Here is a 57671-nt window from a genome sequence, read left to right on the forward strand (position 1 = left end):
GCTCGAGCTAGCTCGCGACTTCATAAAGGAAGGCGACGGGGAGGCGGCGATGCAGTTTGCGATGGAGGCGAGGGCGGCGCTGGGAGGAGTGGGGGGAGGGGTAGCGGGCCGGGCTGGGGGAGGACCCGCGGTTGCGGAGGGGCAAGCGAAAAAGCCGAGCGGCGCTCTCAGGTGCCCATCCTGCGGCGAGGCCCTTGAGCCCGAATGGCCCGTGTGCCCGGCGTGCGGGCATGTGACGCGGTAGGCAGAATTCGATATCACTTCTGCTCCCGTGTCCCAAAATCTCCCCCACAGTGAACTCTACTATGTTAACTGGGTGGGAACTCCAGAGGCCGTCTTGAGCTCTTCCCGATCGGGGCCCGTCTCTCGGCTGGCGGAATCCTCGCGATGAATACGCGAAATGGAGCCCCGCGCCACCCAGCGCGCCGTTACCGGAATCTGGAAGGCGTAATCCCACACCTATCGACGAATTCCCGTCTACGTCGGCGATTCCCCTTTCAACTCCTGGCGCTCCCCCCGGGAGTCGTTTAACGCCCGCTCCGGCCCCAGATTCGTTGTCTCCGTTCTCAGTCCTTCGTAACCAGTGCGATGGCATTGCCCGCCGGACTTCAGCGCGCGCCAGCAGGACGTCATCGAGAACCAGCTGCGCTTTTTCCGTCGTGGGCTCCGGCTCCCGAGCGGAGCACAGAGAGCTCCTGCAGGACGTCTGCGAGAGCCGCTGGCGCCGATTCCGGCGGGCGCTACCTGAGCAGCCCCTTCAGCCTCTCGCGCGCCTCCGCCACCTTTTTCTCCCTCTCCTTCAGACGCTCCTCGTGCTCCTTCAGGCGCGCCTCCTCCTCCGCCAGATGCTTCTCCTGAATCGCGAGCTTCTTACCCTCCTCCTCGAGCGCCCGGGCTTTTTCGTCGAGCGAGGCCGCGAGGGCGCCGAGCTCCCTCTCCCTCTTCGTGGCCTCCGCGAGCCTGCGCGCGAGCTCCCTCCGGAGCCTCTCGGCCTCACCCCTCTCCCTCTCGAGCCTCCTCGCCGATGCCGCCGCCTCCTTTTTCTGTCGGGCGAGCTCCGCCAGCTCCTTCTTGATCCTCTCCTCCGCCCGCGCGAGGGCCTTCTGGCGCGACGCCAGCTCCGCACCGCGCTGAATCTCGAGTGCGTCGAGGGAGGCCTTTCTGGCCCTGAACTCCTCCTCTTTCTTATCGAGCTCTCCCGCCCTCCTCTCGAGCTCCCTCTCCAGCCTCTTTGCGCGTTCCCGGGCCTCCTCCGCGGCCCTCTCCCTCTCCCTGACCTTAAGCTCCTCGGCCCTCAGCGCCTCCTCGCGGCTGGAGAGCTCGCCGTCCCTTCGCCCGGCCTCCTCCAGCCTCTTCTCCAGCTCCTTCCCGGCGCTCTCGAGCTCCGCCCCTTTCGAGGCCAGGAGCTCCTCCCTCCTCCCGCACTCCCTCTCCCTCGCCGAGAGAGCGGCGGCCGACTTCTCCAGCTCCCTCCGGGCCCTCTCGAGCGCCTCCTCCTGCTCCGCTAGCGCGGCGGCGCGCCTTGAGAGCTCCGCCTCCCTCTTCGAGAGCTCCGCCAGCCCAGCCGCGAGCCCCTCCTCCCTCGATGAGAGCCCCCTCTCCCGGGCCTCGATTCCTGAGGCAGTCTTCGCCAGCTCGGCCTCTCTCCTCTCCAGCTCCGCCCACCGCCTCTCCATCGCGGCGCCCCTCTCCTCGAGCTCGGAGGCGACGGACGAGCTCTTCCTTTCGAGCTCCGCCAGTGCCCTCTCCCTCTCCTCGAGCTCCGCAGCCCTCCTGTCCGCCGCCCTCCTCCTCTCCTCCAGCTCCTCCTCCGCCTTCTTCCTCGCCTCCTCCAATTTCCCCCTCTCCTCCTCCGCCCACCTCTCCGCCTCCTTCCCGGCCTCCTCAAGCCTCCTCTCCTTCTCCTCCAGCTCCCTCGCCCTCGCCTCGAGATTCTTCTCGCGCTCGCGCAGGGCCCGGGACCTGCTCTCGTCCGCGGCCTTCTTTTTCTCGAGCTCCCTGAGCGCCCTCTCGATTTCCTTCTTCTTCTGTTTCAGCGCCTCCTCTCCCCTCTCGAGCTCCTCCGCCGCACTCCTCCTCGCCTCCTCCAGCTGCCTCTCCGCTTTGCCGAGCGCCGCGGCCTTCTCCTCCAGCCTCGCGCGCTCGCGCTCGAGGCCCGCCTCCGCCTCCCTGCGCCTCTCCTCAAGCTCCGCCTCCTTTCTCCTCAGTTCTCCCTCCCTTCTCTCCAGCTCCTCCTCCCTTTTCGTCAGCTCCGCCCCCCTTCTCTCCAGCTCCTCCTCCTTTTTTCCCAGCATCTCTTCCCTCTCACTCAGCCCCGCCGCCCTCCTGTCCAACTCTTCGGAGAGCGCCGAGGAGCGCCTCTCCATCTCCACCAGCCCCTCCTCCCGCAGGTCCAGACCGGCCGCCCTGCGCTCGAGCTCCCTCCCCCTCTCCTCGATGCTGGAAAGCCTCTCCTGTAGCTCCCTCTCCCTTTCCTCGACCCCCGCAAGCCTCTCATCTAACTCCCTTTTCTTGCCCTCCATCTCCGCCTCCACCACACCGACAGAGCTCTCCCTCTGGTCGAGCTCCGCCGCGCGCGCTCCGAGCTCCGCCTCCCTCCGCCCGAGCTCTTCCGCCCTATTCGCGAGCTCCGCCTCCCTCCGCCCGAGCTCTTCCGCCCTATTCGCAAGCTCCGCCTCCCTCCTCTCTAGCTCCGCGGCCAAGGCTCCCAGCTCATCCTCCCGCGCCTTTAGCGACGCGCTGGCCTCCTCGATTCTCCTCCTCTCCTCATCGAGCCCCCTCTTGGCGTCCTCGAGGGCCCTCCTGTCCGCCTCGAGCCCCCTCTTCTCCTCCTCGAGGACTTCCCTATCAGCATCCACCCTCCTCCTCTCCTCCTCCACGATTCGAACGTCCGCCGCGAGCCTCTCGCCAGCATCCTCGAGCTCTCGCTGCCTGGCATCGAATACGGCCGTCATTCGCTCGAGCTGCGCCCTCCTCTGCTCGAGCGTCCTCTCCATTTCTTCAAGCCGCCTCCCCCTCTCCACAAGCTCCTTCTCCCTCTCGTCAGCCCTTCCCAGCCTCTCCCTCAGGCCCTCCTCCGCGGCGCGCAGCTCCTCCTCCTTATCCTTGAGCTGCTGCCTGAGGGATGCGAGCTCCTGGAGCTCCCTCTCTCGACCGGCCCGCGCGGTCCTTAGACTCTCCTCCGCGGCCTTCAGCACCCGCTCTCGCGCGTCGAGCTCCGCCTCCCTGGCCGCGAGGAGCGCGGCTTTCTTCGAGAGCTCCGTATCGCGCGCGGCGAGCTCCGAGCTCTTCCTGAGCAGCTCGGCCTCTAGCCCTGCCCCCCCGCGCTCCCTAGCGGAGAGCTCGCCCTCGCGCCTCTCGGGCTCGGCGAGCCTCCCGGCGCTGGCCTCTGGCTCAACCGGCCCAGCCCCTGCCGTCCTCTCGGGCGCCGAGGGGGGCGCCTGTTGTGCACTCCGGAGCTGCGAGACCGCCGCGAGCAGCGAGCTCGGGCCCGCCTGCGCGGCCCCGGGGGGCGCGCTCGGGACCTCCTCGGAAGGGCCGGGCACGGAGGGCGGGAAACTCGGCGGCGCGGGCCCCTGGGTCTGCGCGGGCCCGGCGGGGGTGGGGCTCTCTCCGGCGTCGGCAGGCTGGAGAGCTCCCGGCGCTGGGGCAGGAATCGGAGCGCCCTGCGCCGAGCCCCGCCGCTCCGCGCCCCCGGCCTGCCGAGGCTCTACCCCGCGAGCTGCCTCACCCGAGCTATCCTCACCGCTTGCGCCCCCGCGCATTGCCCTCGCCCTCTCCAGAAGCCCCATGCTCAACACTCCCGAGCTCTTCTCATGACCGCTCTCTCCCCTCCCCGTCCACTCCCGGCGCACCGCTCCCCCGCGCCCCGCCACTCCAGCACCCCAGCCACTCACCTCCTGTCGAGTCCAAGGCGCGCCATCCACGCCTCATAGAGCCTGAACTCCTCCGAGGCGGCGAACCTCCTCACGTCCTCCTCCGGAAGCCGGCCCAGGAGCTCGTCGAGCGCTTTGAAGAGCCTCGCGAGCTCCAGCATCCTCGGGCCGCCCTCCGCCGCCTCCAGCACCCTCCTCCTCTTTTCGAGCTCCTCAACCTCCTGCCTGAAGCGACGAATTCTCTCCTCGAGCTCCGCCTCCCTCTGCCCCAGCCTCCGTTCCTTCTCCCTCAGCTCCTCCTCGGCAGCGGTGATGCTCGTGGGCGCGCCGCTAGTGGCCGGGACGGGAACCGCGCCTGGCCCGCCGGGCCCACCGGCCCCCGGCGCTGCGGGTATCTCCGAGCCCGTCTCGCCCGCCCCCCCTCTTGGGGCCGCTCCACCTCCCACGGCTCGCGCCCCCGCCTCGGCCGCCGAGCGCAGCTCCTCGAGCTCCCTCACCCTCTGCCTCACAACCCTCTCCAGCTCCTCCTCCTTCCTGAGAAGCTCCTCCTCCTTCCTCCTCAGCCTCTCCTCCGTGTTGCCGAGAACCCGCCGGAACATCTTCTCCATCTCGAGGAGCCTCTCTTCCTTCTGCTTTATCTCCTCCCTCTCCCTCCCGAGCCTCTGGACCTCAGCCCTGAGCTCCTCCTCGCGCGAGGACACGGCCTGCGCCCTCCGGCCGAGCTCGGCCTGCAGCTCGAGGAGCTTTCTCGCGAGCTCGTCCTCCTTCTCCGTCCTCAGGCCCTCGGTCTCACGAATCACCCTCGAGACCGCCTCGTCCATCTTGAGGAACCTCTCCTCCTCCCTCCGAATTCCCTCCCGCTCCCTGAGCTTCGCGTCCAGCTCGGCGCGGAGCTCGGCCTCGCGCCTCCTCAGCTCCTCCTCCTTCCTCCTCAGGTCCCCGGTGTCCACTCCGAGCTCGGCCATGCTCTCATAGAGCTCCGCGGCCTCCTCCGGCCTCTGGGGCGCCGGAGTAGCGGGCCTCGGAGGGGGCGGGAGGCCCCCCAGAATCGCTGTCTCCTCCCTCTCGATGTCAAAGGCCGCCATGTCGATGCGCGCGCTCGAGAACCTCTGGAGCGCGGCCTCCATCTCCGGCCTCGCCTCGTCGGGAAGGGAGTAGAGCCTGAGGCCCGCGGCGACCGAGAGGCTCTCCCTGAGGACGTGGGGCAGGCTCGCCTGCCCGAAAACCCTCTCCTTCCAAAGGAAAAGCGCCATTACCGGCTTAGAGGAGAGGATGATCAGAATTCCGTGCGCCTCCGCGCCTTCCCTACGCGAGTCGACCTTTATGTATCCGCTGAAGCCGGGCTCGGACGCGCGGGAGAGCAGCGCCCTGAGCGCGCCGGGCCCGCCGCTTAGTGATTCGACCAGCTTCCCCCTAGGGAGATTCAATAGGCGCGCACCTCGCTCTCGAATTCCGCTCGGGCAATATATATATTGTTGCGGGAAACCCATCAGAGCGAACGCCGGAGAGACCCCACGTCTCCCGTCGCGCTTTTCTCCCGGTGCGGGCCGACCGCACGGCGCGATGGCCATAAAATCACCGACCGCTGGGGCCCGCACAGCGCGCCGGGAGCGCAGACCGCGAAATTCCGCGAGCGGACGGCCCCGTGTGGCTCGGGTTGCGGCGCCGCATCTGAGCGCTCTCTTGCTGGACCGAATGGCGCCACGGACCGAGGGAGAGCGTGCTCGCGCCCACCTCCGGACCCCGGCGCTCCCTCAGCCCGCTCGAAACCCTCAAATCCGCGATTCCCGAGGGAGTACGCGCCCCCATTTCCCCAAGAGCTCCCGGCCCTGAAAGCAATTCCTGCCCCGCTGATGGCAATCGGCCCCCGGGCGGGCCGAGGGAACTCCGCGCGGGACCTCGAGTTGGGTTTGAGATGCCGGGGGGTCCCGTGCGGGCTCACGCGGATGGACGGAAAACCACCGGAGGTACTGAAAATCGAAGGAAAAAGCATTGGAGCTGAGTTTGTTTCTGTCTAACCGCGCACATCTCCGGGCGAAATCGCGAGCGGCTGGAGCCAGGCCGTGGCGACGCTGGAGCCCAGCCCCGACATGTGGAGGGCGCTCACCAAGGACCGGGAGCCGGAGGCAAAAGTCCGCGAAAGGGACAGCGACGGGAAAAGGACCGGCGCGCACTCTTGTGGCGTGCCTGAGAGCGGCGTGGAGGCGCTTGAGGGGCTGGCGGGTTGCTCGATTGGATGTTTGAAGCAATAAAATCAATTCTTATTCCTATTTTAACGCAACAAAAAGGCCCTTTTAAAGCGCCTGCAGAAGCAACAATCGGTATAGTCGAGCATTAATTTTTACATCCAAAGCGGCATTGTTATTGAGAAGCAACTCGCAATTCGTTGTGATTTTTCAATGCCGGGCAGCACATCTTAATAATTTCCCCCGCTCGGACCATAGACCTAAGGATTTGCCTGCAGGCCTTTATTCTATTACAATTGGTATCATTACGGAATTTGGTTATTGAACTCATATGAATTCAAATATGCTTGGCAGAATCAGTCGTATAGGAATACCAACCTTAATAGATGGGTATGGACCGATAGAGGTACTAAATCATTCACGAAATAACATAAATCCAGTTAAAGGCGTGCATCCACGAGCTTAATTCCGGATGGATACCAACCCACCTTGTCGGCTCTGGGTATAATTGATAGAGATCCTTTTCTAAACTAAAATAAGAATAACAAATAATGAGCCAATACGAAAATTAAATTGAAGGTCTCGATTGGATTTTTGATTTATTCCTGGCAGGTCGCACATTCATCGTATTTTTCATTACAACACTAGGTGGACTACATCCAATTTTTCGCCATGTTAATTCTTTCTCTATTCATATTTATGGACCTGCATTCCCGTTCTTGCGCGGATATATTTTTATCAAAAATGAAATAATGAAATTTAGTAAAAAGTTATCATGCCATCATTATATATCTTTGCCTTCAGTCTCGATTTATTTGGGTGACATTAAATCGATAACACATTACAATCGCGCCGGAAGAATTCTTTTTCAGCCCAAGCCCATGAAGAGAGAATTTCTAGACATCACCGGCCTACTAATTCCGGATAAAAATAGGTTGTTCGAAATCCTTAGGAACATGAGCCCGGAGGCGTGGACTGAATACCAGGATAAACGACCACACGCACAAAGCCCGCGAGACTGCGACACGCCCGCCCTCTCGGAGGGCGGGCATACCCTTAAATTCTCGGACATCAATTTCAGTCAGGAAAGAGCGATGCTCGACGAGACCAGCCCCCTGGACGGGGACAGCGACGCTGACGGCCTCGCTGACGGAGCAGAGGACTCGGACCACGACGGCCTCTGGAACTGGAACAATGTCACATTCACGGGCGAGACCTGTGCCTGGAGATTTGACTCTGACACCGACGGTCTCGGCGACGGGAAGGGAGGGACGGACGAGGCCACCGTGACATTCAAGGTGAAGAGGGCGCCCACGCCCGGCTTCGAGCTGGTGCTGGCGGCGCTGGCGCTCGCGGGTGCGGCGGCGCTGCTCTGGAAGAGGAGGAGGTAGCGGAGGAAAGGGCGGGTCGCCCCCGGGGCAGGAGCCGGGGGAATCGGGCTCCGGGAGATGGCGCGGGCCGTGGGCCGGGGACGCGCAGGAAAGGGCGGAGGGGGATGCTGCGGGGCGCCGCTGGAAGTGGAGCGGGATAGCGCGAAGGAAGATGCTGCTGGGCGCTGGTGGCGGGGGGCGCCCCGCGTGAAGCGCGCGGGGAGCGGGGGCCGGGCCGGGCGGAGAGCGGAGCCGTCGGCCGAATTCCGCTCCCTGAGCCTCCCGGCCCGCCCAGTATCAGCGACAACAAGTCTTATATCTGATAAGTAAAATCCTCACCCGGCTTACGACCGGGAGGAATTAATCATGGCTTATCATGGAACACGGGGAGGAGACACAGGGAGGAGACTGTCTGCCCTGCTGGCTGTGGCCGCTGTCTCCCTGGCCTCTCTATCCGTCCCTCTTCCGCGCTCCCTCTCCGCCTCCGGAGAGCCGGCCCCGGCCACCGAGTTCACGCCCTGGTGGAACTACGGCTGGAGCTTCAGGGCCCCCCTGACCATAGACAACAGCCAGAACTCCGCCGCCCTGACCAATTATCCGGTCCGGATGAACCTGAGCCTCCAGAGCCTGATATCCTCCGGAAAGCTGAGGGGCGACTGCGCGGACCTCAGGTTCATTGATTCCGACGGAGCCACGGAGCTGAGCTACTGGTTCGAGCCCGGCGGGGACCTCTGGCTGAAGGTTCCGGGCCTCCCCGCGCGCGCCTGCAGGGAGATATACATGTACTACGGGAACCCCTCGGCGACGCCGGTCTCGGACGCCTCGAAGGTCTTCCCCTTCTTCGACGACTTCACCGACAACAGTCTGGATTCCTCGAAGTGGCAGAGGGTCAACGGGGGATCGCCCTCCCTCTCCGACGGCTTCCTGACAATATCGGCGAACAACGTGAACCCCGGGAAGCTCATAGCGATAAAGGCCCCCAGCGACGACTACTATGCCATTAGGGCCAGATTCAAAGTCACGGGCGGCACGCACGACGACGAGAGAATCGGCCTCGGCATCAGGACCCAGACATCCGACGGGAGGGGGTTCAACTACGTTCTGCACGACCTGACCAACATGGACGAGATGAGCTTTCTGGACGACAACGTGAGGTGGTACGTCCGGCCCGGGAACTGGGCGAAGAACACCTGGTACATCGAGGAGCTCTACTACGACGGCAGCAATGGTGTGGGGAGGTTCGGCGACGGGGGCTGGCAGACGCAGGCGATGAGCGGGAGGAGCGGATATCCGTCGCTGAACATCGGCTCCTACGACGGAACCTCGGTCTGGGACTGGGCGCTCGTCCGGCCCTGCAGGCCGCCGGAGCCCACGGCACGGCTGGGGCAGGAGGAGAGGCCGGTGAAGTTCAGGAGCTTCTCGGTCGCCCCGGTGCTCCTCGACGAGGGGGACACAATCGAGCTGAACGCCACATTCGAGAACCCCGCTCCCGACGAGATAACGATCAGGGTCTCCTTCCACGACGGCGAGAGCTTCGAGGGCTCGCGCGAGATATGCGCGACGGAGCTCCCTCTGGCCCCGCACGCCGAGACGGGGGTTAACTTCACGTGGATTCCCGATGGCGGGGGCCACACCCTCTGGCTCGCGATTATGGGAACCCCTCTTGCTTCACGCACAATCTATGTCAACCGATATCCGAGGCTTACCCCGGTAATGGACCAGACCGCGAGTCAGGGCAAGAGCTTCAGGCTGCTCCTCTTCGCAGAGGACGCCGACGGCGACAGGCTCAACTGGAGCGAGGACTGTCCCCTGTTCAACATCACCCCGCGCGGCGGCCAGAGCGCGGAAATCAACTTCACCCCCACGAACGACGAGGTCGGGAACTACACGGTCAGAATCACCGTCTCGGACCCGCGGGGGTGCGCGGATAGCAAGAGCTTCAAACTGACCGTGAAGAACGTCAACGACTATCCCGTCATAGAGCCGATAAGGGACCAGAGCGTCGCACAGGACACGGAGTTCAGGTACAAAGCAAAAGCCTCCGACATTGACGAGAAGTGGGGGGACCACGTCACATTCTCGGACGACTCGATGCTCTTCGACATCGACCCGGAGACGGGCGAGTTCTCATTCACGCCCACGAATGAGCAGGTCGGGAGGTACGCGATTACCATCACCGCCACCGACAAACAGAAGGCGTCCGCTTCGACGATGTTCAACCTGACGGTGACCAATGTCAACGACCCGCCGGCAATCAATCCAATTGAGCCCCAGACCGTTCTCGAGGACGAGTTGTGGCAGGCCGTCGCGACCGCCACCGACCCCGATTTGAAAATCAAGGTGGGCGAGGAGCTCAGGTTCTCAGACGACACGTTCCTGTTCGACATAGACCCCATGACGGGCCTGATGAGCTTCACTCCGACGAACGAAAATATTGGAGTGCTGACGGCCAACATAACGGTCACGGACCTCGGGGGCCTCTCGTCCACCACCACCGTCGTCATCACCGTGCTGAACACGAACGACCCGCCAGCTATGGACCGGGTAAAGGACGCAACGGCCACAGAGGACGAGCTGTTTGAGATGACCGTGACCGCCACCGACCCCGATTTGAGGTGGGGTCTGGACAATCTCACGTTCTCCGACGACAGCCCGCTGTTTGATATTGACCCGCGCACGGGGAAAATCTCCTTCACGCCCGGCAACGAGCACGTCGGGAAGCACCTGATAACCATCAAGGTGACGGACGAGAGCGGCGCATCTGATAAGGCGACCTTCTCCATCACGGTGCTCAATGTCAACGACCCGCCCTTCAATGTCCGAATTCTCTCGCCCGCGGATGGCGAGAGAATCAAGGAAGGGATGGAGATATGGCTCAACGCCAGCGCCGAGGACATTGACGCCTTCGATGTTCTCAGGTTCTCGTGGTTCGACAACGGCGAGCCGCTGGGCGATGGGAACAGTATAAAGGTGAAGCTCAAGCCGGGCAGGCACACCCTCTCGCTCGAGGTATCCGACGGGGCGGAGAAGGCTCTGGCCGAGGTGAGCATCGTCGTCCTGAAGGCCGAGAGGGTCACTGTGGCGGACTACAGCTGGGTCATGGGGGCCGGAATCGGAATCGCCCTGATTCTCATCCTTGTCGTTCTGGCCGCGGCCTTCATCGCCGTTTCGAGGAGGCGCAGGAGGGCGGAGGGTGAGGAGGCCGGCGCCGCCGGTGCTCCGGGCGCGGGAATTGAAGGAGCTGCGACGGCGCCGGGGGTCTCGGCAGCCGCGGCCGGGGCCGGTGCGGGAATGGCGGCCGCGGGGGCAGCCGCGCGCCCGTCGGAAGAAGATGAGATTCTAAAGGACGCAAAGAGTCTCGTCGCCGAGGTCGAGGACGCCCTCGCGGAGCACCTCGAGAAGCACCCTGAAGGGGCGGCGCGGGTCTCGGGCGCGATGGAGAAGCTCGATTTAGCGCGCGATTTCATAAAGGAGGGCGACGGGGAGGCGGCGATGGAGTTCGCGCTGGAGGCGAGGGGGGCGCTCGCGGCGGCGCGGGAGCCGGCGGCTCCGCCCGGGAAAAAGGTGAGGAAGCAGCCCGGGGGCCTGAGGTGCCCCTCGTGCGGCGAGGCGCTGGAGCCCGAGTGGCCCGTCTGCCCGGCGTGCGGGCATGAGACGAGGTAGGCGGGAGCAGTCCAGTCTTCTCATAATCCGGGTTGAAGAGGGCCCGGCCGGGAGGGCGGGGGGAGCACCCTGCCTGACGGGGCACGGGGAGGCCCCTCTCGCCGGTTGCGGCCCCGGCCCGCGCCCGGCAACCGGCACTTTAACGGCCGGTCAGAGCCCCGAGGATTGTGGAAAAGAACAGCAAAGCATAAATAGGAACGCGCCCGAGAGGCTCTATGTGACGATGTACGAGGTGGCGAAGGAGCTGGGCATCCGGGACACGGGGCGCATAGACCGTGTGGAGCTCCAGAACATGGCCGGCAGGCCGGTCTTCGTCAGGGCAGGGACGATATTCGAGGGCGCGACGCAGAACCGCGCCTCCGAGCACTCGTGCGTCATACAGCCCGGCCGGGAGGAGGTTGTCGTCAGATGCGTGCACCAGACCCACGGAATCAGTCCGGGGGCGGAGATGAGGTACGGGGACATCGCGCCCTGGCCCGTGACGGTCTCACTGGTGGGCGAGCGGGGCCAGAGGGAGGTCTGGCACTCGGTCAATCAATATGTGGAATATCTCAAAAACATCAATGTAAATTTCTCCGATGAGGAGCCCCAGCCCCGGGAAAGGAAGGGGGAGGGGGGGAGAGGGCGGCCCGGGGGGGGGCGGACGACCCCCGTCCGGGTTCCCGGATGATACCATATTCTGCGGCAACGCCATCAGGGACAGGAGGATATACGAGATTTTTAATCAGGTTATGCAGAGGAGATTTTTCCCCCCGGAGAGCTCCACGGATCTGCTGGGGGCGATGAGAGCGCTGGGGAGGGCAAGGGCCACGCTCGACGACATGATGCAGAGGGTGCCGCTCTTCCCGGAGCAGGTGGGGGCGATAATCTTCGACCCTCTCGGGGTGTACGCGATCGAGTGCTTCGACTCGCCCAAGTCGTGGGAGGCCATCAAGAAGGAGGTTATCGAGTGCTTCGGGGATCTGGTCAGCATGGAGCAGGCCGAGCACCTCTTCGAGCTCAGGCCCGAGAAGATCGTGCCCTTCCTCAGAAAGTTCATCGCGGGTCTGGAAAAGTTCGAGGAGAGGACGGTGCGCAGGGACGACCTCAGCGAGACCCGGGTCGTGAAGGGGGAGGGCGTGGTGGGCGAGTACACCCTCGTCAAGAACAGGGTCATTCACTGCATACTCACGAGAGCGGGGTGAGGGAATGCCGCGCGCCAGCTCTAAGGCCACAACCATCGAGATAGACCAGTACCACGTCGTCAAGGCCTACTGCGCCTCCCGTGGAATGACGGTCAAGGAATACGTCAACCATCTCATCCGTGACGACATAATCCGCAACGCCGACGTCCAGACCTCGGTGATGTACTTCAAGGGAATTCGGGGGGAGTGAGGGGAGTAGCTCGGGGCCGGAGACCGGTGGAATTCTCTCCGTGCTTCGCACCTCCGGAAGGCGGGGGGCCCGACCGTCCCGGGACGGAATCATCTTTTCTGATATACACGAACCGACGCCCACACTCCTGTTGATTCTACGACAGAATTCTACGACAGCAGACTCCCATCCTCCCCAGAGCTTTGGATGGTCAACTGGGCATTGCGCACGGCCATTGCCCCGGCAATCCACACCCGCCCTCCACGCACGAAAACCGTCAAAGTCTGCTGAATCTGGAGCGGACAATATCCACCGGTGGCTCCGGAAGCGCTGCAATTGTGTCCCGGGCATCCGCGTAGGCAGGCTAGGCCCGGTGAAAAATTGTGTCTCAGCCCGATTTATACGATTCCGAACTCACCCGCCGCCTCGAGGGTTTGGTGGGTTTGGTCTTGCGGGCTCCAATTCAAATGCCGCGAGGAACGGCGGGCTCGGAGGCTGCGGGGTCCCTCCATCCGGCCCCTCAATAAATCCCTCAACCTTCTCCTTTTCCTCCCCCCGCCCCCCCGCTCACAGCCCTCTCCCGCAGGCAGGGCACTGGTTCTCGCCCGCTCTGACGGATGCCCCGCACGCAGGGCACCTCTCACCGACCACGGACGGCCTGACGGGATGAATCTGCGGCCCCCTCCCCTCACCCTCCCCCGGCCTCGCCGCCGCCTCCTGTGCGCTCTGAGCCGAGAGCTCGGCGTAGGTCTCTGCCTCTTTGAACCTCTCCGCCGCCAGCGCTGCTCGGGCCTTGCTGAGGAGTTCGTCCGCCTCCGCCGTCTCCGCTCCCCTCTCAGAAGCCTCCCTCAGCGCAGCCTCGGCGCGCATGAGCTTCTCCCTGACCCTCGCGAGCCAGAACTCTCGCCTCGCGGTCCGGGCGAGCTCTTCAGCCCTCTGGAAGTGGGATATCGCCTTGTCGTAGCTCTTCAGCCGGATCGCGAGCTCGCCCCTCCCCAGATAGGCCTCGGCCTCGGAGACGTCGGCGCCCTTGCCCTTGACCTCCTTGACAAGCCGGGAGGCGCTCTCGAAGAGCGCCTTGGCCTTGCAGGCCAGGCACTCCCCGGCCTCGGGCAGCTCCGTACCGCAGACGGAGCACGTGACGCGTGGCTTTGTCTCGCTCAGGTCCACACCGCAGTGCGGGCAAGTGCCCCACCTGAGCTTCACGACCCTGCCGCAGGACGAGCAGACACCGTCCTGCACGGCCCCGCAATACGGACACTTCCTCCACTCGGCCTTCAGGCCCTCGCCGCACTTCACGCAAGGATTTGGGACCCGTTTCGGTGGCGCGGGCGCCGCCTGCCCTCCCGCTTCTGAGGCGGCATCCCCACCACCGTTTTCTCCGGGAGCCGCTCCTCCGGCGCACACGGAGCCCTCACCCTCCAGGCCATCCTCGGAAGTCTCTCTGGGAGGCGCGGAGGACACCCCCGTCTCCTCAACCTTCGTGAGCTGCTGCTTCGCCCTGTCGAGTACGTCGAGGGCGTAGGTGCGGGCGTCGTCGTAGTTCCCCGCCTCCAGCTCCGCTTGGGCGCTCTGCAGTAGGCAGTCGAGACCGGTGCCGTTCCCGCCCGCGCGAACGAGCTCCCCCAGCCTGTCGGTGGCGTCCCGGATAGTGTCGTTGGCTAGGCAGCGTTTGCAGACCTTCCAGTGCGGGTCCATCTCGATTCCGCACCTCGGGCAGCAAGCGCTCCGCGCGTCCGGTGGTGCCGAGGGTTCCTTCTCCTTTTTCTTCGTCACGTTTCCGAGAATCGTCACGCCGCTGCTTGTCAGTCCAATGGGCTTGAGCCGGCTGTACTTCTCGCGCCTGAACTTGTAGTAGTCCCGGGGCACCTTTCCGCGCGGCTTCACAGGCTCCGGCGGGCGCGCGGAAGAGGGCGCGGCCTTCGCCTCCACCGTCCGCGCTTTCTTCCTCCGGGCGTAGAACAGGCCGCTCCCCGCGCCCACGAGGGCGGCCGCTACGAACATCGCGGCCACCAATGCCAGAGGAATTCCCCCGTCCCCGGGTTGCGGAGGGCACTTGACCGTCAGCACCGATGGGAAGCTCGCCTCGTAGAGCCAGTTGGGGCTCTCGACGGAGCGGTTGTAGAGCTTCACGACTACGGAGAAGCGGCCGGGTGAGGTCGCTTTGTAGGTAAAGGTCACATTCTTCGTCTCACCCTTTCCGAGATTGCTGAGCCTCTGGTCCGGCTGGAGCTGAATTCCGCTCTGGGGCGAGCCGCCGTCCGGATAGACCAGGGCCACGACAACGAGGCTCTGGTAGGTCTGGTTGGAGTGGTTCGTTACGTTAATCGTGAGCCTGAGCTCTGAGCCCTTCTCGACCTCCGGCGGGTCGGAAAGGACGGAGAGAGAGAAGGACTGGGCGGAGGAGGGAGCGGGCAAGAGAAGCAGGAGGACGAGAGAGACCAAGGCAAAGCCACGCATCCCTCTTTTACTCATGGCAATTACCCGCTAGGCCATTCATCGATTTAACCGTTTTGCCGCTGGTAATGGAGGGATAGCGCACCTCGTATTTACGCCTTGTCGTGCACCACTCAAAAAGGGTGCGGCGCGGACGGATATTAATAAATATCACGCAACAGATGGAGATACGTGGAGAGAACCGTGGCGCCGGAGAGTGTCGAGGAGCTCGAGGAGGCGCTGAAGAAAGTCCAGGGGAGGCTCGACGGTCTCGAGCGCGCCGCTCGAAACATGGAGGGCGAGCTCGGGGAGATGAGGACGAGAATAGCGAGCATCGAGTCGAGCGTTCAGGAGATGCTGCTGATATTCAGGGGCCTCTCGGATAGGCTCGAGGCTCAGGCCCGTGCCGGTCAGAGGGCGCGCGCCGGCGAGGGGGTGGTCGGGGGTGGTCGAGTGAGCGGCCGGAACTGAGCCTCCGGCATTCTCGCGGCTGCCGTGGCGTGGGCGGTCATGGGGCTCTCGAGAATGGAGCGAGGAACTGGGGTTTCGGGGGGCCGCGGAATTCGCCTCCACGGGGCGGGCGGCTCGAATTCCGCGGGAGGAGCGAAGACCATCAAGCGCCACGTGGTCACGTGCTTCCTCACGCGTCGCGGGAGAATTCTCATTCTCAAGAGGAGCGGCAGGGTTGGCACCTTCAGGGGCCGCTGGGCCGGCGTCTCGGGCTACATCGAGCCCGGCGAGATGCCTCTCGAGAGGGCATTCAAGGAGATACGCGAGGAGACGGGCCTTCTTGAAGAGAGCGTGCAGCTGGTCAGGGGAGGGGGCAGGCTCGTCGTCCGGAGCGGGTCGGCCGACGCGGCCGGGGCGAATTCTGGGAAATCTGGGAGAGCAGGGCCGGGCCTTAAGCAGCCCCAGGGGGTTGTCTTCATCGTCCACCCTTTCCTTTTCGAGCTGAAGCGCGGGAGGGTGAGACTCGACTGGGAGCACACGGAGCTACGCTGGGTCAGGCCCTCCGAGCTCAGGCGCTTCAGGACAGTTCCGGGGCTTGCGGAGGCTCTGGAGAGCGTCTGGAGATGAGACCGACCTTTTCTGCGAGCCGCGCGGCCCGATGAAGAGGCAGAATGAGGCGGCGTGGGAGTTCACCGCGGTCTAAGAGGCTAGCACGGGAATCGGTGGCGCCCGCGCCCCCCTCCCGACGGGGGTAGCGCTCCTGCGCTTTGGAAGGAGCGAGGGCATCCCGAAGGCCGGGGAGCCCTCCGGGCCCCCTAGTCCGCGAGCGTGAAGAGCCTGTCGTCCTCGTCGACGTCGAAGAGGCCCAGCCGCGCGCCGGCGTCGAGCCAGCCGTGGGCGTAGTTGACGCACGCGAAGGCGCGGACCAAATCCCCCTTTTCAAGAAAGTGGCCCGCGTCCGAGAAGTAGGAGCGCGCCATGTTGAGGAAGTCCTCCGCGACTTTTCTATAGTGCGAGCGGCGGGGAACCGCGATTCTCACCTTCTCAAGAGCCCTTCTCGTGATTTCCATGTCGCGCGCGGTGCACTCGCGCAAGAGCCTGAGGGTCCTCCTTGGGGCGCTGCCGGGGTGGACGAGAGCGCTGGTGCCTTTGCCGCACACGTCCCTGAGCTTTTTGAACAGCTCCTGCGGTAGCTCGGAGGCCGTCGCCTCGCGGAAGCCGATTCTCTCGAAGTACTTGGGGTCGCGGGTCAGGCAGTAGACCTCCGCGTCCGCCATCTCGAGACATGTGCTGACGAGCAGGGTGCCGACGCCACGCCCCTGGTACGACCTCCTGACCGCGACTGAGGCGAGCTCGTAGCAGTCGCCCAGAAACTTCAGCCGGGCGCAGCCCACCACCCTTCCCCTGTGCTCCGCAACCCAGAACTCCTTCTGGTCGAAGCCCCTCTCAAGCCCAAGCTCTCCGAGCAGCGCCAGAACGGCCCTCCTGTCGCGCTCGAGTGCGGGGCGAATTCTGAGCCGTCTGAGGACCCCCTCTCCCTCCGCGCCCTCCCGAGTCCCCTTCTCCGGCCCTTTGGGCACCGTGGTCCGGGCCCCGCGCGAATTCTCGCGCGCTCTCGCTCCCGTGCGCTCCCCCGAGCCTTGTCGCGCCGGCGTCTCCACCCTACCGCCTTGGGAAGCGTGGCGGCGCTGGGCCGGCGCCCCGGCCCTCCGCTGAGCGCGCGGACGGCCCGGCTTAAGCGTCCTCGAGCTCCGGCCCGCCGTCCCCGCCCTTCCTCCCCCTCTCATCCATCTCCTCCGTCTCGACATCGCTGTCGTCGTAGTCGAGCGAGGGCTCCTCCACTATGGGCGACTCGCCCTCAGGCGCGAATTCCTCTTGGGGTTGCGCCCCCGCTCCCCGCTCCTCCCCGGGCGCATGCCCCGGCGCGGGTCCGGCCCCCGCCCCGGCCTTCTCCTTCTTTTCGAGGACATCGACCGAGACGCCCCCGTGCCTGGTCTCGCGAACACGTATCTCGACCTGAATCGGTGTCGAGAGCGCCCCGCCAGCCACGATCGCGACGCCGATAGGGAGGCGCTGAATCTCCTCCTCCATCCCAGGCACCAGACCCTCGATCGACTGCGCTATCGCCTTCAGGTCGTTGGGGTTCGTTACCTTCAGGATTATCTGTGTGTTGCACTGGCTCAGGACGTTCTTGTCGATTTTGGCGGGCCTCTGGGTGACGACGCACAGGCCGAGGCCGAACTTCCTGCCCTCGGAGGCTATCGTCTTCATGATTCCGGAAGAGAGGGCCTGCCCGACCTGCGGGCAGAAGTTGTGCGCCTCCTCGACCACGAGCATCATCGCGGGGATTTTGCCGAGCTTTCTGCCCTCGAAGAGCTTCTTAAGGACCCTAGTGACCACGAGCTCCTGGATGTCGGGCGGGACTCCCTTCAGGTTTATTATCGAGGCCTTGCCCTCTCTAACTAGATCGCTCGGTCTGGTCGGTGGCTCTCCGAAGAGGCCCGTTCCCTCGAGATACTCTAGACTATTCAGAATTCCCCACTTCGCCGCGTTCCTGTCCTCCCTGACGGTCTCGATGATGTCGTGGAGGGTGTAGCTGCCGCCCCTCTCCTTGAGGCGCTTAATTGCGTGCTGAATGATTCCGAGGTGGGGGCCCGTGGACCTCATGCCGGTGAGGTCTAGAATGTCCCTGACGTCGAGGTCCATCTGGTCGAACCTGAGGGGCTGGGAGTAGGGGTTGACGCTGGTGTCGGGCGAGAACTCCACTATCTGCTCCGCGTACCCCCTCGGCCTCACGCCGAACTTCGCCATGAACCTCTGGTCCCTCTCGCTGATGTTGGGGTGCATTAGAGAGGAGTACTCGCCGTGAGGGTCGATGATGACCAGCGGGACCATCCTCTTCAGGAGCTCCTCGGCGAAAACGCCGACCATGTACGACTTCCCGCCGCCGGTCTTGGCCAGAATGCTCACGTGCTTCTGGACGAGCTGGTTTATGTCGAGATAAACCCTTATTCCGTGGCCCTTGAGGAGGCCGATGTAGGCCCCGGTCTCGAGCTCCGCCCTCAGACCCAGAACGCTCCGAATCAGCTTCTCCTCGGCCGCGAAAATCGAGTCGCCGGCATTGAATGGCGTTCTGGGTACCTGAAGGGCCCCGGTCTCGTCCCTGAAGCCGATGATGTTCACGGTCCCGGAGAGCCTGCCCCCGACCTCGACCTTCTCACCGCCGGAGATTTTCTGCGCGCCGGCGAAGTCGAGCTCGCTCTCCCTCTGCACATCGATTATCTGGCCGAGGACGTCGCCGCACTCCGGATGCTTTATCTGGACATAGTCGTTCTTCTTCACCGACGGGTCCGTGATCGCGACCCTGAAGCCCGTGGTCCCGACGCTCCCGAAGACCACGCCGACCTGCCTGCCCGACTGCTCCATGGTACTGGACATGAATTCCTTGTGTGGAGTTAATGGTTTTGGCGCTGGCGGGGCTTTGTCCGGGCCATAAATAATAGCCCTAGCGAATCTTAATTCGAAGGGGCATATAAAACTCCAAGCGCGGGGCCGGCGGTCAACCGACATCTCCACCAGCTTTCCAGCCGCCGGATTCCAGAACTCCTTGACAAGCCCATCCTCTAAACTCCTGCTCCCGGTATCGACGGCTCACCGTCGAGCGGACCAACCATGTATGTATGGGTTGCGGAATTCAAAACCTCCAGGTCATTGATTCGCAAGTGAAAGGCTGGAAAGCAGCGGTTTTTACATTGGATGAGCCCTAATATTTACGCACTTAGGGCATGCAGCGGAATGCTCGAGTCGTTACGAGCGGGCCCGGACATATCTGCGGAGGGAGCGGACGGCCCAGCGTAAGAGATTGCGGCTAGCGTCGCGTTGCCTCGGGTCGCCGGTAGACTCCCGACCTCCCTCGCTTCCTAGCCCCATTCGAACAGAAGCCGGTGCTCTCGAACATTCTCCTCAGTTGATGGAAGTACGGATTTGTGAACCTCGACGACGAGAGGCGCTCGGATATCAAAGTGAGAGAACTCAAAAGTGCTAGAGGCGATATACAGCCTCCTCGGGCCTGGCCCCGAGCGGACAGTCATCGTCGAGTCCAATGAAGCTCAAGGGAGCTCTTCGCGAGCCGCCTCGGGAGAATGAGGAGGCTTGGGGTCGCGGGCAGCAGCCCCGGACTTTTCTCGGGAGAGCACGAGGCGCGCCTCGCCAAAACCCACACGGACTTCACCCCTCTACCCCGATGAGCTCCTGCTGTTCAGGAGTTTCAGAGTCTCGTCGGAGGTCACAAATTCAACGAAGGGAACCGCCAGCATCAGGAGCCTCCCCCAGAGCTGAATTCTTACAACCGGTTTCCCAGGGGCCAAGCGACTCGGGGTGAGCGTCCCGAGGAGGGACGACATAGCAACCAAGGACGCCATTCTGACATCCGGAGCGTCCTACGGCGCGACCATCGGGGAAATGGCGGAGCGCCTCATCGCCAACGCGGGTCACGAGGTCACGTTCCGAGGCCTGTGCAAGACCTCCGGTCTCAAGGAAGCTCGCGCGGTGATGAACTATGTGGACCCCCCCGCGTCCCTCGCCTTCGTTTTCGAGGAATTCTCCATGATGCTGAGGGGGCGCGCTATCGCCCCCCAGAGAGCCCGGTTTCCCACCGCTCTGCGTTGGAAAAGAGTTAAAACCCCGAAAGCTGCTCGCGTTCTGATGACGATTCGCCCGCTGGAGGACTTCAGAAAGCAGGCGCTCCCCGCCCTCGCCAAGGGTCTTCGCTCCCTCGGGGTGAAGGACGTCGGAGCGGCCCTCGACAAGCTCGGCCTCGCACCCGAGGGCCACGGCGACTTCGCCTTTCCTGCTTATGTGATTGCGAAGGAGCTCCGCACCCCGCCGGAGGAGCTCGCCTCGGAGCTCGTGGAGCTCGTCCAGCTCGGCGGAGCCTTCGAGAGGGTTGAGGCCGAGGGACCCTATCTGAACATCCACATCCAGCAGGAGGCGCTTACGGAGGCCGTGCTCTCGGCCGCTCTCGAGGAGAAGGCGCTCTACGGGACCGAGAGCGAAAACGGGAAGAGAGTGATTCTGGAGCACACGAGCGCGAACCCGAACGGCCCGTTCCATGTTGGCAGGGCCAGAAACCCGATAATCGGGGATACCCTGGCCAGAATTCTAAGGGCCTGCGGATATGACGTCGAGACGCAGTACTACGTCAACGACATGGGCAAGCAGGTGGCGACGCTGGTGTGGGGTCTGGAGAATATAAGGCCCGAAGAGCTCCCACCTGTCGAGAGGGAGAAGCCCGACCACGAGCTGGTGCGGTACTACCAGAGAGCCAGCGCTCTGATGGAGAGCGACCCGCGGGTGGAGGCGGAAATCGGACGGCTCCTGCACGAGTACGAGAGCGGCAACGAGGCGGTGGGGGAGAGGTTCAGGAGAGCGTGTCAGCGGGTGCTCGAGGGGATGCAGGCCTCACTCTCAAGGGTCAATGTCGTGGTGGACCACTTCGTTTGGGAGTCCCAGTTCGTGGAGGACGGGACCGCGCAGGAGGTCGTCGAGGGTCTGAGGAGGGCGCCGAACGCGGGCGAGGAGGATGGGGCGTTATACCTCGAGCTCTCGGGCTACGGCAGCAAGGGTAGGGACACTCGCTTCTTTTTCACAAGAAGCGACGGGACTACCCTCTACACCACCCGGGACGTCGCTTACCATCTTTACAAGCTCTCCCACTGCGACCTGGCGATAAATGTGCTCGGCGAGGACCACAAGCTGGAGGCGAAACAGCTCGCGATAGCCCTCCAGCTCCTCGGCCTGAAAAAGCTCCCCGAAACGGTCTTCTACTCCTTCGTTAGCCTGCCCGAGGGGAAAATGTCGACGCGGAGGGGCCGCGTGGTCTACCTCGATGACCTTATAGACGAGGCGGTCGAGAGGGCCTTCGAGGAGGTCAGGAAGCGCCGGACAGACCTCCCGGAGGAGAGGATGAGGGAGATCGCTGAGTTCGTTGGCATTGGCGCCCTCAGGTTCAACATCATCCGAATTCAGCCCGAGAAGCAGATAGTCTTCAGGTGGGAGGAGGCCCTCAATTTCGAGGGAAACAGCGCCCCCTTCGTCCAGTATGCCCACGCCCGCTGCTGCTCGATACTGGCCAAGTCCGATGGGTACCGGGAGTGGAGCGCGGGGGTGCTCACCGCACCGGAGGAGGTTGCGCTGGTAAGGACCCTGGCGCGGTTCCCCGAGGTTGTGCTGGAGGCGGGGGCGCAGAGGAGGCCCCACCTCCTGGCCGCTTATGCGCACGAGTGCGCCTCGGGCCTAAACCAGTTCTACAAATCCTGCCCCGTGCTGCGGGCGGAGACGGAGCTCCTGAGGAACACGAGGCTCGCGCTCGTGGACGCGACGAGGTGGGTTCTAAGGAACAGTCTGGGCATGCTCGGCATCGTTGCTCCGGAGGAGATGTGAAGAGGGAGTAGTGGTTCGAGAAATCAAGGGCTTAACAATAAATTTATTATATATTGATAAGATAAAGTAAATAGAAATAAATAGAAGGGAAAGGAGTTGAACTGGGGGAAAATCAGCCCACGGAGGGGGGTAAATGGAAGTCCGTAGTCTGTCTCTCTTGATCGCAGCGGCTGCGCTGGTGGTCTCGGGCTTCTCTGGGTGCTTGGACGGCCGTGCCTATGGAGAGACAGTGGTTTCCTCAGAGGGAACGCAAGGTGCTTCGTGGAAAGAGCTCGTTCCCATCAAATCGGCCGCCATCGTGGGCTACGACCCAAACTCCTACAATGACGACTATGCCTATCTTGCCGCCGTCCCAAGCTCAACATTCTATTCCAAGGCCTCGGACAAGGTATTCTCCTACCCGGTCCTTTTCTTCGAGCCCGAGAGAGAGATGGATGAGAAGGAGCTGGTTCTGAACCACGGAGAGGGCGTCAGGTACTTCATGGAGGACTGGATGACCTACTGCGACGGGCAGCTCGACCGCGTCCAGCTCATCGGAACGGGCTCGACCGACCCCCTGACGGCCCTGAACATCAGCGCGGCAAGAATCTCGACCGTCAAGGGAGGCTCGCCCTATCGTGTGGCGAGGGACATCGCGCTGAGCAACTGGGAGTATTCGAAGGAAGCTGTCGTGGCGGTTGTCTCCGAGAACTATCCCAAGCCCAAGCTCAGGCAGAGCGGGAGCCTTGAAGGAACCATCCCCGGGTCTTACACAATAAAAACGGAGGTGATTCAGGGCGATAAGGAGGTCGGGATAACCCCGGTCTTCCATAACTTCACGATCGGCGAGCCCTACCGGTACATACAGGCCCACATGACTTGGCACGGCGCCGTCAGCGCCCTCGACATCATCCTGCAGAGGGGCAAGGACCCGGACCTCCAGATATACGACTGGAAGCTCGGGCAGGTCAGCGCCGCGGCCAACTGGAATGTTCTCAGCGGCCCGACGGAGGACGCGGGCTCGTATGTCTACCACTGGGGCGAGTGGGGCTTCGGGGTCACCTACATGCCTACGAAGGCCATGGAGGACGCGGAAACAGGCCTGACGGCCATAGTCCCCGCCCCTCCCCTCCCCGACCCCCCCTCCCCCCTGACCGCGAGGTACGAAATCGCGATGACGCTCTATCCCGGCATCGAGCTCGACATTCCGGACACGGTACCCTACTGTGCCCGTGACGTCGCGTTCGAGCTCTCCTGGTCCGGAGGAGCCAAGCTCGGGCTCGCGGTCCTGGGGCCCGAGGGCGCGGAAATCGCCTACGAGGCGACCGGCGTCTCGCCCCAGCAGCTATTCCTCAACGAGCTGGGCGAGGGGAAGTACAAGGTCGCGGTACTGAAGCTCGAGAACAACAATCAGGATACTCAGTTCAAGCTAACCTACGAGTGGAGGCAGAACATGACCCGGACGGAGGGCGACTGCCTTGCCTCGGCCGCCAACGGCGCGGTCCTTGCCTCGCTCCTCAACGCGCCACTTCTTTACGCCCAGCCCGGCGCGGTGCCCCCGGAGACCCTGGAAGCTCTGGATGTACTTGGGGTGACGAAGGTGCATCTCGTGGACCTGGGCGGACACGGTGGCGATGGCGCCCTCAGGGCCCTTCTGGATCACCGCTCCCTCCTCCAGCCCAAGATTCAGGTGGAGCGCTACACCGGCTACAAGAGCCTCTACAGCAGAATTCTGGGCATCACGAAGAGCCAGGACGCCGTGTTCACAACCGTCGACCCCTGGTCCTATTGGTTCATCGGCGAAGATGGCCCTGCGGGGGAGCACCCGAAGGGGCTGTTCATAGGCCCTGCCGCCCTCGCGGCCGCCCACCACGGAACACCCGTGCTCATCGTCGATAACCACGGGAACCTCTCCTGCCCCAAAGCCTGGTACAACGAATTCTGGAGGAAGGCCTACGCAGGGCGCAGCCCGCCATCCGTGGGATGCATGGTGCTCACAGGGCACAGCATCTACGACTTTCTCGAGCAGATAGGGATAGACAGGGAGGGCAAGGAGAACATCGTGACCGTGGCCGACCAATTCGACATCGGGACCCCGTGGGACAGGGCGCTCGTCGGCGCCTCGAACTCCGGCAGAATCATGGGCTCGCCCGTGGACGCGTCCTACTGGGTGTCCCGGTCGGTTCTCTATAATGCGGTGATTTTCGCCAATCCCGCCACGAGTCCGGAGGGCGTGGACATGATAACCGGCACGGAGTCCATGGTCGACCCGGGGCCGGAGGTTGCGGGCCTGGCCACCATCGAGGGAATTCCAGTCCACGCCACCTACCCAGTCGTCCAGACGTGGGTCTCCTACCAGCACAGGTTCAACGAGCGCGCGAGCAAGTACTGGAGGTGCAAATACGTAACCGCCACGGGCATAACTCCTTTCTTCTCTCCCTCGGACAACGAGATAGACGACGGAGTCAACGCCAAGTACGGCCAGCCGGGCAGGTACTGGCCCGACATCACCACTTCGGAGGTCGTCCCCTTCTACATCGAGAAGGCGGGCTATGAATCGGTCTACTCGACCAATTTCGACGACACGATGAGCAATCTGAATAAGGGAACAATCATGTGGCTTGAGGTGATGCACGGGGGCAACAGGGACGACGGCGTCGTGGGCTTCTGGAGCACGAAGGCCAACCACAGAGAGAAGAACCCCTGGAGGGGCTACGAGGTCAGCGGGTGCACGAGAGAGCCAGACACCTACACGATGAACCACTTCACGGGCATGGACGCGATGCACAGGTCCGTCTCCGACTACGACAAGGACGGTGTGGTCATTGCCATCATCAACCAGGAGCCCCAGACGGTGGCCTACGGCGGGCTAGACTTCGACAGGGCTCTGGAGAACGTCCACTCGATGGGCTTCAACGGCGGCTCCTGCCTCATCGCCAACACCTACATGCACCTGACAATGGTCAGGCACGGCTCCGTTTTCCAGGTCATCGACCCCTGGCTCACCTCATGGTACGCGTCATTCGCAATGGCGACCTTCGCCCGGGGCATCGCCCTCGGATATACCATCGGCGAGTGTTACGCAGAGGGCATCAAGCACGTCGGAATCGAGTACCTCACGGGCCAGTGGTGGTGGGACATATTCGAGAACGTGGTTTTCTACGGCGACCCTCGCCTGAGGGTGTGGAGTCCCATAAACGGCTGGGACGAGCCCGTACCCCTGAGGGCCGGGACCAGTGTGGGCGGCCACAACCCCTTCGGCGCCTCGGGCCACCCGGCTGCGATCAGCTCGATGATGGCCTATGAAGCGATGCTGTACGCCGGAGTCGGGCTCGCTGTGGCCGCGGCCGTGATTATAAAATGGAAGAAGATAAGGGTCCGGGACATTATCCGCAGGGTGAGACGGAGGGGCTGAGCTCCCCGGAATGGCCGTAGGAGTGCGGAGGAGTCACCAGAACCGCCTGTTTCTTGCGTACTGGACCTCTGCGGCGAGGAGGGCCCTCAGGAACTCCTCCTCGGTCTCGTGCTGGAATGCAAGGATGCGAGCGGCGGTGTCAACGCCGACGCCGCGAGCAGCCAGCGCCAGCAGCGCCCTTTTTCCGTGGGCCAGCACAAGGCTTGCGCACTTCCTCAGCCTCATGAGGGTCTTTTTCTCCTCCTCGCTCATGGATATTTCAGTGGCCCGCCGACCCGCGCCCCCCGCCATCGCAGGGCGCTTTCCATCGCGCCCGGCGCGGCCACCTTGCTTTTTCCCCTCCGGGCCCGCACCCCTCCTCAATCGCGCCACCCTCTCGACGAGCTCAACGCTCCCGGTCTCCCACAAAGGAACCGCCGCAACCATTTGTCCGGAGCAGTAGGGGCACTGTATCTTTGGAGGGAGTTCTTTTATCACCCCTCTGTGCGTCCCGCCGCAGGCGAGGCAGACGAGGCGGAGCGAGGCCCTCTCCAGCCGGGTCTTGAAGGCGAGGAGAATTGGCCTCTCTACCCTCCCCGCGGCCATTGTCTCCCATCTCTGCCGCACCCCGGCCTCCCCGATAGGCGAGGGGGGGGATGTGAGGAGCTCGATGTCACCGTTTCTTATTCTCTCGAGAACCCTCTCCATGCCCTCGATGTCCATTCTCTCGAAGAGGGTCTTCTCGACGGCTTCCTCGTAGAGAGGTGTTCCTTTGAAGAGCTTCATTACTCGGTCGAACCTTATTTCCTGGAGGTCGGCGCCCTTCTCCACCGCCCCGAACCTGCGCGCGGTGTGCAGGAGCTCGCGCCTTAGCAGGGACGAGCCGCCGACCGCCAGCTTCAGAATTCTCTCTGCGTCGCCGGGGCCCAGCCTCCTCAGCTGCTCTACGACTGTCTCAGGCCTCACGGGCGCCGGCAGCTCGAGAGCGATTCTGTAGGGGTCCGTCTGAATTCCAATCTCCGCGCCGAGCCTCGTCGATAGGAGCGCCGAGAGGAGCCGGGCGAGAGTGTCGTTGACGCGCGTGCCGAAGCACGCATTGACGACAATCAGCCTTCCAGCGCGATGGGCTTCGACAGTGACCAGCCTGTCCGTCGGGACGGGGAGGCCCCGCTCTCTCTGCCGGGTGACGAACTCCACGAGCTCCCTCCACGCGTCCTCGTTCATGGGATAGCCGTGCGGTATCGGGCATTTGGGGCCGGCTCGCGCCGGCCCTCCTTCCTTTCCATCTGCACTGGGGTCCTCACGGCCCTCCGGCGCCGGCTCCCGCGCCGTCGACGCGCCGGTCGTGGTCCGGCCCCCCCCAGCCTCCAGCATCTCCGCGATGCGCGCCCGTAGCCTCCCGACTTCCTGCGCGACCTCGAAGGGAACCGGTATCTCCTCGCCCAGCCAGCCCGGAATCGCCCCCAGCTCTGGAGAGGGCTCGACGAGAACCCGGTCCTCGCCGAGCTCGACAATCCGCCAAGACGAGCCCCTCATCACGAACCTCACACCGACCTCGCCGTAGGTGAGCACAAAAAACTCGTCCAGAGTTCCGATCGCCCTGCGGGTGGTGATGTCAATGACGCTGTAGGTTTTCTCGTCAGGAATCATGGACAGGTTCTCGTAGAAGAATTTAATCGTGCCCCTCCTGCTGCCGTATCTCTCCGGCGAGCGCGGCGGGGCCCGCTCGCCCGCTCCCCCATGACCCCCCCTACACCCCTCCTCTCCATTCTTCTCGCCGACGCCTTTCTCGCCCCCCTCCCCCCTGAGTCCGTCGCTCCAGAGAACACCGAGAGAGACGAGCTGTTCGAGAACCCTGTCGAATGTTTCTCTATCGAGCACGCGGAACGGGTGGGAGCGCCTGAGGGTATCATAGGCCTCGTCGGTCGATACCTCCCTGCAACCCATCGCTAGGGCGACGAGCTGGTTCGCGAGGACGCCCAGGGGAACGGGCCTCATCCTGACCGGCTCGACCTCCTCCGCGATCGCCCTCCTCGCTAGCACCGCCGACTCTGCGATATCGTCGGCGTCTTGGGCAAGGACGACTCCTCTGGAAACGAGTCCCTTACGGTGGCCCGACCTCCCGACCCTCTGGACGAGCCTGGTGGCCTGCCTCGGCGAGCCGTACTGGAGCGTGAGCTCGACGCCGCCGATGTCTATGCCCAGCTCGAGCGACGATGTGCATATCAGGGCCCTGAGGCCCCCCGCCTTGAACTCCTCCTCCATCTGGACCCTAACGTCCCTGTACAGAGAGCCATGGTGGACGCCGAGGGGGAGCTCCGGCCTCCAGAGGCGGAGGCGCGATGCAAGCACCTCGGCACTGTCGCGCGTGTTGGTGAAGAGGAGCACCCCGCTCCCACCTTCAATGAGTGAGCTGCATCGCCTGAGGGTCGCGAGCGTTCTGCCGTCGCACCGGAGGCGCTCGGCCTCCCTCGAATCCTCCTCGGTCACTGGGGGGCACTCGACAGTGATTTCCATGCTCTTCCCAACCGGCACCCTGAGAACCTTTGCCCTCCTATCCACTCCAGCAAGGAATTCCGCGACCTGCTCCGCGTTCCCGACGGTCGCGGAGAGGCCTATCCTCTGCACCTCCCTCCCCGCGAGCCTGACCAGCCTCTCGAGCCCGACCGCGAGCTGCCAACCCCTCTCGTCGCCCGCGAGCTCGTGAATCTCGTCTACAACTACCCATCTCACGTTCTTCAGGAGCGCGCGAATTCTGGGCGCACCGAGCATTATCTGGAGCGTCTCGGGCGTCGTAATGAATATGTCCGGGGGCCTCCTCACCTGCTCCGCCCTCTCCCTCTGCGGCGTGTCGCCGTGCCTGACGCCAATGCTCACGCCAAGCGCCCTCCCCCAGTCCCCTAGCCTCCTTAGCAGGTCCCGGTTCAGGGCCCTCAGGGGCGTGATGTAGATGAGGCTTGGCGGAGGTGGTCTCTCGCGCACGATGCGGTCCAGAACCGGCAGAACCGCGGCCTCGGTCTTGCCAAGGCCCGTGGGCGCGAGGAGCAGGACGTTCTCTCCCAAGAGAATCGCCGGAATTCCGAGCTCCTGCGGCTCCGTCGGCTCTTTAAGACCGCTCGCATCTAGCAGCTGCCTGAGCGGCTCGGTGAGGAGCCCGAAGACGCTCAATCTGCCACCCCCGTTCCCTCCACGGCGGCCGCTCCGCTGCGCTCGAGGAGGTCGGCGACCGTGCCAAGATAGGTCCCGTCTATGAGGTTTGCACGGGCCCGCGCGACGTCAACGAGCGCCGCCCGAAAGAGGGGTCCGAGGAGGCGCGCCCCGGGCGCGTTCACAGCAACGCCGGAGCGCAGGTCGCTGAAGGCCGGCATGACGATCACCTTCGAGAGCATGGGGTACCTTTTCCTTCCCTCGGGGGTTGGGGGGGCTCTGAGCCAGCAGGGCTCCGTGACTGTCCGGCCGCTCTCGTCGGTGAGCAGGAGCGAGGGGTGCGTGTGCGCGACGACGAAGGTTCCGCACGCCCCGAACTCCGGCGGCGGCCGCGCATGGCCGTGGAAGAGGCCGACGAGGGTTTGGGTGGTCTTACCCTGTCGGTAGCGCGGCCTCGACCCCAAGTCGATGATTGAGGAGGCCGTCCTCCCTCCCGCCAGCGCAACGCGCGGAGCGGGCACAGGACGCAGTCCCGGAGACGCCGCCCTCTCTCTGCGCACTCTCCCCGAACTCGCGGCTGGAGCCCCCATTCGGGAGTCTGATGAGCCGAGCATGAGGGCTCGGGCGAACTCGACCTCCGGAGGAGCGATCGAGCGCAGCCCGGCGTCGTGGTTCCCAAGGACGAGAGTTACTGGGACCCTGCGAGCGAGGCACTCAAGAAAATGCCTGACCCTCCGGGCCTCGCGATTCCTCGCGAGGGGAATTCGGTGTCTCACGTCGCCCAGAAGGATGACGGAGGCCGGCCCCAGTCTCTCGACGAGAGCCAGGGCTCTCTCGAGTGCCCTGCCCGTCTGGTCAGGGATGCGGACGCCCTTTGAGGCGAGCTCGTCCTCTATGCCGATGTGTAGGTCCGCGATGACAACGTGCCTCGAGCCGCCGTACTCGAGCTCTAGCGCCCTCTCGCCATGGACTGGGCGGACCCTCATCGGGCATAGTAGAGGGTGGGGGGTATATTAGGCTGTTCCGGGGCCAAGACAGTGGGGGTCGCCGAGGGGTCTGGCCATTTGAATGAGGCTATTGAATATGCTCCCGCGGCGAGCCCGGGCTGGAATCATGGGAAGGGCTCTTAGGATGGCGGGGGTTGTGGAGGAGGTTGTGGAGGAAACTGAGGAGGCGATGATGGGGGATGGGAGGGTTGCGGTGGCGGTGGTGGAGGCGGCGGAGTCCCCGCCTCGGGCGGAGGTGGCGGGCCCGCGGGCTGGGGAGGAGGGGTGGCCGGCGGCTGCATGCCGGGAATTGCGGCCGCGGTCCCCTGGGGCTGGAGCATCTGGGGCACCTGACCCTGCGGGAGCATCTGGGGCTCCTTCTTTACCTGCGACCTGCGCCGAATCAGAATCGTCCCTATAGGCACGCCGACGATGATGACCAGCATCGCGGCGATGAAGAGGGGGCTCGTAAGGAGGCCCCACTGGCTTCCGGGGCCCGCGACCCTCGCCCCGCCGGAGAATGTGGTCAGGTGCGTCACATTGCCCCAGATGACCTTTCTGGCGGTGTCCACGCCCGACCTTTCCACTGGGAGCCATCTTTTCCCGGCCTCGTCCCAGTAGAAGAGCCTGAGGTCGCTCTCCCTGACACCCTCGGGAAGGGTGAGGTTCTCGTAGCTCAAGGAAACGTGTAACCACTTCAGGTCCATCCCCGGCTCGGCCTCGATCTGGACGAACCTGTCCAGCACCCTCACATCGCCTTTGTAATCCTTGAATTCCTCCTTTACATAGGCGAAGTCGGGGTCGTCCCGGTCCACGATTTCGTAGCTGAGGTTCCCCACGCCCTCGAAGCTGTAATGAATCTCGAGGTGCTCATCCACTATCTTTGGCAAACCGGGGATGATCGAGAGCTGGAGGTGCCATTTGGCTGGAAGGTACCCATAGAGCTCGGCGGTGATGGTGATATTCACGACCCTCTCGTCGGTCCCTCCGGGCGCTTGGTAGAGCAAGAAGGCACCCCCCTCCACGGAGGTGAGGGTCTGGTTGAGCAGGAGCCTCCCGACCTCTGATGGTTCACCAGAGAGCGAGGCCTCGACGCGCGCGAAAGGGGCCGAGGTGTTGTCGGGGAGCCTGACGTCCACGCCGATGGTGGTGAAGCCGCCAGCCTCGATGGTCTCAGGCTCGAGGAACACCCTTGATATCCTCAGGGGCAGACCCACGCCGCCGGGCTCGTTAGGGATGATATAGAGCCTGTTCTCTATGCCCGTTACCACCGCGCAAACCCTCCCGTCCTCGGAGATTCCCACGGCGGTTACCGGATGGCCCGAGGGACCGACCCACATCCAGAGCGGTTCGGAGCTGTTCGTGTCGTTGAACAGGAAGACCTGACCCTCGGAGCTCCCGATGAGCAGGCACGTCTCCTCCTCGCCCGAGAATGCCGCCACGGGCGGCTCGCCGCCGAGCGGGAGCCTGAAAATCGGCTCCCCTTCCCCGAACCAGCCCTCGAAGAGGGTGAGCTCCCAGAGGTCGCTCTCCAACTCCTCGGAGACTGCGACCCAGCTCCCGTCCCCTGTCATCCTAATAGAGGAGACGGCACCATCGGTCTCGTAGTACCAGACAATGCCCATCTCATTGTCTAGGAACTTGACATAGTTCTTTCCGGTTCCGTCGACGGGCCTTAGCAGAGCGGCCACTAGCTCCCCGCTCTCGGACATCTGCACCTTATCCACCCTATAGCCAGCCTCGGTAAAGTTCAGGGAGATGGAGTGCTCGATATCCTCGTACCAGATGACCCCGCTTCGAGTGCCGACGGCGAGGCGAGAGCCATTTGCGGAGCACGAGAGTGCCGTGACCTCGTCCTCGTAGGTGTGGTTCCAGAACTCGATGTTCGGGTCGAGGGCGATGACCTTGGGCCCGACGGAGTAGAATACCGCCTCGCTCGACTCGGCCAGCGCGAGCTGCATCGGCTCCGCCGGTAAGGGCTCGGCCGGGTGCCTCCGCTCTATGATGGTTAGGGAGGAGGTGTTCAGGAGGCCGATGGTGAAGCCCGCCTCGGCGACGACCACCGTCGAGCCATCACGGGTCAGGGCAACGAATTCCACGGCGCCTGAGGTCTCCACCGTGCGCAGCTGGCCCCCGGGCCGGTAGACCAGGACCGCACCCTCCTTTGCACCCACGGCCACGATGCCCCCGTCGCGGGAGATGGAGAGGCAGGTGGCGTTGTGATCGAGCTCGACGGTGTATCTGGCTGTCTTCAGAGGAACCTGGGGCAGGGCGCCGGGAGCCCAGAAGAGGGCGAGGGCCGCGATCATCAGAGCGAGAGCAATCCGGGGCCATTTCTCTCCGCGCATCATATTTTCACGGGTTTGGTATTGACGGCAATAAAGTAAAAGTTTGCGATGGGCCCAGGACAAAGGATATATAAGAGGGGCTCAATCCGCAAATCCGTGAGATGATGAACAAGGGGGACATAGTGCGCCTAGACTACGACGGCTGGACGGTCGGCGCCAAGCCCGAGGAGAGCGAGCTCTTCGACACCACGAACGAGGCGCTGGCGAGGGAGAAGGGAATCTTCAAGGAGGACGCCTCCTACGGGCCCGTTCCCGTGATCATCGGAGGGGAGAGGCTGGTGAAGGGCCTTGAGGCCTCACTCCTCACCGCCGAGGTTGGGAAGGAGGTCGAGGTGGTGATTCCGCCGGCGGAGGCCTTCGGCGAGAGGGACGGCAGGAAGCTCGAGGTGCACTCGCTGGCCGAGGTGATGCGCCTACCGGAGTTCAGGAAGGGCGAGAGGGAGCTCGTTCCGGGCGAGAAAATTGTGCTGAACAACCGGAAGGGCACGATTGTCTCCGTCCGGGGTGGGAGGGTCAGGGTCGACTACAACCACGAGCTCGCTGGAAAGACTGTGAAATACAGATACACAATCCGCCAGAAGCTGGAGACGGTCGAAGAGAAGATCGCGGCGATTCTGGAGCTGGACTACGACCGGTCCGATGGGTTCAGAATTCAGGTCAGCGGGACCGAGGCGACCATAACCGTGAAGGAGAAATGCAAGTTCGACCCGCGCTGGGCCCTCGCAAAACTCGCGGTGGTCAGGGACCTACGCGAGTACGCCGGAATAACCACCGTCCGCTTTGTCGAGGAGTACATCAAGCCCGCCGAGGCGGCTGCCGCTCCGGAGGCCGGGCCTGCGAGGCCCGCGGGCGAGGGCACGAGCGCTCCCTCGCCTCAAAAAGAGGGCGGGAGCCCGGAGGCCCCGGGCGGGAGTCCCGAGGGTGCGGAGAAGAGCGCCCCGGCCGGGGGCGGGGAGAGGGTTCCAACCACGGAGAATTAGGCCCGGCCGTAGTCCAGCCCCTCATGGGAGCTTTCTTATCTCCAGAACCACCCTCTCGCCCTCGAGCTCCCATTCTCGCGCAATGGCTTCCCCGCCCCAAGCGGCCCCCGTGGCGCCGGCCCCTTCGGGGGCGGGGCGGAGCTCCAGCTCCACGGCCCTCGTCTCCCTCATAATGAACTCTCTATGCCTGGAGACCATCTCGACCGATGCCTGGCTCAGCGTGGCTCTGGCCTCGATTCTGTCCTCGACCCTGAGTCCCCCGGCCTTCCTCATCTCCTGAATTCGGCGGACGATGTCCCTCGCTAAGCCCTCGGCTCTGAGCTCGTCCGTGACTCTCGTGTCAAGGTAGACAACGCCGTCCCCAACTTGGGCCTCCACGCACCCCTCCGGGAGCTCGAACGAGATTCCGACCATCGCCGGCGTGACCTCGACCGTGCCCTCTGGGGTCGGAATTCGTGCGCTCCTCCCCGCGAGGAGTTCTGCGGCGATTTCCGTACTCCAGACTTCTCTGACGGCCCTCGCAACATCGTTGGCCCTTCTACCGAATGCGGGGCCGAGCGCCCTCATCTCCGGCTTGGGAACAGGAACCCTCCTGCTCCACTCGCCCTCGACCACCTCCAGCTCCCGGCAATTGGTCTGCTCCCTGATGATTTCGGCGAGTCTTCTGACCGCATTCAGCAAGCTCTGGGAGCGGCTGGATATGACGATTCTGGGAAGGGGCCACCTGAGCTTCACGCCGGCTTTGTTTCGGGCCTGCAGCGCGGCCTCTACGACCTCCCTAGCGATGGCCATGTCCCGCTCGAGCTCCGGGTCCTTGAGGACGGCCATTGTAGATGGCCAGTCCTCCATATGCACGCTCTGATGCCGGCCCCCTAGGTCCCGATAGATTCTCTCCGTGATGTGCGGGGCGACGGGGGCAAGGAGCTTCGCCACTGTCATCAGGGCTTCGTACAGGGCGCAGTAGACGGCGGATTTGTCTTGGCTCTCGCCCTCCACCCAGACGCGGTCGCGGACGAGCTTGATGTACCACCTCGAGAGGTCCTCCAATATGAACTCCTCAATGGCGCGGGAGGCTTGGTGGAGCATGTAGCTCTCCATCGCCGTGGTCACTCTCTCTATCAGCGTCTGAGTTCTCGAGATCAGCCAGAGGTCCTCGGGTCGCCCGGACCTCTTCAGCTCCTCAAAGAGGCTCTCCGGTGGGACGAAGTGGTCCAGCGCCATATAGGTCGTGGCGAAGACGTGGGAGTTCCAGAGGATATTGAGGGTCTTGTAGGCGCTGCGCACATTCTCCATTGAGAAGGGCATGTCCTCCCAGGGGGCGTTGGCGCTGACGAAATACAGCCTCAGAGCGTCCGCGCCATATTTCTCCGTGACCTCGTGCGGCTCGACGACATTTCCGAGGCTCTTCGACATCGGCCTCCCCTGGGGGTCCAGAGACCAGCCGTGCATGAGAACCGAGTCGTAGGGCGCCCTGTCGAACGCGATAACGCCTGCGCCGAGCTGCGAGTAGAACCAGCCCCTCGTCTGATCGTGGGCCTCGGTTATCCATCTCGGGGGCCACCAATTCCTGAACTCTTCCTCGCGTCCGGGGTAGCCGAGCTGAGCCCATGAGCAGACGCCGGAGTCGAGCCAGACGTCCATCACGTCCGGCACCCTCCTCATCTCGCCGCCGCAGGATGGGCATTTGAAAACTACCCTGTCTATCCAGGGCCTGTGGAGGTCCATGCCCTCCACGTAGCCCTTTCCCTCAGCGAGCTCACGGACCCTGCCGACGACCCTTCTCCTCCCGCAGCTGCACTCCCAAATAGGTAGCGGGATGCCCCAGTACCTCTGCCTCGATATGCACCAGTCCCTGGCGCCCTCGACCCAGTCCCGCTGGCGTGATGAGCCAGCCCATGCTGGATACCACCTAACGCGAGCGACCTCGGATAGCATTCGCTCCCTGAGCTCGGTGACTCTCAGGAACCACTGGGGGGTTGCGATGTATATTATCGGTGTCTCGCAGCGCCAGCAGTGCCCGTAGCGGTGCGATATCGTGCCTGAGTGGAGCAGCAGACCCTTCCTTCTGAGGTCCTCGAGAATCACTCCATTCGCGGCCCTCAGCTCCATACCTGCGTATTTCCCAGCCTCGGCCGTGAAGCGGCCGCTGCCGTCCACGGGGCAGAAGGGCGGGAGCTCGTACCTCTTCCCCACCTCGAAGTCTGCGGGCCCGTGGCCGGGCGCGGTGTGGACGCAGCCCGTATTCTCCGCCGTGACCATGTCCGGGTCAACGAGAATTCTGTGGGCCCAGTACTCGGTCCTTTCCCTCTGCCAAGGAACCTCCTCGACGAGGGGATGGACGTATTTTCTGCCCTCCAGCTCCGAGCCGCGCAACTCCTCCAGCACCTCGATTGAATCGTAGCCGCCAACAGTCTTTATGTCCTCGATGCGGTCCCTGACGAATATCAGCGTCTCCGCCTCCGCCCCCCTCACCGCCCTTGCGCGCACGTAGGTCAGGTCTGGGTGGAGGGTGACCGCGAGGTCCGCGGGGAGGGTCCAGGGCGTCGTGGTCCATATCAGGAAGAACTCGTCCGCTTTGGCGGCCCTGAACTTAACGTAAATCGAGGGGTCCTCCTCGTCCCAGTACTCGACCTCGGCCTCGGCAAGGGCGGTCTGGCAGCGGGGGCACCACGTGACCACCCGCTCAAGTCTAGTAAGGAGACCCCTCTCCTCCGCCCGGCTCAGGGTCCACCAGGCGGCCTCGATGTAATCATTTGTAATCGTCATATAGGGCCTCTCCCAGTCGAGCCAGACGCCTAGAGCCCTGAACTGTTCCGTCATTTTCGCTAGATTCTCGAGGGCGAACTGCCTGCACTTGCTGACGAAGGCATCGATTCCGAGTTCCTCGATTTCCCTCTTGTTTCTAATTCCGAGGGCCCTCTCGACCTTCACCTCGATGGGGAGGCCGTGCATGTCGAAGCCTGGCTGATCGCGGACGTTGTAGCCATTCATGCGCAGGTAGCGTACCACTAGATCCTTCAAGGTCTTGTTCCAGGCGGTGCCTAGGTGAATCGAGCCTGTGGTGTAGGGCGGACCGTCGTTGAAGAAGAACCTCTCCCCTCTCTCGCCGCGGGCGCGAACCGCCCTGTAGGTCCCCTCAGCCTCCCACATCGCTCTGACGGCCCTCTCGAGCTCGGGCGGTCTGTAATCCCTCTCCGCCGTCCTTACCAAAGCCCGCACTTCCCCCTCCCCGATACGGGAACCGATTTAAATGGTTTTGCGGCCCCTCTCGCGGAATTCTCCCGGGGGGCAGCGGGCTTGGCAGCTCCGATGCGGGAGAGGAGCTGGTTCATACAATATATTGATATATTGTGAACGACATGCCACGGTCCGCGATGGATGGATGATAGAATGTCGGATGGAGCTGTTAGGTTCAGGGACCTGAAGGAGGGCAAATATCCTGAGGCCCCGGTGGAGATCACCGACGACGAGCTCGACAAGCTGACGGCGATGTTCCCATCGGTTGTTGTGGATTGCTGGGCCCCCTGGTGCGGTCCATGCCAACTCATGTCCCCGACGATAGATGAGCTGGCAGCGGAGATGAAGGGAAGAGTGGTTTTTGCAAAGCTCAACACGGACGAGAACGAGGGCACAGCCGCGAGGTTCAGAATAATGGCCATCCCTACTCTCTTGTTTTTCAGAAAGGGTGAGCTTGCTGAGAGGACGATGGGCGTTCTGGCCAAAAAGAATCTGCAGGAGATAATAAAAAAGACATTCGGCTAAGGAAGAGGGAGAGCCGCGCATGTGCCGCCTCCTCTGCATCGCAACCCGAGGCATAATACCCCATCAGGCGATGGCCTCCTTCAAGAGACTCTCGCGAGAGGGGAGGGAGCGCCCGGGCGAGCCGGGCGGCCACAGGACGGGGTGGGGCGCCGCGTACTTCCCCGGCGGGGCGCTCAGAATGGTGAGGGAGCTCGGGGACGCTTTCTCGAGCGTGAGGTACGACGAGCTCACCCACATGACCGGTAGCAACCCGGAGGTCAAGCTGCTGGTGGCCCACCTCTGGAGGGCCCCATCGAAGGAGCTCGCCTCCGGGCCATTGGCGAGGGAGAGGGTTGCGCCCTTCGTCGGCATTGACCGCGAGGGGAACTCGTGGGTGTTCGCGTTCGACGGGCGCATAGGCGCATCGCGGGAGGGAGGAAGGCCCTTCGCCCCCTCCCCCGAAAAGGAGATGGACTCCCAAAGAGTGTTCAGGCACATTCTTGGGCGCATGCCCCCGCCGACCGGCAGCCCCGAGGACGCCGCATATGCGGTTGCGGCAACGCTGCGCGAGCTCGCTCGGGGCTACTCGTTCGACGCTCTGAATTTCGCACTCAGCGACGGCCGGTGGATACACCTCGCCCGCTTCGTCGAGAGGGAGGAGTCCTGGAACGAGCTACACATATGCAAGACTCCGAGGGCCCTCATCGGATGCTCGGAGCCCCTGAAGGTCGAGGGGTGGACTTGGGAGAGCCTCCCGTCCCGCGCGGTTCTGAGCTTTAACGACGGCCTGGAGGTTCTGGAGCACAAACTCTGAAGCCCGGAAGCTCAGAGGAATCGAATTCCCCTTGGCATCTCTCCGTAGAGCTCCCTGACTTTTCGCGGCCACGCTGCCGGCTCGAGCCCCTTCTGGGCCAAAAAGACCGCGCTCCACCTCTCGAGCCCGATGCCCGAGCAGCCGCTCCAGAGAGGCTCGCCGCTTTGGAGCTTGACGGTGAAGCCCTTAGGGTACTTGTCGCCGTTGACGCTGACGTTCTGGAACTCGAGCCACTCGTCCCCCGTGCCCTCGCGATATGGCAGCCGGCCCTCGTAGTCGATGGTCCCGACCTCGCTCTGCTCTGACTTCCCGACCAGACCCTCCTGGGCCATGAACCAGGGGGTGACCCGGGCCATCCTCCACTCGAGCTCCATCACGTTTTCAAAGATGCTTTTGTAGCGCTCGCCCAGCGCCCGCGAGATTCCGACTGTCTGCTCCCTCGTGCCGATCCAGACGAGCTCGATTCTGTGGAACTCGTCGACGCGCTCGATGCCGTGGAGGCCGCCGCTCTCGTATCTGTGGGATGTGCCCGACCTGTCGAAGAGGAGAATCGGGACGCGATCGTTCGGGAGCGTCCTGCCCTGAAAGAAGGTCCAAAGCGCCGGGCACTGGGCATAGGTCATTCCACCGATGGGGGGGCCGAGCCTCTCCCTTATCTTCTCCACGGGCACCTCGTTGGTGATTCGGTAGAGGTCTATGACCTCCTCCCAGAGCGCGGGGTCCCGGCTCTTGGGCGGGCAGACGTAGTAGACCTCGGGGTAGATTCCCCTGGCGTGGCCCGAGCGCTCCCACACCGAGAATGGCTCGAGCTTCGGGAAAATCATCTCCTGAAACCCTAGGGGCTCGAGCAGCTCCCTCTCCACGAGCTTTTCGAAGGTTCTGAAGAGGCGCGTCATCTCGGGGCCGTGTATCCACTGGCCGCGGCTCGCTCCCCGGCGAATCCACCCCGCTCTCTCGAGCGCCGCGGTCGGGTCCTCTTTGAAGAGCGGCGGGCGCTTGGGGCTCTCCCAAATGAGTTCCCAGTGCTCGGACTTGCCGGCATATCGCTGGGCCCTGACCTTGTCCCGAATCAGGGCGATGATGCGGTCGACGTACTTTTCCGTGAGGAACCTCTCGTCCAGCGCTTTGAACGAGAGGGAGCACCTCTCCCCCTCGATGCGTAGGCTCTCGACGAAAGGGACCCTGATGGGCTGGAGGGGTTCCGCATCCAGCTCGAGCTCAATGTCGTACCTGTCGGCGCCGAGCCCTCTCAGACCCACCCTGAGCTCCCTTCCGAGCCTCTGGCCCAGCGCTTTCCCGAGGCGCACGAGCGCGTCGTGGGCCCGGACGTATTCATCTGAGTCAATCGTCACACGCAGCACGTCGCCGCTGATTTCCCATGCGCTGACCCTCGCCCCCTTCCCCGCCGGCGCGCCCCTCACAAGAATCGTGCGGTTCGCTTCTTCGATGATGGGGCCCATTGCGTCCCGTGCCCTCGCTATATCGCCGCTGAACGCCAGCTTCCCTTCAAGGTGGAAGCGCATGGGGCGAGCAACGGCTTCGACGGTTAAAAGCTTTCGCAGAAACTCTTAGGTATGTAGGAAGGTCATGTAGGAGCACTCTCCCCCGACCCCAATGGGCACCCTCTCCAGAACAAAGCCCCTCCCGCTCTGTGTCTTCAGGCAGGGATTCTGAGCGTCGAGAAGGGAGAGAGAATTGCCGGAGACGAGGCTCGTCGCGCCGAGGAGCGCCGGGTCCCACGGGTGGACAGAGGTAATCAAAGAGCTGGACGCGACGAGGCCCTCCTGACGCATGAAAACGGCTCCCGTGTATATCTCGATATCATATGCCCTGCCCCTGAAGAGGGGCTCGAGCCTCTTCCCCGGGCAGCTGTCGTTGAATGTGAAATTCAGTAGAAACCGGGCGTTGACGGACGAGGAGGAATCTATGGCCCGGGCGAGGCTATCGCACATCTCCCTGAAGCGGGCCTCCTCCAGCGCGCCGTTCTGCACCGCGAAAAAGCCCAGAACCGAGCCAAGCAGGGCGAGGACCGCGATTCCGCCCACGACCTTTGATGTTACCGCTTCTATCACGCCTTCCCCCTCCGTCCATCTGCTCGCTCAGGGCGTCAGGGAGCCACTCCAGACACTCTCTTTCTCCACGGGCGTGCTCAGGGTCCTGACGCCACGCGCTGTAGTGTGCGGCACGGCGGCATCTTCCCCGCTTCCCTTCCCCGCGAGTCGCTCCGGGGAAAACCCGTTAAATCGGCCGCTACCCCCCTCCCTCTCCGCCCAGGCGCAATGCGCGGTCCTCCCCGGAATCTCGTCCGTCACACCATCACCCCGACCTGAATATAGACCAGATCCAGCCGTGCATCGTAGGCCCTCGTCAGCAGCAGCCTGTGGGTTCCCTCGCCGACCTCGACTCCTTTGCCTTGGCCTGAGCAGAGGGGCAGCGGCCTGCCGCCCGAGTCCTTCACATACACATGCCCCTCGTCCGTCCCGGAGCCCTTGAAGCGCACCATCGAGGAGTATGGATGGAGGGGCTTCGAGAGCGGGTATCCTATTTTAAAGTACTCGACGTGGGCCAGCGCAACCCCCTCTATCCTCAGCTCGAGCACACGGCTGCTGTTCAGGCCCATCGAGTCTAGTCTTAGGGCGGCGGAAGCCAGGGCCTCGGCCTGATTTCGCAGGCCACTCTCGACCGCGCTCCTCGAGTAGCTCGAGAGCGCCCCGAAGCCGGACGAGGCGACCACGGCCATTATTATGACCGATACCATCAGCTTCAGGGGCATCTCGATGACACCTTGGCCATCCCCCCTCCATTTTCGATGTTCCGTCAGGTTACCACCGCTCCCCAGTCTTTTTGCTCCTCTGCCCGCTCAGAGTTGACATCGGGTTCGCGCCTGTGGCCGGTGGGCGACGCCCAGGCGGGCGGAGAGAGGGCCCCTCCCCACGCGCCCGGCCGGCGGTCGAGGCCTCAGGACTGAACCACGGGGATATCCAGAACCTTCTTCCCGTAGCCCGGCTTCTCAATTGTGACGATTATCGGCCCCGCACCGCTCCCGACCACCGAGCACCTGAGCCCGGTGAACTTCGCCTCGCCATTCGCGTCCGTGGTGGCGTAGGGTTTTGAGCCCTCCCGGGTTTTTATGTTGTTCCCCTGGAGAGTTACAACCGCTCCCGCCAGCCTGTTGCCCGAGCTGTCAGTCACGGTTACGGTGATGGCCACGCTCTCATTGGCCCAGATTCCGTCCCCGTCCTTGTCACTCACGACAACGAGCTGCGGCGAGACGCTGACCGACCCCAGCGCCTGCGGCGGCTTCGCCAGGCTCAGCATTCCAAACACAATCCCTATGCTGACCGCCGTGATGATCACGATGATCAGCAGGTACAGCGGCAGCCCCTCGATCGCTCCTCCATCGCTCCTTCTCCACTTCCTCACGGCCATCCGGCACCACCGGATATCCCTCTGGCGCCGGAGGTATATATTGGTGGCGTGGTAGGTACCATTCGTACCTAAAGGAATAAATGGAAGGGCGCGGGATTGGAGGGAGTATTGGGAGGAGGACGGGGACGATGGGGGGAGGAAACGTACCGCGCGCGCCCACCGGCCCCACTGAGAAAATGAGGAGTCCGGGGATTGTCAATGGTTCATGCGGGGACTATGCCGGGGGCCGCTCAGCTGTCCCGGAGACCATCGTCATCGCCATCTTCGTACCCCGATGGCTCCTCCCCGTCCATAATCCCGTTGGCGAGGTCTATACGGCGCCCGAGGAGGGTCCCGTCGGAGTTGGCACTCGCGGGCTCGGTGATATAGACCTCCCGATGGCGGTCCGTGGGGTTTGTGGACTGGCTGGACGCGCAGGTGAAGGTGTAGATGTGGGCCTCGAACATCACCACTTGCCCCACGGGCCTCATTTTTGCCACCAGGATTTCGTTGGCGCTCCTGTTCAGGCTCACGAACGAGTATTCGTCGAAGAACTTAATAAACACGTGGTTGGCTATGCCGCCCCACCTGGAGCCGTTGACGAGGGGCTCGGTCCAGTTCCGCTCGCAGGAATAGGTGTAGAGCTTTCCGGTCTCCCAGTTCTTGCCCTTGAACCAGATAGTCGTGTTGGTAAGGTTGGCATCATAGGCCTCGTATTTGAAGCCCCCTTCGCTCACATTAGTTCTCATTATGACGGCTCCGAGCTCCACATCGTCCTTCGCCTTGTCCCCGTCAGTGTCGTTGACTCTTGGATTGGAGCCCGCGATGTACTCAATCCGGTTAGGAACATACTCATTGACTGGAGCCCCGCTTGTGAAGTCCCAGGGAGCCCTGTAGTCATACATGTCATCGCAGGTTCCGTTGGTGCCATCATCTCCAGAATTGCTGAGTGGATTTATCCTGTACCATGCTTCCCAGCCGTCAGGCATTTCGTCGGAATCAGTGTCCCATTTGGAGCTATTTGTCTCGCCGGGGCCCGACCCCCCGCCCCAGCTCCCGGTATCCACGGCACCATCCAGATCCAGGTCCTCGCCCTCCCAGAAGTTGTGGAGGTTGTCGGAGGTTTCGTTGAAGTTGCCCCATTCGTCCCGGGTGAAGTTGTAGCTCCAATTAAGACGATAGTTGATAAAATAAATCATATTCACTTCCCCATAGTGAATTAAAGAATTCCTGCACAGGTTGAATAAGGGGATCTTTTGGGTTTTTTGATTTCCATTTTTCAAGATGTTTATTAATATAATGATATCCTCGTTTTTGAATTTCAGAATACGGAACGAAATAAATACTAAAATTTCTTCTATCTTTAATATCAATCTTTATATCATAGATTTTATATGGTAGATCATAAACATGGAATTTATCCATTATGTACCATAATGCATTTTTAAATGTCCAATCGCCCCATAATTCTTCGAAGAAATAATTATTAAATAACCCAATATGATATCTACATTGTAAATAATCATGAAAATCAAGGAATTCGTCCAAGTACATGACATTTTTTTCTCTAAATAAATTTATGAATTTGGATTTTAAAGTGGATATTTCTTCCTCCTTTAGAGTTTTTATTTTTATCATTGTTGAAAGTTTTTCATTCAATGAAAATAATTCAAATAATTTGACATGATCATTTATAGCTCTTTTTATATTTTTAAGCGGGATTGGTACCATTAGGACAAGGGTTCCTGACATAACATTTCCTCAAGGTATCTTTCCTAATATGATATTCGAATAATCTTTTGCTATATTATACCAATTCTGATAATTTTGTTCAATGTCTCTTACAAATAGATATATTTTTTTGCCCGAATTGATACCTCCAAGTGCATTTGTTTGTCTTTGATATTGGCTTAATTTATCCGGACCTTTTTTTTCGGTAAAATATCCAGAGGGGTGTGTTCCACTTTTTATTTCAACGAAATCATCCCATTGTGTAATTCCGTCGATTTGCGTATTATAAGCTGGGAGATCCTTGCTAATTTCCTTTAATTTTCTATATAAGGGTTGGTTATTTAAGTTTCCTCGAGCGAAAGTTCTTATTTCCCAAGGAAAACCATCAGGGTTTGTTTTTTTTGGATTCATTATTGCTTCACCAAATTTGTCGAGAAGATTTGATAACCCGGAGACCCGATTTTCTTTAAGAATGGATATATCAGTATATAAATCATTGATGCTAAATCCTTTATTTTTCCACTCTTCAATCCATAGAGCAAATTTCCTTGGGGAAACTTTTCCCATATCGATGATATTATCGATATTTTCAAGGAATAGATTATATTCTGCAGTGGACCATTTAACCCCTGCATATAATCTAAATATCCTTGGATGCTCCACAGCGAATCTTCTGAAGGACTTCTTTAAGGCTGCAATTTTATTTATCAGTGACTGCAAAATTCCACCCTTCGCCAATGCAATGACGCTAGTTGCGGCAAAAGGTGTCCCGATTCCGGTCTTGAACCAGAAATCGAATATCTCCGGGAAAGCATAAGATATGCAAGCAGCAAGCCCAATTTCAATTGACCCGACAATAACCATCCGGATTCCAGGCCTGAGACCGCTCCATTTCGCAGACCATTCCGAAAATTTTTTGGCGACTTCGGATGCAGTCATTTTACTAGCCAAATTGTCGATTATAGTCGAACGTGGAACCTTAGCCCAAGCCCCAAACCTGCTAGCAATCTTTTTACATATTATAACCTGTAAAATCATGCCTGCTATGTATCCACTATAAAAAGCATTGGCGAATTGGTCATATTTAGATTCTTCAGTCTCATTATTATATGGGTTACAATCCTTTTGTTTTTCCACAGCTGAATTTTTAATCTCCTCGAAGGCCCCCCAACCATGTTCAGCAAAAAGTTCGCTTAGTTTAGCGATTCCCTCGAACAGGCTCCAGGGTTTCCAAAATAATTCCGCCAATCCGACCGCTACATCCATCATTGAAACTATGAATCCAGATACCAAACCGCCCCTGATAGGCCCTAAGAATTTTGTCATCCATTTTAAACCATAATGAACGATCGTGTTGTGTATCCCTAATACCGGCGCGAGATTTAGTTCCTCCGTAAAGCCATAACAATCTTCAGCTACGATTTTAAAATTCGGGAATTTAACCCCATCGGTTATTCTATCCCAGCCACCACATATAGTATATGTGTGTCTCAATACCATATAGGTTGGATACGAATAAGACAAGCAACACCATTGGAAATCGATTTTATCCTCTCGATATAATCCAACCCACCTTATTCCTTGTTTATCTTCAATATACATGATGAAATCTAGTGAAAATGAGAAAGCAGGTTTATTCAGTGAGCATTCGATTGTCGGACCTTTAATATCCATTACTGCGGGATCATCATCAATATTATCCACCCAGGTATCTTTATCGGAATCATAGCAATCCGGGTCCGTTCTGTAGTAAAATTCGTCAAAATCTGATAAACAGTCTCCGTCAGTATCGTCGTTTAAAGGAGATGATTTTACATGCCGGTAGGTTAAGTAAAAATCTACACTCTCATTATTTTGAATAGCTCGACATGTCTCGAAAACCGCCCACAGATTATCAATCAGTATAGCGTCCCAGCCATTTACCTCGATACCATCTTCTAGGCCATCGCCATCAGTATCCGGGTTTTTGGCATTTGTATGATATCCCAATATCTCTGGACCGTCGTTTAAATCGTCGAAGTCCGTGTCAGGATTGAAAAAATCGGTCCCATAGTACAATTCCATGGGATAGCTCAATCCATCATAATCAGGATCCCTTTCCATGGGCTGGTCGTCAGATGAATCCTCTATCGAATCCCTGTCGCTATCGTACCAATATGGCGATGTTAATAAGTGGCTCTTAATTTCGATATCATCGTCAAGACCGTCTCCGTCGGTGTCATTATTGGTCGGCTCGATACCCTGTCTCAACAGCAGTATAGGCATGAATATATTTACATTATCGGGACCTAAACATTTAATTGTCAAATTACCAAGACAATTCGTTTGATAATCAATACCAAAATATGTATGAAGATGGTTAATTTTGGTTGAATTCAAGAATATCGTATCGTTTGTTCCTTTGAATTTCAGAGATATGTTCACAGATGGATTGTATCCTATATCATAGGTGTGTGGCCATGCTAACAATCGGATGACGTATCGCCCTTCACTCTCGATTGGGACCGGCGTTGAAACATGGGAATTATTCTCAATACCCCAGGAGCCGATTATCGGGCAGCACCAGAGATAGGACCCATTGACAATATCACCCGGTGATAAAATATTATATACAAAATAACCGTTGATTTCATCCCCGTCGGTATATGTATCGTTGTCAGTATCGCAATTAAGTGGTTCGGTTCCTACGGAAAGCTCGCCTCTTGCGGTTATATTGAATGTGGTTAAATTGATATATCTATACGGATGACACACAGTCCCGTTCTCTACAATGACAGTCAAATTCCCTAACGTTAATTTTCCAGAGTAGGGGATTAGGGATGGTAGATCAAAACCGTCCCAAAGGCCGTCCTGGTCCGTATCCGCAGACCACGGACTCGTACCGTGCCAGCCCTCGCCGAAGAATGTCCTCGTCCCGTTTGTATTGTTGATGTGGGAAGTTCCGTTCTGGAGATAGGCCGAGTGCCTCCAGTCGCCGGACCCAACCGTCAGGTTGTTCCCGTCGATGAGCCCGTCCCCGTCACTATCCGGGTCGCGCGCGTTTATCCATCCATCTCCGTCCAGGTCAGAATTCCAGTTCTTCTCCTTCCCGTCCAGAATGCCGTCCCCATCAGTGTCATTATTGGTTTTATTAAGGCCCCATGCAAGTTCAGCGGTGTCGTTTATCCCGTCAAGGTCAGAATCGTTTCCCAGCGGGTTCGACTCGACGGGGGTCTGGGCTATCCACCACTCGTATTTCCCGTTGAGGTTCGTGTCTTCAACTTCATTTACCTCTTTCGAGCTATTGCCATTGAAATCTATCCAGCCGTCCGGTAAAGTGTCATTGTCGGAATCCCAATCCAGAGCGTTTGGCTTGCCATCCCCGTCGAAGTCGTTCCACCAGTAGTCTATCCAGGTCCCGCTCTGGTTCCAGTAAAGGTCGTGACGGTCCGTAATGTTGTCGTTATCGGAATCGCCGTCCTTCGGATTCCACAAGCTGTCCTTATCTGGGTTCATTATCTGGAGGTAGAGCGTGTCGAAGCTGCTGAGTTCAAAGACCTCCTGGCCGTCGGTGAGGCCGTCTGCGTCGCTGTCGTTGCTGCGGGGATTTCCAAGGCCTGTCCCGTTTTCCCTGGTCCAGAACTCCTTCGTCGGGTGCGGCACTATCAAGGCGTCGCGGATATCGCTCTGCCACGGCCACTGGTTTATCGTGTACTCGGTCCAGCAGCCGCTCATGTTCACCCACAATATTTTCTTTGTGTAATTATACAGGACTAGGTCGTAGCCTTCGGGCGTCTTATAGTCCAGGTATACTGAGTAATTTCCACTTGGCCCGGAGGTCCGGTTGTACCAGTACACCCACATGCTCGTGTTTCCGATGTCTGCCGCTATCCATGTGTTGGAGACATTGTATTTGCCGTTTAGGGCGCTCGTCCTGAACCTTATCGTCCTGACCTCTATCCAGTCCTCCACGCCGTCGGAGTCCGTGTCGTTGTGCAGGGGCGAGGTCTCGTCGGAATCGAGGGCGCCGTCGAGGTCTTTGTCTTCATATTCTCCATAGTCTTTGACGCTGTTGTTGTTGAAATCGACCCAGCCGTCTGGCAGATAATCGTCATCAGAATCCTGGTCGACCATGCTCGTCCCCACGCTCTTCTCGATGCCGTCGTTCAGCCCATCAAAGTCGGAATCGTTGCACGAGCCGTGGCTGACCCTGAACTCCAATGTGTCGTTGATGCCGTCACTATCCGAATCCGTATATCCCGCCCGCGGGTCGGAATGGCCCCCCCTCGCGAGCCTGCACCCGTCCATATCTTCATAATAATAGGTCCAGCCGTAGACCTCGTCCCCGTCGATGATGGCATCATTGTCGGTGTCCGGGTCTAGGAGCCATGTCCCCACAGACTTCTCGCCGTAATAGCTCCCTCCGTCTATAGTCCTATTGTTCCCATCTATCAGCTTGTCATGGTCCGTGTCCGGGTCTGACCAGTTGGTGCAGTGGGATATCTCGCCGAAGAAGGAATAGTTCCCGTCGCCGTTTGAAACATTGGCTATGGAATGCTGGGAAGATGTGAAATAAGCATACCTGTAATCAGATGGGAGAAGGACCACGTCGGAGCCGTCAAGCAGGCCGTCGTCGTCAGAATCAGGGTCGTACGGCGGGTTGCAGTAGGCGCTGCTGTGGCTCTCGTTGCTCCCGGGGGCGTATTTGGGAACGGCCGTCCCTTTCCTCGGATACTCGATTGTCTCGTTGAGACCGTCCGCGTCAGAGTCGGTGTCCAGCATGTTGCACACACCGTCTCCATCCAGGTCCGTCCCCCACTCGCCCCAGCCGCCCTCCTCCGTGTCCTGGACCCAGTCGTCGTCGGAATCTATATCACGGGCGTTGACGATGCCATCGTTGTCGCTATCTTCATATCCCGATGGCTCCTCCCCGTCCATAATCCCGTTGGCGAGGTCTATACGGCGCCCGAGGAGGGTCCCGTCGGAGTTGGCACTCGCGGGCTCGGTGATATAGACCTCCCGGTGGCGGTCCGTGGGGTTTGTGGACTGGCTGGACGCGCAGGTGAAGGTGTAGATGTGGGCCTCGAACATCACCACCTGCCCCGCAGGCCTCATCCTGGCGACAAGAATCTCGTTGCTTGAGCGGTTCAGACTCACAAAAGAATAATAGTCAAAGAACTTAATAAACAAATGGGTGGCGATGGCGCCCCATCTGGAGGCCATAAAGAATAGCCCGGGAATCATTTGTTCATGGGGGCATGTGTGGCTCACTTGCCGTCCACAGGACGGGTCCCGGGATGAATGCCCGCCCGGGGCATTGCCTCGAGCTGTTCGGGTGGGCAATAGCCTTCGGAGTGGTTGATTCCGGTGTCCATCCAGCGGACCGGGAGCCTGTCGTCCGTGTCGACCACGATGTCCTTCTTGTAGCCGGCCTCCCTATACTACCCGCTCTAACCGGCCCTTTCAGCGCCCGGGCGGCTCCTGCTCCTCCAAACCACCCTCCCATTGATAATCGTGGCCCCGACGCGCATGTCCTTTATTTTCGCCGGCTCCCGGAACGGGTCGCCCGACAGGACCACAAGGTCCGCGGCCTTTCCCACGGTGATTGTCCCCTTGAAATCCTCCTCGAAGGAGGCGGCCGCGGCTGTTCTTGTGCAGGCGGCCACGGCCTCCTCCACCGTGAGCCTCTGGGCTTCGAAGGGCGCGCTGACCGCGCAGTGAATTCCGTAGAGGGGCCCGAAGGGCATGCAGTCGGAGCCGAAAATAAGAGGCACACCAGCGTCGAAGACCCTCCAGAGCGGGTCGGCCTCCCTGTACCTCTCGCCCAGCCGCGCCTCCATCATCCCGCCCGGCAGGCCCCACTCGCCGATGAAGTTGGGCTGCATGCAGGCCCAGAGGCCCAGCCCGCGCATTTGTTTGAGCTGGGGCCCGCCCACCAGCTCGAGATGCTCGATTCTGTGGCGGAGGCCGGAGACCGGTCCCCCCGGGCCCGGACCGAACGCGTCTCCACCGGACCCGCCGGAGGGGCCCGCTGCTGAAATGACGCTGCCGGAAGAGGCCTCGAGCCCCAGCGGGCGAGCCCTCCCCGTGCCCACCGTTTTGAGGCCCTCACTGAAGGCAGAAACAACCCGCTCCACGGCCCTGTCGCCTATGGCGTGCACGAGGAGCTGGACGCGCTCGCGCTCCGCCCTCCTGACGGTCCCCACCAGCATCTGCGTTGAGTGGAGTAGGAGGCCCCTGTTCCCCGCTTCATCCGCGTAGGGCTCGCTCAGGGCCGCCGTTCGCGCGCCGATGGAGCCGTCGGCATAGAGTTTTATTCCGCCGAGCCTGAGGAAAGGAGTCTGGAGGTCCGAGGCCCCCCTGAGCCTCCTGTGGTGCCCCCACTCTGGCAGCTCGAGGTGGAGACAGGCCCTGACGCCGAGCCAGCCCTCCCTCTGCGCCCGCCTGTAGGCCCGCACCTTTTCAACATCAACGATGTCGTGGACCGATGTCACGCCCATTCTGTGCGCCATCGAGATCGCGATGCGGAGCCCCGCCTCCATCTCCTTTCCGTCCGGCCTGACGAGCTCGAGCGCACTCTCCATCGCCCTCTCTCGCAGGAGCCCCGCTCCACTGTCCACCTCCCATTCCTCGCATGCATTGGTGCCATGCCCGGCCTGCCCCCTACAGCCCCCCTCCCTCCACCTCCATCTGCGCCCCCTCAGGCGCCCCCTCAGAATTCTGAGGGCCCTCGTATTCACGGCGCACATGTGCCCGCAGACGCGGACGAGCAGGACGGGGTGCTCCGGCGCCGCTTTGTCCAGCTCCCCCCTCTCGAGATACCTCCTCCCGGGCCACCCAGACTCGTCCCAGCCGCGGCCAAGAATCCATTTCCCTTTCGGCGTCCTCCGGGCCCTCGCCCTCACGAGCCGTAGCACCTCATCCTCGGAGCGCGCACCGGAGAGGTCGAGTCTGTTTCTCCAGACGCCCATGCTCAGGAAGTGGGCGTGGCAGTCGATAAAACCGGGAAGGACAGTCGCCCCGGCCAGCTCGAGCCTTCTCGCGCGAGCCCCGCCCCACCTCAGGGCCCCGTCCTCGCTCCCGACGAATTGAATTCGGTCCCCCTCAATCCCGACGGCGGAGGCCTCAGGTCGGGCGGGGTCCATCGTGCGGACGGTGCAGTTCAGCAGAATCGTCCTGCGCGCCACGGCCGGACTAGGGCCCGGCGGATATTTAGCGTTATCCGGAAAGCTCTAAATCGCCGGCCCGCAATTGTCCCGGCGATGAGGAGACCCGGGAGGCGTCTCGCCGGCATGACCGCCCTCGTTCCCCCGGAACTCATCTACGCCTCGGGCTGGAGGGCGCTGGACGTAAACAACTGGATTCCCGGCTCCGGCATGCGCCCCCGGGCCAAGCTCTGCGCCTGGACAGCCTGCTGGCGCGAGGCGATACTAAGGCGCCGGATAAGGCTCGACGCCCTTGTCGTCGTTGCGGGCGGGGACTGCCACAACGCCCTCGCCGACGGCCAGAGGGCGGCGCGTGCGGTCCCGCGAGCCCACTACTTCTTCTACCCATTCGACGGCGACACGGGCTACATGCGGTGTCAGCTCGAGGACCTCGCCTCGTTCCTTGAGGAGGGGTGCCGGGGAGCGCCCCCTCCGGTCGAGACGAGCAAGGTGCTGGACACGATAGCCCGGCTCAGGAGGCTGGGGCTCAGGCTCGACAGACTGCGCGCCCTGGGGATGGCGGACCCCTCGGCGACCTTCAGGACACTGGTATCATTCAGCGATTTCGAGGGGGACCCCGAGCGCTTCCTGACGAAGGTGGAGAAAATGGTGAGGGACGCTGGGGGAGGGGAAAGGGAGTCCTGTGCGCAACTCCAGCGGGGAGCCGGGTCCGGAGGGAGCGGAGCGCGGGGCTCGCCGGGAAAAGGGCCCTGTCGTGGGACGGGACAGGAGCTGCGGAGGGGGGCAGGACTTGCTGGGGTGCGCTCTCGATGCGGGCCGGAAGGGCCCCGTGTGGCGCTCATCGGTGTTCCGCCAATCTATCACGACTTTCATCAGGCGTGCACCGGTGCCGGGCTCCGTATAGTTTTCGACGAGCTTCCTTATGAATTCCTCAGATTGGGAGGAAGAACCCCGGACGAAATGGCGAGGAGCTACGCCACCTACACGTTCGCGCGGCCGGTGGAGTACCGCCTTAGCTTCCTGAAAAGGGAGCTGAGGAGGAGGGGAGTGGACGGAGTGATTCACTACGCTCAGTTCACCTGTCACCACCTACTGGAAGACCCGCTGTTCAGGGAGGAGCTGGACCTTCCCATGCTCACCGTTCAGGGGGACCTACCCGGGGAGACGCCGGCGCAGGTCCGTCTCAGGCTGGAGGCTTTCGCGGAGCTTCTCGGAGCGGGTGGGGGCTGAGACGTGCGCGGGAGGCGGAGCGGCGGCCCCATGGAACTGAGATTGAGGGTGGCGGGGATATGAGAACGGGCGGGGGACGCGGAAGGGAATCCGAAGGATACGGCGCTTCGGTCGGAATAGACGCCGGCTCGACAGCCGCGAAGCTCGTGCGCTTCGACGGAAGGAGAATTCTCGAGGCCCGCGTGGTCGAGGCTCGACGGCTGGGGGAGCTGGAGACGCTCGTGGGGGAGAACGATGTGGTCTGCTCCACGGGCTACTTTCGCCGGAGGGTGCGCCACAGCCTCACCCTGACAGAGCTCACCGCGGCCCGGCTGGGGGTGGCCCGGTATTACAAGAATGTAGATGTAATCATAGACATCGGGGGCCAGGACACGAAGGTCCTGGACCTGCGCACCAACTCCCTCCAGATGAACGACAGGTGCTCTGCCGGAACGGGCGCTTTTCTGGAGGAGGCGGCGCGCTATCTAGGGGTGAGCGTTGAGGGACTTGCCTCGCTGGCCTCGAGGTCGAGGAGGAGGGTTGACATCAACAGCACCTGTTCCGTCTTCGCCCTCTCCGAGATGATAAACGCCCTCGAGAGCGGAGCGGGGAGGGCCGAGGTCGCCGCCGGGCTCCACCGAGCCCTCGCGCGGAGAATCGCCGAGCTGGTTCCGGAGGCCGAGAGGGTCGTCGCGATAGGAGGCGTTGCTCTAAACAGGCAGATGGTCAGGGCCCTCTCTTTGGAGCTCGGCACGAGAGTTCTCGTGCCCCCGGAGCCACAGCTCGTGAACGCGATCGGGGCGGCGGCTCACGCCCTATGGGCGTCGAGTACCTCCCTGTAGACCCTCTCGATTTTCTCTCCGATGACGTCCCAGCTGTAGCGCTCCCTCGCCAGCTCCCGCGCCCGCTCGCCCATCCTCCTTCGGAGCTCATCGTCGCTGAGAATTCTCCCCAGCTTCTCGGCCAGGTCTCGCGAGTTGAATGGCTCGAAGAGGAAGCCAGTCTCCCCGGGCGTGAAGACCTCCCTGACGCCCGGGAGGTCGGAGGCGACAACCGGCCTCCCGCTCGCCATCGCCTCGACCAGAACGAGACCGAAGGCCTCCAGACGGGACACCGACGGAAGGACAAGAACATCGCAGGCGGCGTAGTAAGCGGGCAGCTCCGAGTCCGCGACTCTGCCCGCGAAAAAGACTCTTTTCCCGACACCCAGCCGCTCCGCCCGCGCTCGCCAGGCCGCAGGGGGCTCCCCCGGGCCGACGAGCAGGACGAGCGTGTCGGGTGGGAGGAGGGGGAGGGCCTCGAGCAGCGTCGGAATTCCCTTGTGCTCCATCATCCTGCCCACGAAAAGAATCACCCTCTTCCCCTCCGCTCCGTGCTTTCTCCTGACCCAAGAGCCATCGACATGAGGTCCGAAGGCCTCGACCTCCAGTCCCGTGGGGATGCAGACGGTCGGGTATTTCCAGATGGCCACGGATGTGGCGGCGTAGGACTCGGTGTAGACGAGAATGCGCGCTGCCCTTTTCAGGGTGTATCTGAGAAGTGTTCTCTGGTAGACGGAGCTCACCAGCCGGCCAAGGGGGCTCGGGAGCTCAGGGTCGCAGTGATAGGTCAGGATTAGAGGAATTCTCGACCTCTTTGAGGCCTTTGCGGCGTAGTATGATGTGAGGGGAGGCGGGGAGTGGGAATGGATGATGTCCCATCGCTCCTTGAGAAGCTCGGGTACGAGCGCCGGCGTCATCGGCGTCTGGAACAGGAGGGCCCTCATACGGACCCTGCGCACCGGAATTCCGTCCACCAGTTCCTCGGCAGGGAGGCTCTCGTGCATCGATGTGAAAACACAGACCTCGTGCCCCCTCTTCAAGAGCCGGGCGGCGAGCGAGCGGACGTGCGACTCGACTCCTCCGATGTGCGGGTGGAAATAGGGGGAGGCGAGGGCGATTCTCACGGGCACCGCCTCACAGAATCCAGGACGAGGGCTCGATGAAGCCGCGCACCCTCGCCCCGGGACCGATATAACAACCTTCACCGATGACAGTTCCCGCATCAATCGTGCAGTTGACCCCGGTCTTTACACCATCGCCCATTATCACTCCGAGCTTCCTCCGCCCGGTGTCCACACGCTCGCCTCTTACGGAGGACCTGATTTTCTTCTCGTCGAGCCTGAGGTTGGCGATTATCGTCCCAGCGCCGAGGTTGCAGGACTCCCCTATAACGCTGTCCCCGACGTAGCTCAGGTGGGGGATGTGGGTGCGGCTCATGATGATACTGTTCTTCACCTCCACACCGGCACCTATCCTGCACCCGTCGCCTATGGTCGTGCTCGGCCTGATGAAGCAGTTGGGGCCGATGTCGCACCCTTTACCTATTGCGACGGGCCCCTCAATGTAGGAGCCGCTTCTTATCACCGTGCCCTCCCCCACGCTCACCTCCCCCCTGAGGGTGGTCCCGGGCTCGACCACGCCCAGAACCTCTCCCCTGAGGCCCTTCATCAGGAGCTCGTTCGCCGTGAGAAGGTCCCAGGGCCTCCCGACGTCAACCCATGGGGCGCGGGAGACGAGCCCGAAAACCTTTCCCTCAGCGGAGAGGGCGCGCAGGGTGTCCGTTATTTCGTACTCACCGCGGGGCGAGGGTGGGGTTCGGGCTATTGCGCCGAATATATCTGGTGTGAAGAGGTAGATTCCCGCGTTCACGAGCCGTCCCTTCGGCCTCTCGGGCTTCTCCTCTATCGCCCTGACAGCGCCGTCCTCGTCCATCGTCACCACGCCGTACTCCTCGGGGCTCTCCACTTCGACCAGCGTCATCAGATTTGCGCGGCGGGTTCTGTGGAGCGCCAGCAGCTCCCTCAGGGTCTCCGGTGAGACGACGATGTCCCCGTTTACGCAGAGGAAATCCTCATCGAATATCGACTTCGCGACCCCGACGGCATGGGCGGTCCCGAGCCTCTCCTTCTGCTCGAGGTAGGATATCCTGAGGCCGAGGTGGGTTCCGTCGCCGAAGCGCTCGCGAATTCTATCCTCCCTGAAGCCGACGAGAATGTACACCTCCTCGACTCCCGCCTCCCTGAGGGCCCCGAGCGTGTGCTCGAGGAAGGGCTTGCCTGCGGTCAGCAGGAGGGGCTTGGGGGTGCGGGCCGTCAGGGGCCTCATCCGGGTGCCCTCACCGGCGGCGAGCACGAGGGCCTTCATCGGCGGGAAATCCCCCGGCGGGTATTTGTTGCTTTTGTACCCCGACCAACAAGCTTATCCCCTCCGCCCCCACATGGAAGGTGGAGGACATGTCCGCTGTCGGGGGAGCCGAGGGGGAGGGCGGGCGCCCGGCGCCCACGGGCAGGGCCGTCGTTAAAATCGGCGGGATGACGTGCGCCGCCTGCGCTCGCGCGGTGGAAGGAGCCCTGAAGAGGATAGAGGGCGTGAAGGGAGTCGATATCAGCCTGGCCGCCGAGAAGGCCGTCGTCATCCATGAAGGCCCCGCCCCGGATCCGTCTGTCCTGAAGTCCGCCGTCGAGAGGGCGGGCTACAGGTATCTGGGCCTGGAGGGCGAGGAGAGCGAGAGGCTCGAGAGAGAGGAGAGGGAGAGGGGGCTGAGGGACAGGGCCCTGAGGGCCAGCGCGGGCCTCGCCATTGGCCTTCCCCTGATGTGCCTCTCCCTCATCCCCCACTCTTTCTGGCACGACAGAGGTATCGGGATGGACACACTCTCCTATTTCATGCTCGCCGTTTCCCTTCCGGTTTTCGTCTACACGAGCGGGCCGATTTTTTCGGGTGCGTGGAGGTCTCTGAGGAACCTGAGCCTCGGCATGGACGTCATGTATGGAATGGGCATCGGGGTGGCCTATGTCGCGAGTGTTCTGGGCACCTTCGAGCTCGTTCTGAGCCGCGACTTCATGTTCTACGACAGCGCCCTTCTCCTCGCGGGCTTCCTGATGACGGGCCGGTACCTCGAGGCGAGAGCGAAGGGCCGGACATCGGAGGCGATAAAGGGACTCCTAGGGCTCCAGCCGAGGAGCGCCCTCGTCTTTGTGGAAGGGATGGAGCTGGAGAAGAGAATCGAGGACGTGACGGTGGGCGAAACCGTCCTTGTTAAACCGGGCGGGAGAATTCCCGTCGACGGAGTGGTGGTAGGTGGCGAGAGCTTCGTGGACGAGTCGATGCTCACCGGAGAGCCGATGCCCGTGCACAAAAGCCCAGGCTCGAGAGTCGTGGGCGGGACCCTCAACAGGAACGGCGTGCTGAGGGTGCGGGCCGAGAGGGTGGGGAGGGACACTGTCCTCGCGCAAATCATAAGGACGGTCGAGGAGGCCCAGCTGTCCAGGCCGGAGATTCAGAAGCTCGCGGACACGGCGGTGGCCTGGTTCATACCCGTCCTTCTCGTAGTTGCGCTCTCGGTTTTCGCCATCTGGTATTTTTTCGTCGGAGAGACTCTGCTCTTCTCCCTAGGCACCCTGATCGCGGTCCTTGTCATTGCCTGCCCCTGCGCCCTCGGCCTAGCGACCCCGACCGCGGTGACCGTCGGCGTCGGCAGGGGCGCGGAGCTCGGGATACTCATACGCAGCGGCGGGGCGCTCGAGGCCTCCGGAAGGCTGACCGCGGTCGCCTTCGACAAGACCGGAACCCTCACGAAGGGCAGGCCGGAGGTGACGGAAGTCGTCCCTGTCGAGGAGGGGGGCGAGGACGGAGTGCTCCGGCTCGCCGCGAGCGTCGAGAGGAGCTCCCAGCACCCACTGGCAGGGGCGATTGTAAGGCGCGCTGAGGAGAGGGGGATGCAGCTGGACGAGGTCGAGGGCTTCGACACTCATGGAGGGATGGGGGTTTCCGGAAGGGTGCTGGTCCGGGAGAGGACGGAGGCTCTGCGGGCCGGCCCGGGGTCACTCTCCGAGGGCAGCGGGATAGGTGCCGGGGAGAGTCCGGGCCGGGGAGGCGGGACTGGGAGCGCTGCAGCAGCGGAGGCGGCTTCTAGAGGAGGGGAGGGTATGTGTGGTGAGGAGGAGGGGGAAAGGGGCAGTGCCAGAATTCGGGGGGTCGGGAGCGGAGCAGAGGGGGAGTTGTCGGGCTTAGAGTATGTGGAGGTGCTCGTCGGGAATCGCGCTCTGATGGAGGAGAGGGGCGTCGCCCTCCCCGGAGAGCTTGAAAGGAGGGTCGAGGGGCTGGAGGCAGAGGGGAAGACGGTGGTGCTGGTGGCGGCCGGGGGGAGGGCGGTCGGTGCGATCGCAATTGCGGACGCTTTGAAGGGGAGCTCTGCGAGGGCCGTGGATGAGCTGAGGGCGATGGGGCTAGAGGTCATCCTTATTACCGGCGACAACTTCCGGACTGCTGAGGCTGTCGGTGGGGCGCTGGGGATAAAGAGTGTGAGGGCCGGGGTCCTCCCGCGCGACAAGGCGCTGGAGGTTGCGAAGCTGCAGGAGGCTGGAGAGAGGGTGGCATTCGTGGGCGATGGAATCAACGACGCCCCCGCCCTCGCTAGGGCTGACGTCGGAATCGCCATAGGGAGCGGGACAGACGTGGCGATAGAGAGTGCGCAGATCGTCCTGGTCCGGGACGACCCGATGGACGCCGTCGCCGCCATAAGGCTGAGCCGCAAGGTCATGTCGCGCATCAAGCAGAACATATTCTGGGCCTTCGCCTACAATGCCTCTCTCATCCCTCTCGCCGCCGGCGCCCTCTACCCCTCGCTGGGAGTCACGCTTCCGCCCGGGCTCGCGGGTCTGGCGATGGCGCTGAGCTCCGTCACTGTTGTCGGCCTGTCCCTCACGCTCAGGAGGTACGACCCGCTCGGGGGCCGGGAGCTCAGCCCATCATCATCTGGCCCGCCAGCGTCGCCATTGTGAATACCGCCATCGCCACAGGCAGGGCCCGCCCGAGCTCGTGCGTCCTCTCGACCCTGTCCTCGCCCCACCTGATTCCCGAGGTGAAGTGGGTGATGACGAACACGACAAGAACGAGGTAGACGCCGATTATCGCGGTGAAAATATGCGCCGGAACGGCCTCCCTCATTGCCTCCGAAACCCCTATCGCGGCGCCGCCGAGAGAGATTCCCTGCGTCACGTCCGACAGGACGACATAGAGCGCGGCCGTGATACCCATGACGAGGGGGGCGAAGAACATCGCCGTGGTGCGCATCGTGTCCATGACCGAGCCCAGGCGGAGCCTGATGTCGGAGTCGAGCCTCCTCAGGTCCTTTAGGTACTGCGAGAAGCCGACAATTGTCCTTCCCGCGGTGGCGTTGTCCTTCTTCACGCTCTCGACCAACATCCTCATCGCGGCCCGAACGGTGCGCGACGGGAACCCGACCAAAACCCCGCCGGGCCCGAAGAGTACCTTGTCCAGTGTGGAGCGGGTGAGGCGCAGGGCGAATGCGATTCTCTGGAACAGCCCCGCGGCCTCCGTCCCCTTGAGGACCGCGGCGGTCCGCTCCAGAGCGGCCTCTACGGGCATTCCCTCGGCGATTCTGCTGCCGAGCTGGAACAGGGCATCGGGGAACTCCTCTTCGAGCCTTCGAATTCGCGCGAGCTCCCTTCTCTTATCTCTTGTGCTGAGAAGGCAGTAGACGGAGACTGGGAGGGCGAGGCCCCATAGAACGGTGATGGAGCCGGGGGTTCTTAGGCCCTCGCCCAGCCACCCGGCCATCTGACAGACGCCGAGGAGGATTAGTAGGGCGCCCGCGAAACCCCCGGCGGCCACGGCGGCCCTGAGTCGCGTGCGCTCTCCATCCGGGAGGGAGGGAGGCGAGGAAGTCCCCGGCCTCTTTCCAAGTATCGAGAGGGCGAAGGCGAATGTGGAGAGGGGGAAGAGAACGTCCATTAGGAGTGCTGTTTCTAGGGCGCCGAGTCTCAGACCGCCGAGCGAGGCCATCGGCAGGACGGCCCCGAGCATCATGGGAAGGAGAATTCCAAGGGCGAAGAGCACAAATGTGGGTCCGGAGAGCGAGGCGGCGTAGGTCTCCATCGTGCGCTTCGTTCCTGAAAGAACGGTCTCGACAGCCCTGTCTAGGGCCCTCTGGAGGCCCTCGTGGCTCCTCT

General features: G+C 61.9%; 39 protein-coding genes and 1 pseudogene (1 of these 40 running past the window's edge). 17 read left to right on the forward strand and 23 right to left on the reverse strand.

The genetic code is table 11. The annotated features are described in order from the left end of the window. Positions 1-244 (forward strand): zinc ribbon domain-containing protein (locus tag QW379_00005; protein MEM2868793.1); only part of this gene is annotated, 244 nt, incomplete at its 5' end. Positions 245-740: 496 nt separating this feature from the next. Here the strand turns inward: QW379_00005 and QW379_00010 are convergent. Both QW379_00010 and QW379_00015 read right to left on the reverse strand, forming a co-directional pair. Continuing rightward, positions 741-3875 (reverse strand): hypothetical protein, encoded by a 3135-nt coding sequence (locus QW379_00010; protein ID MEM2868794.1) that lies wholly within the window; start codon positions 3873-3875, stop codon positions 741-743. 17 nt (positions 3876-3892) lie between these two features. After that, positions 3893-5302, reverse strand: a complete 1410-nt coding sequence (locus QW379_00015; protein ID MEM2868795.1) for a hypothetical protein — start codon at positions 5300-5302, stop codon at positions 3893-3895. Between the two features lie 636 nt (positions 5303-5938). Between QW379_00015 and QW379_00020 the strand changes: the two genes are divergently transcribed. From QW379_00020 to QW379_00045, 6 genes are all read left to right on the forward strand, one after another. Then, positions 5939-6127, forward strand: a complete 189-nt coding sequence (locus QW379_00020) for a hypothetical protein (GenBank protein ID MEM2868796.1) — start codon at positions 5939-5941, stop codon at positions 6125-6127. 749 nt (positions 6128-6876) lie between these two features. Further along, positions 6877-7452 carry a PGF-CTERM sorting domain-containing protein gene (locus tag QW379_00025; protein MEM2868797.1) on the forward strand — a complete coding sequence of 192 codons (576 nt, stop codon included), beginning with the start codon at positions 6877-6879 and terminating at the stop codon, positions 7450-7452. Positions 7453-7797: 345 nt separating this feature from the next. Next, the gene (locus QW379_00030; GenBank protein ID MEM2868798.1) at positions 7798-11094 is read left to right on the forward strand and encodes a DUF2341 domain-containing protein; all 3297 of its coding nucleotides are present in this window, start codon (positions 7798-7800) and stop codon (positions 11092-11094) included. A 223-nt stretch (positions 11095-11317) separates the two neighbouring features. After that, positions 11318-11764, forward strand: coding sequence for a DUF6569 family protein (locus QW379_00035; GenBank protein ID MEM2868799.1), 447 nt, complete (start codon positions 11318-11320; stop codon positions 11762-11764). Positions 11765-11825: 61 nt separating this feature from the next. Next, a complete protein-coding gene (locus QW379_00040) occupies positions 11826-12278 on the forward strand; it encodes a hypothetical protein (protein MEM2868800.1) in 453 nt (150 codons plus the stop codon). Positions 12279-12282: 4 nt separating this feature from the next. After that, positions 12283-12468 carry a hypothetical protein gene (locus tag QW379_00045; GenBank protein MEM2868801.1) on the forward strand — a complete coding sequence of 62 codons (186 nt, stop codon included), beginning with the start codon at positions 12283-12285 and terminating at the stop codon, positions 12466-12468. A 546-nt stretch (positions 12469-13014) separates the two neighbouring features. Here the strand turns inward: QW379_00045 and QW379_00050 are convergent. After that, positions 13015-14922, reverse strand: a complete 1908-nt coding sequence (locus QW379_00050) for a zinc ribbon domain-containing protein (protein MEM2868802.1) — start codon at positions 14920-14922, stop codon at positions 13015-13017. A 153-nt stretch (positions 14923-15075) separates the two neighbouring features. Here QW379_00050 and QW379_00055 point away from each other — a divergent pair, with 153 nt between their 5' ends. Next, entirely contained in the window at positions 15076-15354 is a 279-nt protein-coding gene (locus QW379_00055) for a hypothetical protein (protein ID MEM2868803.1), read from the forward strand. A gap of 54 nt (positions 15355-15408) precedes the next feature. Further along, positions 15409-15960, forward strand: coding sequence for an NUDIX pyrophosphatase (locus tag QW379_00060; GenBank protein ID MEM2868804.1), 552 nt, complete (start codon positions 15409-15411; stop codon positions 15958-15960). A 188-nt stretch (positions 15961-16148) separates the two neighbouring features. Here the strand turns inward: QW379_00060 and QW379_00065 are convergent, their stop codons facing one another. The 3 genes and pseudogenes from QW379_00065 to QW379_00075 all read right to left on the reverse strand — a co-directional run bounded on the left by QW379_00065 (position 16149) and on the right by QW379_00075 (position 18759). After that, positions 16149-16403, reverse strand: coding sequence for a DUF357 domain-containing protein (locus tag QW379_00065; GenBank protein ID MEM2868805.1), 255 nt, complete (start codon positions 16401-16403; stop codon positions 16149-16151). A gap of 147 nt (positions 16404-16550) precedes the next feature. After that, a pseudogene (locus QW379_00070) lies at positions 16551-17141 on the reverse strand (GNAT family N-acetyltransferase). Beyond that, positions 17068-18759, reverse strand: coding sequence for an ATP-binding protein (locus QW379_00075; protein MEM2868806.1), 1692 nt, complete (start codon positions 18757-18759; stop codon positions 17068-17070). Before QW379_00075 ends, QW379_00070 begins: the two are co-directional and overlap by 74 nt. Positions 18760-19710: 951 nt before the next feature. On the opposite strand from QW379_00075, the gene argS reads away from it, so the two are divergent. Continuing rightward, positions 19711-21774: an arginine--tRNA ligase gene (gene argS / locus QW379_00080; protein MEM2868807.1), complete on the forward strand. Its 2064-nt coding sequence runs from the start codon at positions 19711-19713 to the stop codon at positions 21772-21774. A gap of 133 nt (positions 21775-21907) precedes the next feature. Next, positions 21908-25168, forward strand: coding sequence for a hypothetical protein (locus tag QW379_00085; GenBank protein ID MEM2868808.1), 3261 nt, complete (start codon positions 21908-21910; stop codon positions 25166-25168). A gap of 33 nt (positions 25169-25201) precedes the next feature. On the opposite strand, the gene QW379_00090 is transcribed toward QW379_00085, so the two are convergent. From QW379_00090 to QW379_00100, 3 genes are all read right to left on the reverse strand, one after another. Continuing rightward, positions 25202-28315: a DEAD/DEAH box helicase gene (locus tag QW379_00090; GenBank protein MEM2868809.1), complete on the reverse strand. Its 3114-nt coding sequence runs from the start codon at positions 28313-28315 to the stop codon at positions 25202-25204. Further along, positions 28312-29280: a metallophosphoesterase gene (locus QW379_00095; GenBank protein ID MEM2868810.1), complete on the reverse strand. Its 969-nt coding sequence runs from the start codon at positions 29278-29280 to the stop codon at positions 28312-28314. The genes QW379_00090 and QW379_00095 overlap by 4 nt, the downstream gene beginning before the upstream one ends. A 140-nt stretch (positions 29281-29420) precedes the next feature. Next, entirely contained in the window at positions 29421-31631 is a 2211-nt protein-coding gene (locus QW379_00100) for a hypothetical protein (GenBank protein MEM2868811.1), read from the reverse strand. A 98-nt stretch (positions 31632-31729) separates the two neighbouring features. Here QW379_00100 and QW379_00105 point away from each other — a divergent pair, with 98 nt between their 5' ends. Next, positions 31730-32608: an FKBP-type peptidyl-prolyl cis-trans isomerase gene (locus QW379_00105; GenBank protein ID MEM2868812.1), complete on the forward strand. Its 879-nt coding sequence runs from the start codon at positions 31730-31732 to the stop codon at positions 32606-32608. 21 nt (positions 32609-32629) lie between these two features. On the opposite strand, the gene ileS is transcribed toward QW379_00105, so the two are convergent. After that, complete coding sequence (ileS, locus tag QW379_00110; GenBank protein ID MEM2868813.1) at positions 32630-35827, reverse strand: isoleucine--tRNA ligase; 3198 nt, start codon at positions 35825-35827, stop codon at positions 32630-32632. Positions 35828-35986: 159 nt separating this feature from the next. On the opposite strand from ileS, the gene trxA reads away from it, so the two are divergent. Beyond that, the gene (gene trxA / locus QW379_00115) at positions 35987-36370 is read left to right on the forward strand and encodes a thioredoxin (protein MEM2868814.1); all 384 of its coding nucleotides are present in this window, start codon (positions 35987-35989) and stop codon (positions 36368-36370) included. A 19-nt stretch (positions 36371-36389) separates the two neighbouring features. Beyond that, on the forward strand, positions 36390-37163 hold the full coding sequence (locus tag QW379_00120) for a class II glutamine amidotransferase (GenBank protein ID MEM2868815.1): 774 nt from the start codon (positions 36390-36392) through the stop codon (positions 37161-37163). Between the two features lie 11 nt (positions 37164-37174). Here QW379_00120 and QW379_00125 read toward each other — a convergent pair whose 3' ends face one another. The 10 genes from QW379_00125 to QW379_00170 form a co-directional block, all read right to left on the reverse strand. Continuing rightward, positions 37175-38686 carry a serine--tRNA ligase gene (locus QW379_00125; GenBank protein ID MEM2868816.1) on the reverse strand — a complete coding sequence of 504 codons (1512 nt, stop codon included), beginning with the start codon at positions 38684-38686 and terminating at the stop codon, positions 37175-37177. 45 nt (positions 38687-38731) lie between these two features. Further along, entirely contained in the window at positions 38732-39235 is a 504-nt protein-coding gene (locus QW379_00130; protein MEM2868817.1) for a hypothetical protein, read from the reverse strand. Between the two features lie 27 nt (positions 39236-39262). Then, positions 39263-39475 carry a hypothetical protein gene (locus QW379_00135; protein MEM2868818.1) on the reverse strand — a complete coding sequence of 71 codons (213 nt, stop codon included), beginning with the start codon at positions 39473-39475 and terminating at the stop codon, positions 39263-39265. Then, positions 39472-39936 carry a hypothetical protein gene (locus QW379_00140; GenBank protein MEM2868819.1) on the reverse strand — a complete coding sequence of 155 codons (465 nt, stop codon included), beginning with the start codon at positions 39934-39936 and terminating at the stop codon, positions 39472-39474. The genes QW379_00135 and QW379_00140 overlap by 4 nt, the downstream gene beginning before the upstream one ends. Before the next feature lie 185 nt (positions 39937-40121). Next, complete coding sequence (locus tag QW379_00145; protein MEM2868820.1) at positions 40122-40592, reverse strand: Ig-like domain-containing protein; 471 nt, start codon at positions 40590-40592, stop codon at positions 40122-40124. Between the two features lie 230 nt (positions 40593-40822). Then, the gene (locus QW379_00150) at positions 40823-41776 is read right to left on the reverse strand and encodes a hypothetical protein (GenBank protein MEM2868821.1); all 954 of its coding nucleotides are present in this window, start codon (positions 41774-41776) and stop codon (positions 40823-40825) included. Continuing rightward, positions 41742-42323 (reverse strand): hypothetical protein, encoded by a 582-nt coding sequence (locus QW379_00155; protein ID MEM2868822.1) that lies wholly within the window; start codon positions 42321-42323, stop codon positions 41742-41744. Before QW379_00155 ends, QW379_00150 begins: the two co-directional genes overlap by 35 nt. 9 nt (positions 42324-42332) lie before the next feature. Then, complete coding sequence (locus tag QW379_00160) at positions 42333-47438, reverse strand: hypothetical protein (protein MEM2868823.1); 5106 nt, start codon at positions 47436-47438, stop codon at positions 42333-42335. A 110-nt stretch (positions 47439-47548) separates the two neighbouring features. Continuing rightward, on the reverse strand, positions 47549-47692 hold the full coding sequence (locus QW379_00165; protein ID MEM2868824.1) for a hypothetical protein: 144 nt from the start codon (positions 47690-47692) through the stop codon (positions 47549-47551). A gap of 39 nt (positions 47693-47731) precedes the next feature. Continuing rightward, the gene (locus tag QW379_00170; protein MEM2868825.1) at positions 47732-49468 is read right to left on the reverse strand and encodes an amidohydrolase; all 1737 of its coding nucleotides are present in this window, start codon (positions 49466-49468) and stop codon (positions 47732-47734) included. A gap of 75 nt (positions 49469-49543) precedes the next feature. Between QW379_00170 and QW379_00175 the strand changes: the two genes are divergently transcribed. Beyond that, positions 49544-50677 (forward strand): 2-hydroxyacyl-CoA dehydratase family protein, encoded by a 1134-nt coding sequence (locus QW379_00175; GenBank protein ID MEM2868826.1) that lies wholly within the window; start codon positions 49544-49546, stop codon positions 50675-50677. Between the two features lie 59 nt (positions 50678-50736). Continuing rightward, a complete protein-coding gene (locus QW379_00180; GenBank protein MEM2868827.1) occupies positions 50737-51498 on the forward strand; it encodes an acyl-CoA dehydratase activase in 762 nt (253 codons plus the stop codon). Here the strand turns inward: QW379_00180 and QW379_00185 are convergent. Together QW379_00185 and QW379_00190 are read right to left on the reverse strand one after the other, a co-directional pair. Then, positions 51465-52607 carry a glycosyltransferase family 4 protein gene (locus tag QW379_00185; protein ID MEM2868828.1) on the reverse strand — a complete coding sequence of 381 codons (1143 nt, stop codon included), beginning with the start codon at positions 52605-52607 and terminating at the stop codon, positions 51465-51467. The genes QW379_00180 and QW379_00185 overlap by 34 nt on opposite strands. A 4-nt stretch (positions 52608-52611) precedes the next feature. Beyond that, on the reverse strand, positions 52612-53841 hold the full coding sequence (locus QW379_00190; protein MEM2868829.1) for a sugar phosphate nucleotidyltransferase: 1230 nt from the start codon (positions 53839-53841) through the stop codon (positions 52612-52614). Between the two features lie 89 nt (positions 53842-53930). Here QW379_00190 and QW379_00195 point away from each other — a divergent pair, with 89 nt between their 5' ends. Further along, entirely contained in the window at positions 53931-56480 is a 2550-nt protein-coding gene (locus QW379_00195) for a heavy metal translocating P-type ATPase (GenBank protein ID MEM2868830.1), read from the forward strand. On the opposite strand, the gene QW379_00200 is transcribed toward QW379_00195, so the two are convergent. After that, positions 56440-57671 carry the 3' portion of a hypothetical protein gene (locus tag QW379_00200; protein ID MEM2868831.1) on the reverse strand. The gene runs 706 nt beyond the window's last position, so 1232 of the gene's 1938 nt are visible here — the last part of the coding sequence; its start codon lies beyond the right edge, outside the window; its stop codon occupies positions 56440-56442. The genes QW379_00195 and QW379_00200 overlap by 41 nt on opposite strands.

The organism is Thermoplasmata archaeon, assembly GCA_038851035.1.
Taxonomy (GTDB): domain Archaea; phylum Thermoplasmatota; class DTKX01; order VGTL01; family VGTL01; genus JAWCLH01.

Excerpts from the sequence above, each read along its gene's own strand:
- QW379_00125 (MEM2868816.1), bottom strand. The coding sequence starts at position 38,686 with ATGCGCTTCCACCTTGAAGGGAAGCTGGCGTTCAGCGGCGATATAGCG.
- QW379_00100 (MEM2868811.1), bottom strand. The coding sequence starts at position 31,631 with ATGATGCGCGGAGAGAAATGGCCCCGGATTGCTCTCGCTCTGATGATC.
- QW379_00105 (MEM2868812.1), top strand. The coding sequence starts at position 31,730 with ATGATGAACAAGGGGGACATAGTGCGCCTAGACTACGACGGCTGGACG.
- QW379_00180 (MEM2868827.1), top strand. The coding sequence starts at position 50,737 with ATGAGAACGGGCGGGGGACGCGGAAGGGAATCCGAAGGATACGGCGCT.
- QW379_00045 (MEM2868801.1), top strand. The coding sequence starts at position 12,283 with ATGCCGCGCGCCAGCTCTAAGGCCACAACCATCGAGATAGACCAGTAC.
- QW379_00175 (MEM2868826.1), top strand. The coding sequence starts at position 49,544 with ATGAGGAGACCCGGGAGGCGTCTCGCCGGCATGACCGCCCTCGTTCCC.
- QW379_00085 (MEM2868808.1), top strand. The coding sequence starts at position 21,908 with ATGGAAGTCCGTAGTCTGTCTCTCTTGATCGCAGCGGCTGCGCTGGTG.
- QW379_00040 (MEM2868800.1), top strand. The coding sequence starts at position 11,826 with ATGCAGAGGAGATTTTTCCCCCCGGAGAGCTCCACGGATCTGCTGGGG.
- QW379_00190 (MEM2868829.1), bottom strand. The coding sequence starts at position 53,841 with ATGAAGGCCCTCGTGCTCGCCGCCGGTGAGGGCACCCGGATGAGGCCC.
- QW379_00050 (MEM2868802.1), bottom strand. The coding sequence starts at position 14,922 with ATGAGTAAAAGAGGGATGCGTGGCTTTGCCTTGGTCTCTCTCGTCCTC.
- QW379_00095 (MEM2868810.1), bottom strand. The coding sequence starts at position 29,280 with ATGAGGGTCCGCCCAGTCCATGGCGAGAGGGCGCTAGAGCTCGAGTAC.
- QW379_00035 (MEM2868799.1), top strand. The coding sequence starts at position 11,318 with ATGTACGAGGTGGCGAAGGAGCTGGGCATCCGGGACACGGGGCGCATA.
- QW379_00145 (MEM2868820.1), bottom strand. The coding sequence starts at position 40,592 with ATGGCCGTGAGGAAGTGGAGAAGGAGCGATGGAGGAGCGATCGAGGGG.
- QW379_00065 (MEM2868805.1), bottom strand. The coding sequence starts at position 16,403 with ATGGAAATCACGAGAAGGGCTCTTGAGAAGGTGAGAATCGCGGTTCCC.
- QW379_00195 (MEM2868830.1), top strand. The coding sequence starts at position 53,931 with ATGTCCGCTGTCGGGGGAGCCGAGGGGGAGGGCGGGCGCCCGGCGCCC.
- QW379_00120 (MEM2868815.1), top strand. The coding sequence starts at position 36,390 with ATGTGCCGCCTCCTCTGCATCGCAACCCGAGGCATAATACCCCATCAG.
- trxA (MEM2868814.1), top strand. The coding sequence starts at position 35,987 with ATGGATGATAGAATGTCGGATGGAGCTGTTAGGTTCAGGGACCTGAAG.
- QW379_00155 (MEM2868822.1), bottom strand. The coding sequence starts at position 42,323 with ATGTCAGGAACCCTTGTCCTAATGGTACCAATCCCGCTTAAAAATATA.
- QW379_00075 (MEM2868806.1), bottom strand. The coding sequence starts at position 18,759 with ATGGAGCAGTCGGGCAGGCAGGTCGGCGTGGTCTTCGGGAGCGTCGGG.
- QW379_00060 (MEM2868804.1), top strand. The coding sequence starts at position 15,409 with ATGGAGCGAGGAACTGGGGTTTCGGGGGGCCGCGGAATTCGCCTCCAC.
- QW379_00030 (MEM2868798.1), top strand. The coding sequence starts at position 7,798 with ATGGCTTATCATGGAACACGGGGAGGAGACACAGGGAGGAGACTGTCT.
- QW379_00140 (MEM2868819.1), bottom strand. The coding sequence starts at position 39,936 with ATGCCCCTGAAGCTGATGGTATCGGTCATAATAATGGCCGTGGTCGCC.